This is a genomic window from Streptomyces sp. NPDC058663, assembly GCF_042716745.1.
In the GTDB taxonomy this organism is placed as follows: Bacteria; Actinomycetota; Actinomycetes; order Streptomycetales; family Streptomycetaceae; genus Streptomyces.
The window spans coordinates 44,001-99,994 of sequence record NZ_JBHXRV010000025.1; the positions used below are offsets into that span (position 1 = coordinate 44,001).

At 71.9% G+C, this 55,994-nt stretch carries 54 protein-coding genes and 2 pseudogenes (1 of these 56 only partly in view); 9 read left to right on the plus strand and 47 right to left on the minus strand.

What is annotated here, in order from left to right:
- Positions 1-143: 143 nt before the first annotated feature.
- From ACFWVV_RS19570 to ACFWVV_RS19620, 11 genes are all read right to left on the minus strand, one after another.
- Positions 144-761, minus strand: coding sequence for an NADPH-dependent FMN reductase (locus ACFWVV_RS19570; RefSeq protein WP_384352312.1), 618 nt, complete (start codon positions 759-761; stop codon positions 144-146).
- Between the two features lie 130 nt (positions 762-891).
- A complete protein-coding gene (locus ACFWVV_RS19575) occupies positions 892-1,857 on the minus strand; it encodes a glutathione S-transferase C-terminal domain-containing protein (protein ID WP_384352315.1) in 966 nt (321 codons plus the stop codon).
- Positions 1,854-3,542, minus strand: coding sequence for a dipeptide ABC transporter ATP-binding protein (locus ACFWVV_RS19580; RefSeq protein ID WP_384352318.1), 1,689 nt, complete (start codon positions 3,540-3,542; stop codon positions 1,854-1,856). Before ACFWVV_RS19580 ends, ACFWVV_RS19575 begins: the two co-directional genes overlap by 4 nt.
- Complete coding sequence (locus ACFWVV_RS19585; RefSeq protein WP_384352321.1) at positions 3,539-4,360, minus strand: ABC transporter permease; 822 nt, start codon at positions 4,358-4,360, stop codon at positions 3,539-3,541. Before ACFWVV_RS19585 ends, ACFWVV_RS19580 begins: the two co-directional genes overlap by 4 nt.
- Positions 4,357-5,304: an ABC transporter permease gene (locus tag ACFWVV_RS19590; RefSeq protein ID WP_384352323.1), complete on the minus strand. Its 948-nt coding sequence runs from the start codon at positions 5,302-5,304 to the stop codon at positions 4,357-4,359. Before ACFWVV_RS19590 ends, ACFWVV_RS19585 begins: the two co-directional genes overlap by 4 nt.
- Before the next feature lie 8 nt (positions 5,305-5,312).
- Positions 5,313-6,950 (minus strand): ABC transporter substrate-binding protein, encoded by a 1,638-nt coding sequence (locus ACFWVV_RS19595; protein WP_384352326.1) that lies wholly within the window; start codon positions 6,948-6,950, stop codon positions 5,313-5,315.
- Between the two features lie 54 nt (positions 6,951-7,004).
- The gene (locus ACFWVV_RS19600) at positions 7,005-7,922 is read right to left on the minus strand and encodes an LLM class flavin-dependent oxidoreductase (RefSeq protein WP_384352329.1); all 918 of its coding nucleotides are present in this window, start codon (positions 7,920-7,922) and stop codon (positions 7,005-7,007) included.
- A 178-nt stretch (positions 7,923-8,100) separates the two neighbouring features.
- Positions 8,101-8,724 carry a TetR/AcrR family transcriptional regulator gene (locus tag ACFWVV_RS19605; RefSeq protein WP_384352331.1) on the minus strand — a complete coding sequence of 208 codons (624 nt, stop codon included), beginning with the start codon at positions 8,722-8,724 and terminating at the stop codon, positions 8,101-8,103.
- A gap of 165 nt (positions 8,725-8,889) precedes the next feature.
- Entirely contained in the window at positions 8,890-9,240 is a 351-nt protein-coding gene (locus tag ACFWVV_RS19610) for a DoxX family protein (protein WP_384352334.1), read from the minus strand.
- A 68-nt stretch (positions 9,241-9,308) separates the two neighbouring features.
- Complete coding sequence (locus tag ACFWVV_RS19615; protein WP_384352337.1) at positions 9,309-10,235, minus strand: aldo/keto reductase; 927 nt, start codon at positions 10,233-10,235, stop codon at positions 9,309-9,311.
- Entirely contained in the window at positions 10,232-11,788 is a 1,557-nt protein-coding gene (locus tag ACFWVV_RS19620) for an MFS transporter (RefSeq protein WP_384352340.1), read from the minus strand. The genes ACFWVV_RS19615 and ACFWVV_RS19620 overlap by 4 nt, the downstream gene beginning before the upstream one ends.
- A gap of 88 nt (positions 11,789-11,876) precedes the next feature.
- On the opposite strand from ACFWVV_RS19620, the gene ACFWVV_RS19625 reads away from it, so the two are divergent.
- A complete protein-coding gene (locus ACFWVV_RS19625; RefSeq protein ID WP_384352343.1) occupies positions 11,877-12,539 on the plus strand; it encodes a TetR/AcrR family transcriptional regulator in 663 nt (220 codons plus the stop codon).
- Between the two features lie 98 nt (positions 12,540-12,637).
- On the opposite strand, the gene ACFWVV_RS19630 is transcribed toward ACFWVV_RS19625, so the two are convergent.
- The 28 genes and pseudogenes from ACFWVV_RS19630 to ACFWVV_RS19765 form a co-directional block, all read right to left on the minus strand.
- A complete protein-coding gene (locus tag ACFWVV_RS19630; RefSeq protein WP_384352345.1) occupies positions 12,638-13,120 on the minus strand; it encodes a nuclear transport factor 2 family protein in 483 nt (160 codons plus the stop codon).
- Positions 13,121-13,152: 32 nt separating this feature from the next.
- Positions 13,153-13,386, minus strand: coding sequence for an acyl-CoA carboxylase subunit epsilon (locus ACFWVV_RS19635; RefSeq protein ID WP_384352348.1), 234 nt, complete (start codon positions 13,384-13,386; stop codon positions 13,153-13,155).
- Between the two features lie 40 nt (positions 13,387-13,426).
- A complete protein-coding gene (locus ACFWVV_RS19640; RefSeq protein WP_384352351.1) occupies positions 13,427-14,983 on the minus strand; it encodes an acyl-CoA carboxylase subunit beta in 1,557 nt (518 codons plus the stop codon).
- A complete protein-coding gene (locus ACFWVV_RS19645) occupies positions 14,971-15,876 on the minus strand; it encodes a 4'-phosphopantetheinyl transferase family protein (RefSeq protein WP_384352354.1) in 906 nt (301 codons plus the stop codon). The genes ACFWVV_RS19640 and ACFWVV_RS19645 overlap by 13 nt, the downstream gene beginning before the upstream one ends.
- Positions 15,873-17,159, minus strand: a complete 1,287-nt coding sequence (locus tag ACFWVV_RS19650; protein ID WP_384352357.1) for an MFS transporter — start codon at positions 17,157-17,159, stop codon at positions 15,873-15,875. The genes ACFWVV_RS19645 and ACFWVV_RS19650 overlap by 4 nt, the downstream gene beginning before the upstream one ends.
- A gap of 10 nt (positions 17,160-17,169) precedes the next feature.
- Positions 17,170-18,081 carry an alpha/beta hydrolase gene (locus ACFWVV_RS19655; protein ID WP_384352360.1) on the minus strand — a complete coding sequence of 304 codons (912 nt, stop codon included), beginning with the start codon at positions 18,079-18,081 and terminating at the stop codon, positions 17,170-17,172.
- Between the two features lie 104 nt (positions 18,082-18,185).
- Positions 18,186-19,583, minus strand: coding sequence for an NDP-hexose 2,3-dehydratase family protein (locus ACFWVV_RS19660; RefSeq protein WP_384352364.1), 1,398 nt, complete (start codon positions 19,581-19,583; stop codon positions 18,186-18,188).
- On the minus strand, positions 19,580-20,587 hold the full coding sequence (locus ACFWVV_RS19665; protein WP_384352367.1) for an NAD-dependent epimerase/dehydratase family protein: 1,008 nt from the start codon (positions 20,585-20,587) through the stop codon (positions 19,580-19,582). The genes ACFWVV_RS19660 and ACFWVV_RS19665 overlap by 4 nt, the downstream gene beginning before the upstream one ends.
- Positions 20,578-21,189 (minus strand): dTDP-4-dehydrorhamnose 3,5-epimerase family protein, encoded by a 612-nt coding sequence (locus tag ACFWVV_RS19670; protein ID WP_384352370.1) that lies wholly within the window; start codon positions 21,187-21,189, stop codon positions 20,578-20,580. The genes ACFWVV_RS19665 and ACFWVV_RS19670 overlap by 10 nt, the downstream gene beginning before the upstream one ends.
- Positions 21,186-21,926, minus strand: a complete 741-nt coding sequence (locus ACFWVV_RS19675) for a class I SAM-dependent methyltransferase (protein ID WP_384352373.1) — start codon at positions 21,924-21,926, stop codon at positions 21,186-21,188. Before ACFWVV_RS19675 ends, ACFWVV_RS19670 begins: the two co-directional genes overlap by 4 nt.
- On the minus strand, positions 21,919-23,040 hold the full coding sequence (locus ACFWVV_RS19680; protein ID WP_384352376.1) for a DegT/DnrJ/EryC1/StrS family aminotransferase: 1,122 nt from the start codon (positions 23,038-23,040) through the stop codon (positions 21,919-21,921). Before ACFWVV_RS19680 ends, ACFWVV_RS19675 begins: the two co-directional genes overlap by 8 nt.
- Positions 23,041-23,137: 97 nt before the next feature.
- Entirely contained in the window at positions 23,138-24,628 is a 1,491-nt protein-coding gene (locus ACFWVV_RS19685) for an FAD-dependent monooxygenase (protein WP_384352378.1), read from the minus strand.
- Between the two features lie 25 nt (positions 24,629-24,653).
- Complete coding sequence (rfbB, locus tag ACFWVV_RS19690; RefSeq protein WP_384352381.1) at positions 24,654-25,658, minus strand: dTDP-glucose 4,6-dehydratase; 1,005 nt, start codon at positions 25,656-25,658, stop codon at positions 24,654-24,656.
- Positions 25,655-26,830 carry a nucleotide disphospho-sugar-binding domain-containing protein gene (locus ACFWVV_RS19695; RefSeq protein WP_384352384.1) on the minus strand — a complete coding sequence of 392 codons (1,176 nt, stop codon included), beginning with the start codon at positions 26,828-26,830 and terminating at the stop codon, positions 25,655-25,657. Before ACFWVV_RS19695 ends, rfbB begins: the two co-directional genes overlap by 4 nt.
- Before the next feature lie 34 nt (positions 26,831-26,864).
- Positions 26,865-27,545 (minus strand): antibiotic biosynthesis monooxygenase family protein, encoded by a 681-nt coding sequence (locus ACFWVV_RS19700; protein WP_384352386.1) that lies wholly within the window; start codon positions 27,543-27,545, stop codon positions 26,865-26,867.
- Positions 27,546-27,579: 34 nt separating this feature from the next.
- Positions 27,580-28,449: a glucose-1-phosphate thymidylyltransferase RfbA gene (rfbA, locus tag ACFWVV_RS19705; RefSeq protein WP_384352389.1), complete on the minus strand. Its 870-nt coding sequence runs from the start codon at positions 28,447-28,449 to the stop codon at positions 27,580-27,582.
- Between the two features lie 124 nt (positions 28,450-28,573).
- The gene (locus ACFWVV_RS19710; protein ID WP_384352392.1) at positions 28,574-30,031 is read right to left on the minus strand and encodes an FAD-dependent monooxygenase; all 1,458 of its coding nucleotides are present in this window, start codon (positions 30,029-30,031) and stop codon (positions 28,574-28,576) included.
- Entirely contained in the window at positions 30,031-30,978 is a 948-nt protein-coding gene (locus ACFWVV_RS19715; protein WP_384352395.1) for an aromatase/cyclase, read from the minus strand. Before ACFWVV_RS19715 ends, ACFWVV_RS19710 begins: the two co-directional genes overlap by 1 nt.
- 22 nt (positions 30,979-31,000) lie before the next feature.
- On the minus strand, positions 31,001-31,786 hold the full coding sequence (gene fabG, locus ACFWVV_RS19720; RefSeq protein ID WP_384352398.1) for a 3-oxoacyl-ACP reductase FabG: 786 nt from the start codon (positions 31,784-31,786) through the stop codon (positions 31,001-31,003).
- Positions 31,787-31,847: 61 nt separating this feature from the next.
- Positions 31,848-32,123: an acyl carrier protein gene (locus tag ACFWVV_RS19725; protein ID WP_384352400.1), complete on the minus strand. Its 276-nt coding sequence runs from the start codon at positions 32,121-32,123 to the stop codon at positions 31,848-31,850.
- A gap of 97 nt (positions 32,124-32,220) precedes the next feature.
- Positions 32,221-33,435: a ketosynthase chain-length factor gene (locus tag ACFWVV_RS19730; protein WP_384352403.1), complete on the minus strand. Its 1,215-nt coding sequence runs from the start codon at positions 33,433-33,435 to the stop codon at positions 32,221-32,223.
- Positions 33,432-34,703: a beta-ketoacyl-[acyl-carrier-protein] synthase family protein gene (locus ACFWVV_RS19735; RefSeq protein ID WP_384352406.1), complete on the minus strand. Its 1,272-nt coding sequence runs from the start codon at positions 34,701-34,703 to the stop codon at positions 33,432-33,434. The genes ACFWVV_RS19730 and ACFWVV_RS19735 overlap by 4 nt, the downstream gene beginning before the upstream one ends.
- On the minus strand, positions 34,700-35,029 hold the full coding sequence (locus ACFWVV_RS19740) for a TcmI family type II polyketide cyclase (RefSeq protein WP_384352409.1): 330 nt from the start codon (positions 35,027-35,029) through the stop codon (positions 34,700-34,702). The genes ACFWVV_RS19735 and ACFWVV_RS19740 overlap by 4 nt, the downstream gene beginning before the upstream one ends.
- A gap of 455 nt (positions 35,030-35,484) precedes the next feature.
- Positions 35,485-35,699 (minus strand): annotated as a pseudogene (locus tag ACFWVV_RS19745) (biotin carboxylase N-terminal domain-containing protein); the annotation flags it as partial.
- 227 nt (positions 35,700-35,926) lie between these two features.
- Positions 35,927-36,709 (minus strand): response regulator transcription factor, encoded by a 783-nt coding sequence (locus ACFWVV_RS19750; protein ID WP_384352412.1) that lies wholly within the window; start codon positions 36,707-36,709, stop codon positions 35,927-35,929.
- Positions 36,710-37,325: 616 nt separating this feature from the next.
- Positions 37,326-37,958, minus strand: a complete 633-nt coding sequence (locus tag ACFWVV_RS19755; protein WP_384352415.1) for a hypothetical protein — start codon at positions 37,956-37,958, stop codon at positions 37,326-37,328.
- A 281-nt stretch (positions 37,959-38,239) separates the two neighbouring features.
- Positions 38,240-38,749 (minus strand): hypothetical protein, encoded by a 510-nt coding sequence (locus tag ACFWVV_RS19760; protein WP_384352418.1) that lies wholly within the window; start codon positions 38,747-38,749, stop codon positions 38,240-38,242.
- A 214-nt stretch (positions 38,750-38,963) separates the two neighbouring features.
- Positions 38,964-40,670 carry a glycoside hydrolase family 20 protein gene (locus ACFWVV_RS19765; protein ID WP_384352421.1) on the minus strand — a complete coding sequence of 569 codons (1,707 nt, stop codon included), beginning with the start codon at positions 40,668-40,670 and terminating at the stop codon, positions 38,964-38,966.
- A 241-nt stretch (positions 40,671-40,911) separates the two neighbouring features.
- Between ACFWVV_RS19765 and ACFWVV_RS19770 the strand changes: the two genes are divergently transcribed.
- The 5 genes from ACFWVV_RS19770 to ACFWVV_RS19790 all read left to right on the plus strand — a co-directional run bounded on the left by ACFWVV_RS19770 (position 40,912) and on the right by ACFWVV_RS19790 (position 45,058).
- Positions 40,912-41,439, plus strand: a complete 528-nt coding sequence (locus ACFWVV_RS19770; RefSeq protein ID WP_384352523.1) for a 2-oxo-4-hydroxy-4-carboxy-5-ureidoimidazoline decarboxylase — start codon at positions 40,912-40,914, stop codon at positions 41,437-41,439.
- Between the two features lie 189 nt (positions 41,440-41,628).
- The gene (gene sdhC, locus ACFWVV_RS19775) at positions 41,629-42,009 is read left to right on the plus strand and encodes a succinate dehydrogenase, cytochrome b556 subunit (RefSeq protein ID WP_347122242.1); all 381 of its coding nucleotides are present in this window, start codon (positions 41,629-41,631) and stop codon (positions 42,007-42,009) included.
- A 9-nt stretch (positions 42,010-42,018) separates the two neighbouring features.
- Positions 42,019-42,498: a succinate dehydrogenase hydrophobic membrane anchor subunit gene (locus ACFWVV_RS19780; RefSeq protein ID WP_384352424.1), complete on the plus strand. Its 480-nt coding sequence runs from the start codon at positions 42,019-42,021 to the stop codon at positions 42,496-42,498.
- Positions 42,499-42,521: 23 nt separating this feature from the next.
- Entirely contained in the window at positions 42,522-44,276 is a 1,755-nt protein-coding gene (sdhA, locus tag ACFWVV_RS19785; protein WP_384352427.1) for a succinate dehydrogenase flavoprotein subunit, read from the plus strand.
- Positions 44,276-45,058 carry a succinate dehydrogenase iron-sulfur subunit gene (locus ACFWVV_RS19790; RefSeq protein WP_384352430.1) on the plus strand — a complete coding sequence of 261 codons (783 nt, stop codon included), beginning with the start codon at positions 44,276-44,278 and terminating at the stop codon, positions 45,056-45,058. Before sdhA ends, ACFWVV_RS19790 begins: the two co-directional genes overlap by 1 nt.
- A 141-nt stretch (positions 45,059-45,199) precedes the next feature.
- On the opposite strand, the gene ACFWVV_RS19795 is transcribed toward ACFWVV_RS19790, so the two are convergent.
- The 3 genes and pseudogenes from ACFWVV_RS19795 to ACFWVV_RS19805 form a co-directional block, all read right to left on the minus strand.
- A complete protein-coding gene (locus ACFWVV_RS19795; RefSeq protein ID WP_384352433.1) occupies positions 45,200-46,765 on the minus strand; it encodes an ABC transporter substrate-binding protein in 1,566 nt (521 codons plus the stop codon).
- Positions 46,766-46,918: 153 nt separating this feature from the next.
- A pseudogene (locus tag ACFWVV_RS19800) lies at positions 46,919-48,183 on the minus strand (metallophosphoesterase).
- A 16-nt stretch (positions 48,184-48,199) separates the two neighbouring features.
- Complete coding sequence (locus ACFWVV_RS19805) at positions 48,200-48,445, minus strand: SCO4848 family membrane protein (protein WP_384352436.1); 246 nt, start codon at positions 48,443-48,445, stop codon at positions 48,200-48,202.
- A 343-nt stretch (positions 48,446-48,788) separates the two neighbouring features.
- Here ACFWVV_RS19805 and ACFWVV_RS19810 point away from each other — a divergent pair, with 343 nt between their 5' ends.
- A complete protein-coding gene (locus ACFWVV_RS19810; RefSeq protein ID WP_384352525.1) occupies positions 48,789-49,892 on the plus strand; it encodes a D-alanyl-D-alanine carboxypeptidase family protein in 1,104 nt (367 codons plus the stop codon).
- On the opposite strand, the gene ACFWVV_RS19815 is transcribed toward ACFWVV_RS19810, so the two are convergent.
- From ACFWVV_RS19815 to ACFWVV_RS19825, 3 genes are all read right to left on the minus strand, one after another.
- Complete coding sequence (locus ACFWVV_RS19815; protein WP_384352438.1) at positions 49,843-50,754, minus strand: YihY/virulence factor BrkB family protein; 912 nt, start codon at positions 50,752-50,754, stop codon at positions 49,843-49,845. The two genes, ACFWVV_RS19810 and ACFWVV_RS19815, sit on opposite strands and share 50 nt — an antisense overlap.
- Positions 50,755-50,858: 104 nt before the next feature.
- Positions 50,859-51,740 (minus strand): decaprenyl-phosphate phosphoribosyltransferase, encoded by an 882-nt coding sequence (locus ACFWVV_RS19820; protein WP_384352528.1) that lies wholly within the window; start codon positions 51,738-51,740, stop codon positions 50,859-50,861.
- Positions 51,741-51,897: 157 nt separating this feature from the next.
- Positions 51,898-52,422: a phosphatase PAP2 family protein gene (locus tag ACFWVV_RS19825; RefSeq protein ID WP_384352440.1), complete on the minus strand. Its 525-nt coding sequence runs from the start codon at positions 52,420-52,422 to the stop codon at positions 51,898-51,900.
- A 175-nt stretch (positions 52,423-52,597) separates the two neighbouring features.
- Here ACFWVV_RS19825 and ACFWVV_RS19830 point away from each other — a divergent pair, with 175 nt between their 5' ends.
- Positions 52,598-53,983, plus strand: a complete 1,386-nt coding sequence (locus ACFWVV_RS19830) for an FAD-binding oxidoreductase (protein WP_384352443.1) — start codon at positions 52,598-52,600, stop codon at positions 53,981-53,983.
- Between the two features lie 39 nt (positions 53,984-54,022).
- Positions 54,023-54,778, plus strand: a complete 756-nt coding sequence (locus ACFWVV_RS19835; RefSeq protein ID WP_384352446.1) for a decaprenylphospho-beta-D-erythro-pentofuranosid-2-ulose 2-reductase — start codon at positions 54,023-54,025, stop codon at positions 54,776-54,778.
- A 15-nt stretch (positions 54,779-54,793) separates the two neighbouring features.
- Here the strand turns inward: ACFWVV_RS19835 and ACFWVV_RS19840 are convergent, their stop codons facing one another.
- On the minus strand, positions 54,794-55,375 hold the full coding sequence (locus ACFWVV_RS19840) for a 2'-5' RNA ligase family protein (RefSeq protein ID WP_384352449.1): 582 nt from the start codon (positions 55,373-55,375) through the stop codon (positions 54,794-54,796).
- A 140-nt stretch (positions 55,376-55,515) separates the two neighbouring features.
- Positions 55,516-55,994, minus strand: the end of a protein-coding gene (gene trpS / locus ACFWVV_RS19845) for a tryptophan--tRNA ligase (protein ID WP_384352452.1). 532 nt of this gene lie beyond the right edge of the window; 479 of the gene's 1,011 nt are visible here — the last part of the coding sequence; its start codon lies off the right edge, out of view; the stop codon is at positions 55,516-55,518.

Sequence of the window (55,994 nt, forward strand, 5' to 3'; positions counted from 1 at the left end):
CCCGGCGGGCGGGCCCGCGTGGGGCGGGGGGGGGGGCGCCACGGCGGGGCCCCCCGGGGGGGGGGGCCCCGGCCGGACGGCGAGGAGCAGGGGTGCGCCGTCACTGGCGACCCGGCACGGCGTCTCGTGCCACGCGGGCGCGGTCAGGCCTCGGTCGCGGCCTTCTGCGCGACCGTCTGCCGGACCTGCTTGAAGGACTCGGACCACAGGATGAGGTCGTCGAGGAGCTCGTGGAGGGTGGGTTCCTGGTGCTCGCCGGGGGTGATCTCCCCGGGGAGAGTGGGGTCGGTGATGGCGAAGTCGGTGAAGACATTGAGGGCGACCTGGCTGCTGACGGTCGCCACCTTCAGCTCGGCCATGACTCCGCGCAGGTGCTCGACAGCGCGGGTGGCGCCGTGGACGCCGTGGCCGACGAAGCCGGCCGCCTTGTGGGCCCATTCGCCGTACAGGTAGTCGATGGCGGTCTTCAACGAGCCGGGGAGGGAGGCGTTGTACTCGGGGGTGACGAAGATGAAGCCGTCGAACCCGGCGATGGTGCTCGCCCATTTCTTGGTGTGCTCGTGGTGGTACACGCCGAAGGCCGCGGGCTCGGGCTCGTCGAGCTGGGGGAGGTCGAAGTCGGCCAGGTCGACCAGTTCGACGGTGGCGTCCTCGTTCTTGACGGCCGGGTGGCGTCCTGCGGCTTCGAGGACCCACTGCGCCGCGACCGCAGTGCGGCGCGTGGGACGAGTGCTTCCGACGATGATGGCGATCCGGGTCATGGGCTCTGCTTCCTTCGCATTGACTGACGCAATATCATGAAGAAAGTACAACACCTATGGCAAGGAATGCAACCATCATTGCTCGCAGCAGGGAGTCGCGAACAGCGCTTGCCACCAGAGGAGTTGGACCTCACAGCCAGCCGGGAACCGCCGGGTCGACGTCGATGTGCCGGACACCGTCGGCCCGCTCCGGGGGTGGGCTCATGCGGTAGGCGTCGAAGTCGGTGGTGTCCCGGAAGGCGGGCAGGCGGTACAGGTCGCGGGCGTACGCCCACAGGTGCGGGAACGCCCGCAGACCGCCGCGGCAGACGCCGGCGACGGGGTTGTAGGCGAGGTCGAACCGGGCGAGGGTCGGCCAGAGCCGGACGTCCGGCTCGCGGACGACGTCACCGAGCAGGTACCTGCGGTCAGCGAGCCGGGCGTCGAGCGTCTCCAGCGCCTGGCACACCTGCTGCCGCGACGCCTCGTACGCCCCCTGTGTGGCGGCGCCGTCGACGCGGTACACCCCGTCGCAGACGTTCTCGTAGAGGTAGGTGTTCAGCTCGTCGATCTCGGAGCGCAGCGGCTCCGGCCGCAGGTCCACGCCCGGGGCGGCCCACGCGTCGAAGGCGGTGCACAGGTCGGTGGTGATGAGGTCGAAGTGGTTGCTGACGATGCGGCCGGTGCGGCGGTCCCACAGCACGGGGGTGGATATGTGGCCCGGATAGCCGGGCGCGGTCGCCTCGTACGCCTCGCTGAGCAGCCGGAATCCCGCGACCGGGTCGGGGCCGCGGCGCTCCCTGAACGCCCAGCCCCTGCCGTCCCGTTCGTCGTCCACGTAGGACAGGGAGACGACCCCCTCCAGCCCCTTCAGCTTCCGCACGATGGCGACCCGCTGCGCCCAGCCGCAGCTCCACGCGGCCCAGATGTGGTAGCGGCCCGGTTCGGCGCGGTGGCCGCTGCTGCCGTCGGCGGTGATCCGGCCCTGGAACGGGTAGCGGGGACGCTGCCAGCCCTGGGTGCTCTCGGCCACCCGGCCCGGCCCGTACGGCCCGTACGTCCCGATGTCCGCGGGGCCGGCGAAGACGGGGGCGTCACAGTCCGCGGTCCAGGTCATGTGAGCACCTTCTCGGGCAGGTCGGGTACGGCGGACAGCAGTGCGCGGGTGTACGCGTGGCGGGGCTCGGTGAAGACGTCCTCGGTGTCACCGGTCTCCACGGCACGACCGTCCTTGAGCACCACCACCCGGTCGCTGACCTCCCGCACCACCCGCAGGTCGTGCGAGATGAACAGACAGGCGAGACCGTGCTCGGCCCGCAGCCCGTCGAGCAGCCGCAGGATCTCCGCCTGGACCGTGACGTCGAGCGCGGACACCGGCTCGTCGCAGACGAGGACGCGCGGCCGCAGCGCCAGCGCGCGGGCGATGGCGACGCGCTGGCGCTGCCCGCCGGACAGGTGCAGCGGTCTGCGGTCGAGCAGCGCGGCGTCGAGGCCGACCCGTTCGAGCAGTTCCGCGGCGTGCTGCCGCCGCGAGGCCCGGGAGGGATTCTCGTCGCGGGCGGCAGTGAGCGCCTCGTCAAGCACCCGCCGGACGCTGAAGCGGGGGTCGAAGGAGCCCAGCGGGTCCTGGTGCACGGTCTGGACGCTCCGCCGGGTCTCTCTGCGTTCCCGGGCCGTCCGCTCGCTCCAGGTCCGCCCGTCGATGAGCACTCGGCCCTCGTCGGGCCGGATCAGGCCGGTGACCAGCCGGGCGAGGGTGGTCTTGCCGGACCCCGACTCGCCCACGAGGCCGAGGGTCTCGCCCTCACCCAGGGTGAAGGACACGTCGTCGAGGACGCGCCGTCCGTCGTAGGAGGCGCACAGCCCCTGCGCGTCGACCAGCGCCCCGTCGAGGCCCGCCGGACCGGTGGAAACGGCCGACGGGCCCCCGGGGGCCGCCGCCGAGCCGGTATGAGCGGCCGCCACCGGACGGGCCAACCGGTCCCGGGTGCGCCGCAGACCCGTGGGGACGGCTTCGCGCAGCTCCCGGGTGTACGGGTGTTGCGGCGCCGTCAGCAGCTGTCGGGCGGGACCCTCCTCGACGACGACGCCGTCCTTCATCACGAGCACCCGGTCGGCCAGCTGCGCGATCACGGAGAGGTCGTGGCTGATGAGCAGCAGCGCCGTCCCGGCCGCCTTCCGCTCGGCGAGCAGCCGCAGGATCTGGGCCTGGACCGTCACGTCGAGCGCCGTCGTGGGTTCGTCCGCGACGATCAGCGGCGGGTCGCAGGCCAGGGCGCCGGCGATGAGGGCGCGCTGCCGCAGTCCCCCGGACAACTGGTGCGGGTACTGCCGGGCCCGCCGCTCGGGCTCCGGAGTGCCCGTCAGACGCAGCAGCTCGACGGCCCGGGCCATGGCCTCCTGCCGCGTCAGGGGGCGGTGCAGGCGCAGGGCTTCGGCGATCTCCTGGCCGGTGCGGCGCAGCGGGTCGAGCGACACCAGGGCGTCCTGCAGCACGAGACCGATGTACCGGCCGCGTACCGCGCGCCACTGCCGGTCGCCGTAGCCGGTCGCGTCCTTGCCCGCGACGCGCAGCGTCTCGGCGGTGACGTGGGCGTCCGGCCCGGCGAGGCCGAGGAGGCTGCGCGCGGTGACGCTCTTGCCCGACCCGGACTCGCCGGCGATCGCGAGGCACTCGCCCGGGCGCACGGTGAACGAGACGTCCCGCACGGCGTGGGTGGGTGCGCCACGTCGTGCCGCGAACGCGACGGACAGCCCGCGGACCTCGACGAGCGGCTGGTCCGGCGGCAGGGTCCGGCTCACGTGGGTCTCCCTTCCAGGCGCCGCTGGAGCCAGCGGCCGGTGACGACGATCGACAGCACCGTCGCCGTGATGGTGAGGCCCGGGAACACCGCGACCCACCAGGCGATGCCGAAGTAGTCCCGTCCGGCGCCGAGCATCGCGCCCCACTCGGGCGCGGGCGGCTGCGGGCCGAAGCCGAGGTAGCTCAGCGAGGAGGCCGCGACGATCGCGGTGCCGGCCTCGATGGTGGCGAGCACCAGGAGCGGCCCGATGGCGTTGGGCACGATGTGCCGCAGGACGATGCGCGGCTCCCGCAGGCCGAGCGACCTGGCGGCCTCGACGTAGCCGGAGTGCCGGATCACCATGGTCTGCACCCGGACGAGCCGCGCGTACACCGGGATGGTGTAGACGGCGATGGCGTACAGCGTCCCCACCGTGCCGGGCCCGGTGACGCTGAGGATCAGCAGCGCGAGCAGCAGGCTCGGGAGCGAGAGGACCGTATCGGCCAGTCGCATGACGATCTCGTCGGCGGCCCGGCCGCCCAGGGCCGCCAGCAGACCGAGGAGGGTGCCGCACACGACGGCGAGGGCGGTGGCGCCGATGCCCGTCAGGAGCGAGGGGCGTGCGCCGTGGACGATGCGGGTGAAGACGTCCCGCCCGTTGGCGTCCGTGCCCAGCAGGTGGTCCGCGCCGGGCGGTCGCAGGGTGTGGGCGATGTCCGTGGCGGTGGGCGAGCCGTCGGCCAGCAGACCGGGGACGGCGGCGGCGAGCGCGATCAGGGCGAGGAACGCCATGGCGGACCACAGTCCGGGCCGGATCCGCGGCGCGAGGGCGGTCACGCGGTACCCCGCAGCCGGGGGTCGATGACCCGGTACAGCAGGTCGAGCAGGGCACTGACCGTGATGTACACGACCGCGCTGAGCAGTACGACCCCCATGACCACGGGCAAGTCCTTGTCCTGAACGGCGGCGAGGACGAGCCGCCCCACGCCCTGGCGGTTGAAGACCTGCTCGATGACGACCATGGCCCCGATGAGGCTGCCCAGCATCCAGCCGGCGAGCGTGACGACGGGCAGGAGCGCGTGGCGCAGCGCGTGCCGCAGCCGTACTCCGGCGTCGGACATGCCGCGGGCCCGGGCCGTGAGGACGAACGGTTCGTCCAGGGCGATCTCAAGGCCCTCGCGCATGACCTGGGTGAGGAGCGCCGTCAGCGGCACGGCAACGGCAACGGCGGGCAGCACGAGGCCCGCGGGGCCCTCGCCGCCGGCCGCGGGGAACCAGCCGAGACGGAAGGAGAAGAAGGTGAGCAGCAGGATGCCCACCCAGAACGTGGGGACGGAGATGCCGACCAGCTCCACGCCCGAGGAGAACCCGCGCAGCCACCGGGCCCGGCGGGCTGTGAGCAGGGCGAGCACCGTGGAGACGACCAGGGCGAGGGTCACGGCCGTCAGCGCGAGGGCCACGGAGGCGCCCGCCTGGGAACCGACCGCGGAAACCACCGACTGCTGCAGCCGGTAGGAGTGCCCGAGGTCACCGGTCACCATGTTGGCGAGGTAGGTGCCGTACTGGACGAGGAACGACTGGTCGAGCCCGTGGTCGGCGATGATCTGCGCCCGGACCTGCGGGGTGACGGTGGTGGTGCCGATGAGCGCGTCCTCGACGCTGCCCGGGGTGAGCCGCAGCGCCACGAAGGAGACGGTGACCGCCCCCCACAGGACGAGCGCCGAGGTGCCCAGGCGGAGGAGGACCGCCTGCGGCCGGCGGTGCCGCACGGTCTTTGCCATGGCCTCCGTCACGGTATGAGCCACGCGTCGCGGAAGGACGGGTAGGCCTGCGGTTCCCAGGCGAGGCCCTGTGCCTTGGCGGAGATGCCCACGACCGAGTTGACGACGTAGACGGGGAAGGCCGCCCTCTTGTCGGCCACCCGGTCCTGCACCCGCGCGTAGAGCTGCTCGCGGCGCTCCGGGGCGGCGGTGGCGAGGGCCTCCTCCAGGAGGTGGTCGGTCTCCTTGTCGACGAACCGGGCGGCGTTCTGCCCGAACCGCTCGGGGGTGGAGACTGCGCGGGAGTGGAAGAGGTTGCGCAGGGCGTCGCCGTCGGCGTGGGTCCAGCTCAGGTCCATCAGGTCGTAGTCGCCCTTGGAGTACTGCTGGACGAGTTCGCCCAGGGTGCCCTCGACGAGCTTCAGCTCGATGCCCAGCTTCTTCGCCTCGGCCTGGATCTGGGCGGCGAGCGTGGAGCGCTGCTCGCGGGCGCCGCTGGCTTGCACGAACGGCCAGCGGATGGTGAGGCGGCGGCCGTCCTTCGTCCGGTACCCCTGGTCGTCGCGGGCGTTCCAGCCCGCCTCGTCGAGGAGCCGGGCCGCGCCCTCCGGGTCGTAGCCCAGTCGCCGCGGACCGGGGGCGGTGCCGGGGGTGCTGGGGGACAACGGGGTGTGGGACCGGTCGAACACGCCGAAGTAGAGCTCCTTGACGACGGTGGTGAAGTCGATGCCGTCCCGGAAAGCCTGACGGACCCGGGCGTCCTTGAAGGGGCCGGAGCCGGTGTTCGGGTAGTAGGTGTACGTGCCGCCCGGCACCGCGTGCTTCGTGATGCGCAGCCGCCGGTCGGAGGTCAACTGGCGGACGGCGGACGGCGGCACCTGCGCGATGGCGTCCACCTGGCCGCTGGTGAGTGCGCCGAGCCTGGCGGCGTCCTCCGTGATGACCTGGAGCGTGAGGCCCTTCAGCCGGGCGGGGCCCTTGCGGCTCGCGGTCCCCGGCGCCCAGTCGTAGTCCTCGTTGCGCTGGTAGTCGGCGCCCTTGCGCGGGGTGAAGCTCTCCATGACGAACGGCCCCGAACCAACCAGCTTGCGGGCGAGCGCCGTTGGCCCGGCGCGCAGCGCCGCGGGCGACTGCATCCCGAGGTACGGCGTGGAGAGCGCGGCGAGCAGCGGCGCGTGCGGACGCTCGAGGGAGACCGCGACGGTGCGCGGTCCGGTCACCTTCGCGGCCCGGTACGGCTCGATGGAGCCCGCTGCCATCTCGGACTTCGTCTTCGGGTCGACGACGTGGTCGAGGTTGGCCTTGACGGCTTTCGCGTCGAACGGCGTCCCGTCGTGGAACCGCACCCCCTCGCGCAGGGTGAACGTGTACGTCTTCTCGTCGGCGGAGATGTCCCAGGACGTGGCCAGCCAGGGGCGGATCCTGCCGCTTTCGTCCATCGAGACGAGCGAGTCGAGCACGGGCCGCGCGAAGAGCGCGGTGACGTCCTGCGAGCTGGCGTGCGGGTCGAGGTTCACCGGTTCGGAGTTGACGGCGTAGGTGAGGGTGCCGCCGCTGACCGGTCTGCCCGGCTTCCCGCCCCCCGTCGCGTCGCTGTTGCACGCGGTGAGGAGGAGCGTGGGCCCCGCCAAAAGGGCGAGGACTCCGAGTCTGCGGGATGCCTTCATGAGTGGTGCCTCCTGGCCGGACGCGCGGGGCGGGGACGAGTTACGGGGGTGGCGTCAGCCCTTTGCCAGGGCCTCGCGGACCGCGGGGACGATCTCCGTGGCCCAGCGGCCCAGCGAGACGTCGGTGGGCGCGGGATCGGCGAAGTCGAAGAACACGAACCCGCCGGCGCCGTGTTCGAGGACGGCGCGGGTCAGCTCCTCGACCCACTGCCCGACGGAACCGCCGGCCCAGCGGCCGTCCTCGTCCCGGGTCCGGGCCTGCGGGCGGTCGGTGATGCGGCCGGGGAGGTTGAAGATGGTCTCGATGTCCGCGGGGTCGCGTCCCGCCGCGGCCGCGGCCTCGTCGATGCGCGGCCGGGACTCGCGGTACAGCTCGCTCGCCCAGTCGGAGGCGTGCCCGGGGAACCACCCGTCGGCCACTCTCCCGGTGACGGCCAGGGACTTCGGGCCGACGGAGCCGGTCCAGACCGGCGGGGTGGGGACGGGGGACGGCGCGGCCTGGTGCAGGGTGGTGAACTCGCCCTCGAAGGTGACCGGCGCCCCTCCCCCGGAGAGCGCGCGGATCACGGTGACGGCCTCCTCGAGCGCCCGGACGGCCTGCCCGGGGTCGAGCCGGTCCACGCCCAGGCGCACGATGTCGTCCCAGGAGCCGCCGGCCCCGATCCCGAGCGCGACCCGGCCGCCGGAGAGCGCCGACAGCGAGGTGATCGAGCGGGCCAGCATCGGTGCGGGGCGGCTCGGCAGGTTGGTGACGTTGACGGCGCCGGTGAGGTGCGAGGTGCGGCCGAGCACGATGCCGAGTACGGCGTACGCGTCGAGGCGGTCGCCCAGGTAGGGGTGGTCGGAGATGGTGAAGAGGTCGAGTCCGGCCCGGTCGGCCTGTTCGGCGTACCGGAGGACGTCTGCGGCGGCACCGACTTCGGTGCTCCACGGGCCGAACCCGAACCGGACGGTGCGTGCGGATGCCGACATGGCTGCCTCTCTGTGTGCCTGACCACCGGTGCGCGCGAAGGGAGATGAACAACCATCACGGTGTCCATAAGCCTTGTCGCTTCCGGCGTGCGGCTCAAGTGAGGCCGATGCAAATGTTGCTGCGGTTACGTCAGGTGAACGTCATGTCGCGTCGTCACGCCGCGCCCCGGCAGACCGGTCAGCGCGGCAGGTAGCCGCGCAGGAAGGCCTGAACGCCGGAGCGGATGAGTCCGTTCACCTCTTCTGGAGGCAGCGGCAGGGCTCCGTAGTAGGAGCGGTCGATGATCTCTCCCGAGATCAGCTGGAGGAAGTGCGCCGCGGCCTGGCGCGGGTCGTCGGTCCGCAGCATGCCGTCCTCCGCCATGCTGCGGAAGCGCTCCGCGAGGGCGCGCTCGACCCGCACCGGTCCGGCCTCCTCCCACGCCTTCAGTAGCTCGGGCGGCAGGTGTCCCACCTCGGCCCGCAACTGCCGTACCAGCGCGAAGTGGTCGGGAAAGGTGCCGAGCGGCTTGACCCAGGCCCGCCCGAAGTCGATGAGGTCGGCCTCCAGTTCGGTGATCTTGCGCAGCCAGCGGTCGATCACGTCGAGCTGCGCGTCGTGGATCTGGACCGCGCCCTCCACGACGATGATCCGGAAGAGCTCGGCCTTGCCGTTCTCGAAGTGGTTGTAGATCGTCCTGGTGGAGACCCCGGCCTCCTTCGCGATCGCGCCGACGCTGGTTCTCGTGTACCCGTCGCGACCGAAGACCGTGCGGGCCCCGCGCATGATTGCTTCCCGCTTCTCCACCAGCCTGCCTGCCACGAAGCAGTCCTCCTTCAGCCCTTGTGTCCACGGCGGTCGCAACAACGGTCACCACCCCGCATGGTATGCAATGGTCAAGCCGGTTCAGGCCCGCACGGGGTCCCCGTGCGGGCCTGAAAGGCGCGCGTCACTCCGCACGCCGTCACGCCCTCACACCGCGCACCGTCACACCGTGGCGAGTCCGAAGACCACCGGGGCGGCCGCAAGGAGGGCGAGAACGACGGGCACCGGGGAGCCCTTGACGTCCTTGACGCGCAGGTGGGAGATGACGGCGCCGACGAAGAAGAGCACCACGCCGATCGCGGCGGCGATGCCCAGCGGCCGGTAGAAGATGCCGATCAGCAGGCCCACGGCGCCGGCGAACTTCAGCAGCGCCAGCGCGGGGATCCACCCCTTCGGCACGCCGAGCCGGTCGAGCGTCTCCATGATGTCCTTGTCCTTGACGAGCATGCTGCGGGCGGAGAAGACCAGCAGGATCGACAGCAGGACGGCGAGTACGACGTAGGCAATGAACACGGCTTCTCCTGGAAGTGGACGAACGGGTGGGTACGGGGGCCGGACGTGATCTCGCGGGGGCTCGCGGATCAGGTCGGGGGCGATGACGCCGCATCGAGCCGGTTCAGCTCGTCGGCGCCGAGCCGGAGGACCGCTGCGGCGACGTTCTCCTCCAGATGCGGCACCCGGCGGGTGCCGGGGATCGGGACGACCGGGGTGCCCCAGACCAGGGCGCGGTGGTGCACCCAGGCCAGGGCGATCTGGCCGGGCCGAACCCCGTGCCCGGCGGCGATCTCCCGCAGAACGGCGGGGAGGTCCTCGCGGCCCGGGAAGGTGCGGTCGAACTGCGCCGTCGCGTCCGGCCGGCCGCTGAGCAACCCGCGCCCGCCGGGCGAGAACGGCACGACCCCGACGCCGAGTTCGGTGCAGACCGGCACCATCGACTCGATGCGCCGGGCGCCCAGCGACCACTCGGACTGCACCGCGGCGATCGGGTGCACGCCGTGGGCACGGCGCAGCTCGTCGCCGCTGACCTCCGAGAGCCCCAGGTGGCGCACCTTGCCCTCGGCGACCAGCTCGGCCATCGCTCCGACGGTCTCCTCCAGGGGGACGTCCACGTGCGGCCGGGCCAGGTAGTAGAGGTCGATGACGTCGGTGCCGAGACGGCGCAGACTCGCCTCGCAGGAGGAGCGGACGAAGGCGGCGTCGCCGCGCATCCGCCACCCCCCGTCGGGCGTGAAGACCACGCCGAACCGGGTGCACAGCACCGCCTCGCCGCGTCGGCGGCCCAGGGCCTGGCCGACCAGCTCCTCGTTGCGGCCACGGCCGTACATGTCGGAGGTGTCGATCATGGTGGCGCCGAGGTCGAGGGCGTGGTTGATGACGGTGCCCGCCTCGGCCCGGCCGGCCTCGGACGCCGCTTCGGTCATCCGCATGCAGCCCAGGCCCTGGAGGGGGACCACGAGGCCGGTGCCGCCCATGGACGTCGTCGGCAGTTTCGTGAGCACAGTGGTCACTCCTTCTCCCCCGCGCCGGTTCCGGCCGGCTGCGGGAGGGGTTCCGGGTCCGCGCGGTGCGCGGGGCGGGCGCCGATCAGACGGTGGATCACCAGGGCCGACACCACGCACAGGGCGGCGACCGCCCACTGCACGACGTGCCATGCCTCGGTGTACTGCGCGGTCAGGAACTCGGTCCGGTCGTCGCCCAGATCGCCCGCGGCGACCCTGCCGGCCACCTCCCGGCCGCCCACGGACGACGCCATCAGGGTGACCAGGAGGGCGCCGAAGATCGCGAGGACCAGGGCGTTGGCACCGCCGCGCATGGTGTTGAGCAGCCCCGACGCCATGCCGATCCGGTCGGGAGCGACGTGTTCCATCGCCTGGGCGTCGATGAGGGCGACGGCCAGACCGTTGCCGACGCCGATCAGCAGCAGCGGCCCGGTCAGCTCGGCGGCGCCCGAACCCGGGGCCAGGACGGTGAGCCAGGCGTTGCCTCCGGCGATCAGGCCGATCGCCAGGATGATCAGCAGCCTGGGCGACGTGCCCTGGTTGACCAGCTTCCCGGCCAGCGGCGGCACCACGAGGATCGGCAGTGTCATCGCCAGCATCATGGTCCCGGCGTCCCCGGCGGAGAAGCCGCCCGCGCCCTGCAGGTACGTCGGCAGGTAGACCAGGACGCCGACCGTGCCGACGGCCGTGGTGAGGGCGGCGAGCAGCCAGCCCGTGAACGGGCCGCCGCGCAGCAGCTTCAGGTCGAGGACCGGCGACTGGGCGCGCCGCTCGATGGCGACGAACACCACGAACATCAGCAGACCGGCGCCGATCCAGCCGAGGACCTTCGGGCTGGCCCAGCCGGCCGAGGCCACCTGGTTGGTGCCCCACATCAGGCCGATGATGCCGAGCATGAACGTCACCGCGCCGAGCGCGTCGAAACGTGAGTGCCGCTCGGCCGCGGACTCGGGCATGAACAACGTGCCCGCCAGGAGCAGCAGGCCCGCGATGCCGAACGCGGCGAACATCTCCCGCCAGCCGACGCTGCTGACCAGCCAGCCCGCGAAGGTCGGGCCGAAGGCGAGGCCGATGCCCACGGTGGTGCCGACCATGGCGAAGGCCCGGGTCCTGGCGGCGCCCTGGAAGGTGCTCGCCAGGATGGCACCGCCGCCCGCCATCACGCCCGCCGCCCCCACCCCGGACAGGGTGCGGGCCACATCGAGCAGCAGCACGTGCGGCGCCAGGGCGGCGCCGAAGGTGCTGAGCATGTAGAGGCCGGCCCCGATCCTGAAGATCCGGCGCCGGCCGAAGAGGTCACCGAGCGATCCCGCGACGAGCATGAGGCAGGAGGCCGCCAGGAAGTAGCCGGTGACCACCCATTGCAGGGCTCCACCGCTGCCGCCGAGGTCGGCGGCGATGCGGGGGAGCGCGACGCTGGTGCCGGACATGGCCATCGGGACGATCAGATAGCCGAGGAGGACGGAGCCGAGGGTCAGTCCCGCCTTGACCCGGCCCTTGGTGCGAGAGGGGGGCGCGCCGGAGGACTCCTCGGTACCGTCGGGCTTCCGTGACTGGAGCATGTGGGTAAAGTACAACGTGTACGCGACTGAGTAAAGGGGTCGTTGTAATGTCGGGGCGAGGCGAAGCAACACACGAGGAGGCGGCACGATGACCGACACCCGAGAGATGGGGACAGCCCGGCAACGCGGAGGTTGCTCCGAGAAACGGCGGGCCATCCTGCGCGCGTCACGGGAGGTGTTCGGCCAGGCCGGTTACGCGGGTGCGAGCATCGAGGTGATCGCCACCAGGGCGGACGTCTCCACTCGCACCATCTACAACCACTTCGTCAGCAAGGAGGAACTGTTCGCCACCGTCCTCGCGGACAGCACCGAACAGGTGGCCGCCGCGCACGGAGCGATGACTCTGCGTCACCTCGGCGACATCGCGAGCGCCGAGGATCTGGAGGCCGACCTGATCAGGCTGGCACGGGACTGGGTGCGGCCCCGTCCGGAGTTCGCCGACCACTTCGCCATCGTCGGCCGGATGAGCACCGAGGGCAACGACTTCCCGCGCCACCTGCGCGACGCCTGGCAGGAGGAGGGGCCGCGGCGCGTCCAGCGCTCCCTCGCCGCCGGCATGTCCCTTCTCGCCGAACGCGGGCTGCTGCGGGTCACGGACGTCGACTTCGCAGCCCAGCACTTCGTGGTGCTCGTGACCAACACCTGGGGCCGGAGCAAGGCCGGCGCGGACGCGATGTCCGAGGCCGAACTGGACGCCATGGCGACGGCCGGCGTGCACGCCTTCCTGTACGGGTACCTGCCGCGCACCTGAGTCGGCGCGGGTGGGGGGCGGCCCGGGGGCGGCGGGCTGCCGCATGCCCCGCCCGCCGTCTCCCGGCCCGCCCGCCACCGCGGCCGGCCGACCGCGGGTCAGTGCCCCCCTGCCGGCCCCTGTCCGGCGCTCCACACCAGGTCGAAGGCGAACCCCCGGATCCGCCAGCCGTCGCCGGTGCGCACGAATTCGGCCTCGTAATGGCCCCCGATGTCGAAGTGTTCGGCCGGCTCCTCGCGCCGGCGGACGTGCACCGCCGTCAGGTGGGCCCGTACCCGCGCCCGGTCGTCGTCGCCTCCCGGGTAGAGCTCGACCTCGTAGTTCCCCGCCATGTGGTGGGTCCGCTCGAAAGTCGTACGGGCCATCTGCTGGAAGCCCGCGAGCCCCTCGAAGCCCTTGTACTCGCCGAAGGGGAAGACGAGGTGGACGTCCTCGGTGAAGACCGACCCGAACCAGGCGTCGTCGTGCCGGCTCCGGTCCAGGTGGACGACGTAGCGGTCGCACACCTCGGTCACCTCGGTGCGGTCGGTGAGCCGCCGTATCCGGGTGTGCAACTGGGCGAGTTCCTCGGGCGTGGTCATGACGGTCCTCTCAGACGGGGCGGAAGCGGTGGTCAACGGCCGGCCGAACGCCAGCCGCACGGAACTCCGAAGGCGGCGGTGCGCTCCGGGCGCCGCCAGCCGGCCGTAACCCGGTGGCGGGGGGAAGGGCCGTCCGGTTCGGCGCCGGCAGCGGCGGCGCGGGACAGCAGGACGGCAGTGAGAACGGCCAGTTCCTCGGCGTCGGGATCGCCCCGCTCGACCCGGAACAGGGTTCCGGGGACCTTCAGGCCGGTGGTGTGCAGCATGGTCATCTCCTCCTGGCGGACGGGTCGGACATCTCGGACATCACTGGGGCGGGTTGCCGTGTTTGCGGTGCGGCAGGTCGACGTCCTTGGTGACGAGCATCGACAGCGTCCGGCAGAGCACCGAGCGCGTCTGCCGCGGGTCGATCACGTCGTCGATCAGGCCCCGCTCGGCGGCGTAGTACGGGTGGACCAGTTCGCGCCGGTACTCCTCGATCTTCTGGGAGCGCGTCGCGTCCGGATCCGGCGCGGCGGCGATCTCCCGGCGGAAGACCACGTTGGCCGCGCCCTCGGCGCCCATCACCGCGATCTCATTGGTGGGCCACGCCAGCGCGATGTCCGCGCCGATGGACCGTGAGTCCATGACGATGTAGGCGCCGCCGTAGGCCTTGCGCAGCACCAGCGAGATCCGCGGAACGGTGGCGTTGCAGTACGCGTACAGGAGCTTTGCGCCGTGCCGGATGATGCCGGCGTGCTCCTGGTCGACGCCGGGCAGGAAGCCCGGCACGTCGACGAGGGTCACCAGCGGGATGCTGAAGGAGTCGCAGAACTGCACGAACCGCGCCCCCTTCTCGCTGGCCCTGATGTCCAGGACGCCCGCCATGGACAGCGGCTGGTTGGCGACGATGCCGACGACGTGGCCGTCCAGCCGGGCCAGCGCGCAGACCAGGTTGGGCGCCCAGGAGGCGTGCACCTCCATGAACTCGGCGTCGTCGACGACCTCCTCGATCACCGCGCGGATGTCGTAGGAGCGGTTGCCGTCGGCCGGGACCAGGTCGAGCAAGGCATCGCCGGACCGGTCCACCGGGTCCTCGCCGCGGACCCGCTGCGGCAGTTCCCGGTTGTTGGAGGGCAGCAGGGACAGCAGGTAGCGGACCTCGGCGAGGCAGGTCTCCTCGTCGTCGTAGACGAAGTGCGCCACGCCGGAGACGCTGCCGTGCACGTCCGCGCCGCCCAGTTCGTTCTGCGTGACCCGCTCGCCAGTGACGGTCTGGACCACGTCGGGACCGGTGATGAACATCTGCGAGATGTCCCGCACCGCGAAGACGAAGTCCGTCAGTGCCGGCGAGTACGCGGCGCCGCCGGCGCACGGACCGAGCATCACGCTGATCTGCGGGATGACCCCGGAGGCGCGGGTGTTGCGGCGGAAGATCCCGCCGTACCCGGCGAGCGCCGAGACACCCTCCTGGATCCGGGCGCCGGCTCCGTCGTTGAGCGAGACGAGCGGGGCGCCCGCGGCGATCGCCAGGTCCATCAGCTTGTGGATCTTGCTCGCGTGGGCCTCGCCCAGGGCTCCGCCGAAGATGCGGAAGTCGTGGGCGTAGACGAAGACGGTTCGGCCCTCGACGGTGCCCCATCCGGTGACCACGCCGTCGGTGTAGGGCCGCTTGGCCTCCAGACCGAAGCCGACGGCCCGGTGCCGGCGCAGCGACTCCATCTCGGTGAAACTCCCCTTGTCCAGGAGGAGTTCGAGGCGCTCACGGGCGGTCAGCTTGCCCTTCGCGTGTTGTCGTTCGGTGGCCTTTTCGTCAGGGCCCCGGCGGGCCTCCTCCTTGACCCGCAGCAGTTCGTCGAACGGATCGCTCGTCACGGTCTCCATCTCTCCCCTTGTCGTCTGTCGTCGTGATCGGAACGCGCCGGGTCCGGGCCGGCCGGTCGCCCGGGGGCCGGCACCGCCGTGCACCGGTCCGGGTCGAGCCCGCCGAGCAGCTCGGCGGACCGCAGGACCGGAAGGTGCAGGGTGTCCTCGGGCAGTTCGCGCAGGACGGCCCGGCCGGGGCCGGTGGCGGACAGCGCCGTGGCGGCCACGTGGTCCGGGCTGCCGGGCAGGTCCACCACCGACCAGCCCCGCGGGCCGGCCGGCCGGTCCCGCGCCCCGGCCGAGCGGCCCGAGGTGTGGCGGACGCCCAGGTAGGGGGCCGCGCGGATGCCGTGGTTCAGCCCCGTGCCGACCCCCTTGAGCAGGGCTTCCTTACGGGTCCACAGCTCGCCGAACGCGCGGGGCCTGAGCGACGCCGGCAGGTCGAGCAGCTCCCGCCGCTCCTCGGCGTGCAGGGCGGGCAGGCACAGTTCCACGGTCCGGGCGGCCGGTACCCGCTGCACGTCCACGCCCACCGGCGCCCGGGCGACGCCGATCAGCGCGCGACCGTGGCTGTGGGAGAGCGAGAAGTGGAGCCCCGGACCGGCCAGCACGGGACGCCCGTGCGGCCCCGCACACCGCGGGCAGGGGTCCCGGCGCAGGTCCAGGAGAGCCGGGGCGGTGCCGGTGTACGCGGACAGCAGTCGGCGCAGGGCGAGGTGCGCGCGGACGTAGAGCAGCCGCCCGGCGGGCCGCACGAAGGCTGCCGCCCGCCGCCGTTCCGACGGGGCCAGTTCCGCCCCGGCGGCCGCCGGCTCCCGGGTTTCGTCGGACGCGTCCAGCGCCCACAGGTGCACGTCGCCGGCCGGCACGTCGAGGCGGGGGCCGGCCGGGGCTCTCCGCCGGGGCGTCATGTGCCCTTCTCCGTCGGGCGCGGGACCTTGGACACGGGGGCCGGCCGCGGATCCGGCGGCGGAGTTGGACGGGACCGGCGCCGGAGCTCCACGGCCACGGCGACCAGCGCGGCGGCCGTGCAGACCAGGCCGCCGACGACCAGCCCGGAGCGAGCGCCCCACCCCTCCGCGAGGAGGCCCACCAGCAGCGCGCCCAGCGGGGTGGAGCCCTGGAGGATCAAGGTGTAGAGAGCCATCACCCGTCCCCGGTAGCCGGGATCGCTGCCGAGCTGGATGCGGTGGTTGGCGGCCTGCGCGAAGTAGATCGACGCGAAGCCGGTCAGGCCCAGCAGGACCACGGCGGAGGTGAAGCCGGGCGCCCCGCCCGCCGCGGTCTCCAGCACGCCGAAGGCCAGCGCGGACACGACGACCGTACGGGCCGGGGGCCGGCCGCGGCGGCCGGTTCCGGCCAGCGCGGCCAGCAGGGAGCCGGCCGCGAACGCCGCGGTGAGCAGCCCGAAGGACGTGGCGTCGGCGTCGAAGACGGTCTTCGCCAGCAGGGGGAGCGTCAGCTGGAAGTTGAATCCGGCCAGACCGATCACCGCGACCAGGACCATGGGCGCCAGCAGATCCGGCCGGGACCCTACGTACCGGAGTCCGTCGAGGACCCCGCCCCGCCCGGTGGTCCGCTCGGGCCGGTGCAGTTCGGACGCGCGCATCCGCCGCAGACCCGCCACGGTGGCCAGGTAGCTCAGCGCGTTCAGCAGCATCACCGGGCCGGGCCCCAGCGCGCTGATCAGCAGGCCCGCCACGGCCGGTCCCGCCACCCGGGCCGTGTTGAAGTAGGCGGCGCTGAGCGCGGAGGCGTTGGGCAGCAGCCGGGGGCCGACCAGTTCGCTGACGAAGGCCATCCGGGCCGGCACCTCGACGGCGTTGACCGTGCCGAGGGCGAACGCGAACAGATGGATGTGCCACAGCCGGGTCCCGCCGGTCAGTTCAAGGACCGCGAGCCCCAGGGCGAGCGCCGCGGAGACCAGGTTGGCGACGGTGAGCAGCAGCCGCTTGTCGTAGCGGTCGGCGAGCCGCCCGCCGTACAGGGTGAACAGCAGCAGCGGTGTGAACTGCAGGGCCGTGACCACGCCCAGGGCCACGGCCGAGTCGTCCGTGAGGGACAGGACGAGCCAGTCCTGGGCCACGATCATCATCCAGGTGCCCGCGACGGACACGAGCTGACCGGCCGCGAAGAGACGGAAGTTGCGCACCGACAGCGAGCCGAACACGGTGGCGAGGCGCCGCCCGGGCATCACGCCGCCCTCAACGTCCGGGCGGAGCGCTCTCGCGCAGGGCGAGGCACTCCTCCAGGAAGCCGAGGGCGCGCAGGTGGTACGAGCGGGCGGCCCAGCCCAGGCTGACGTTGTGGCCGGCGCCCGGGAGCGCGTCGATCGCGACGGAGCGTGCTCCGGCCAGGTGGCGTCGCAGCTCGGCCACGGCCTGCTCGTCGTGCCGCCACCACACCTCGTGCTGGGCGAAGGTGAGGCGCACCGGTACCCGCACGCACCCGGCGACCGCCGCGAAGAGCTCCGGCCAGTTCCTGGCCTCCCGGCGCTCGATCAGCGGCATCGGGGCCACCCGCGCGCCGCTGTCCCGGAAGGTGCCCGGCGGGTAGAGGGCCAGCTTGCCCCAGTTCCGGGACCACGGGCCGTGTCCGTGCTCGTCGGGAAGAGTGTCGAGCGGTACGGCGTAGCGGTGCCCGGAGCCGGAGATGTCCAGGCCGAGGAGGCCGTGGCCGTCCTGGCGGGCGGCGGCGGTGAGGGCGAGCTTGCCGCCGTAGGAGTGGGCGAGCAGGAAGAAGCCGGCGCCGGTCGCCCGGGTCGCGGCGAAGTCGTCGAGGGCGGCGGCCAGCCGGTCCGCCTGGCCGGCGAGGTGCAGACCGTCGGGCAGGACGGCGGCTGAGGCGCCGTAGCCGGGGCGGTCCGGTGCGAGGACGGTGTAGCCGAGGCGGGCGCCGAGGGCGAGCAGGGACTGTCCCGGGTGCGCCTGTCCGTCGAAGTAGCCGGCGCTCATGCCGCCGCCGTGCAGGGCGACGACGGTCGCCCGCGGGGCGGTGTGCTCCGGCTCGGCGAGCAGCGCGGACAGGCCGATGCCCGCCGCGTCCAGGGTGATCCGGCGAACGCCGGGTGACAGGGCGAACCCGGCCGGGGGCGTCGCGTGGGCGGCCTTCGTCATCGGTTCCTTGCCTCTCCTCGGGGACGGCTCGGGGACGGTTCTCCGTCGAGCCGACGGCCGTCCCGCTCCGGCCTCTGTTCACCGCGGGGGGCGCGGCGCACGGTTCAGAGCCGTACCGCGCCGCTGTCCAGGCAGGCCAGCAGGGTCCGCGCCTGGACGTTGACGTAGTGGCCGTGGCCGGTGAGCGCGCGCAGCTGGGCCGGGGTGGCCCACTGGTACCCGGGGGGCGCCAGCGGGGTCTCGGACGCGTCGGTCTCGATGAACAGGTAGCGGCTCTCGGCGTTGAGGAAGCGGCCGCCCTCCTCCGAGTGCACGGCTGAATAGCGCACCCGGTCGGCGCGCGGATCGAGCGCCAGGCCGAGGAACGGCGGCCGGTCCCGGGCGGGGAGGTGCGCCCAGTTGCCGGGCGTGGCCTGCACGGTGGGTGCGATCTCCACGGTGTCCAGGAACCCGGCCTCGACCTTGGCGTTGACCAGCAGGTGCGGCACTCCCTGGAAGGTGCGGTACAGGAACGCCGTCACGCCGGTGCCGGTGGGTTCTATCAGCGGCTGGTCCCAGCCGCCGACCTCCCGGCTGCCGGCCTCCACGCGGACGCCCACCACCCGGAAGTAGCGGCCGTCGGCCCGCTCGATCACGTCGTCGCCGTGCCGCCAGCCGTGGACGCCGGCCAGCGGGACACGCTGGACGTCCACGTCGTGGCGGGAGCGTTCGACGGTGAACCAGGACTGGAGCTCGGCGTCGGTGAGCAGCGCTCCCCCGTCCGAGGCCGGCGCCGGGAAGCAGGCGAGGACGGTGCGGGAGTCCATGTTCACCACGTTGTCGCGGCGCAGCAGCCGGCCCAGCTGGCCGAGGGTGAGCCAGCGGAAGTCGTCGTGCGGCGGGACGTCGGTGTCCGCGCCGGCCTCGACGAGCATGTTCCGGTTGGACTTGCGGAAGAACCAGGCACCGTGCTCGGACTGGAGCACGTCGGTGAGGACCCGGCCGCCCCCCGCGCCCGCGAAGTACTCCAGGTACCGCACCCGTGAACCGCCGTGCACGGACGAGTAGTTGCTGCGGGTCGCCTGGACGGTCGGGGACAGCTGGAGCAGGTTGCGGTTCCCCGGCTCCATCTTGGCCTGCATCAGGAAGTGCAGGACACCGTCGAACTCCTTGGCGAGGATGCCGAGGATGCCGACCTCGGGCTGCCGGATGACGGGCTGCTGCCAGCTGCGGGCCCGCCCCTCGCTGACCGAGGCGGACAGCCCCTCGACGCTGAAGAACCGTCCGGTGCGGTGCACCAGGTTGCCGGTGCCCTCGGCGAAGGACCAGCCCTCCAGGCTGCTGAGCGGGACCCGGTCCACCCGGAAGCGGTGGGCGCGGGCCCGGTCGGCGAGCCAGGCGTCGACGTCGGCCGTACTCAGGAAGTGTCCGTCCTCGGCGGCCGCCGAGCGGGCCAGCCGGAGGGCCAGGTCCGGATCGGCGCGCGGCCTGAGCGACGGCGCCAAGGTGGCGGGCGCGGTCACGACAGGGCCTCTTCGCCGCCGTCGGCCTGGAACGCCACCGTGCGGCGCAGCGCCTCGTCCAGGTCCGTGGCCGGCTGCCAGCCGGTCACGGACCTGAAGGCGGAGGAGTCGACGGTGACGCTGCGGAAGTCGCCCGTCTCGGCGTGCGCGGGCGGCTCCACGGAGACCACGGGTACGGGCGGCTCACCCGTCCGTGCGGCCGCCAGGTCGGCGACCGTGCGGAACACCTCGCCGAGCGGGCGGCCCTCCCCGGTGCCGAGCAGCCAGTGCCGGCCTGCCAGCTCGTCGACGTGGTCCAGGGCGGCGGCGAACGCGCGGGCGGCATCCTCGACGTACAGCAGGTCGCGCCGCACGGTTCCGTCGTGCCACATCGTCAAGGGCTCCCCGGACAGGGCGCGGCGCACCATGGTGGAGACGACCCCCTTGTCCCGGGCCGTAGAGGCCGGGCCGTAGCCGAAGACGGTGGGCAGCCGGAGGGAGGCGGCGCGCAGGACGCCTTCGGCGTCCGCGGCCAGCAGGAGCTCCTCGGCACGCAGCTTCTGCCGGTCGTACTCGCCCTTGGGCCGGTCGGTCTCCGTGCCGTCGAGCACGTCCTTGTCGGGTGCGCCGACCTGCGAGGCGGCGCCCGCGAACAGCACCCGCACCGGTGGGGCGCCCGCGGCGCGGCGGGCGCGCAGGGCCTCGACGACGTCGCGGGCCACGCCGACGTTGAGCCGCTCGGCGCCGGTGTCGCCGTCCTCGACGCGCCAGGTGGTGGCCCCGGAGCTGTACAGCAGGGCGTGGACCACGACGTCGGCGCCGTCGAGCGCCTCGGCGACCGCGCCGGGTGCGGTCAGGTCGGCGGGGTACACCTCGACCCTGTTCTCGGAACCCGCCGGGACCACGGCCGGGCGGCGGGAGACGGCCCGGATCCGGACCGGCGTCGCGGTGAGCTCGCGCAGCACCGCGGAGCCGACGAAGCCGGTGGCGCCGAGCAGCACGACCAGCGGGGGTGTCACGGCCACAGCTGTGCCTCCACTTCCAGGCATGCCTCGTAGGAGGGCAGTAGGCCCCGCTCACGGGCCTCGGCGAGGGTGGGCGCCGACCGGTCCCGCTCCGACTGGGCGGGCGGCGGCCCCTCGGGGAGCGGCAGGCCGAGTTCGGGGTCGAGCGGGGAGACGGCGCGTTCGTTCTCCGGGACGTAGCCCTCGGACATGACGTAGACGACCATGGAGTCGTCCTCGAGGGAGAGGAAGGCGTGGCCGACGCCGACCGGGACGTACAGGGCCCGGCCGTCGTCGCCGCTGAGCTCGGTCGTCTCGCAGGCCCCGAAGGTGGGCGAGCCGGTCCGCAGGTCGATCAGGTAGTCCCGCACCCGGCCGTGCGGGCAGTAGACGTACTTGGCCCGGCCGGGCGGGGTGGCGGTGTAATGGACGCCGCGCAGGACGCCGGCGGCCGACAGGTTGTGGCTGATGTCCTTGACCGGGAACAGCGGCCGGCCGGTCGCCCCGGCGAACGCGGCCGCCTGGAAGGGGCTGGAGAACAGGCCCCGGTCGTCCTTGAAGACAGCGGGGGTGAATTCGAAGGCACCTTCGATGCCCAGCTTGTGCACCTGCACGACGCTCACACGCCTTCCTGTTTGACGCCGATGAAGAGGCCGTTGCCGGCGTACTCTCCCTCGACGAACTCCACCGTGAGTCCGGCCCCGGCGAAGGCCGACTCGTAGCTCTCGCGGCTGTAGAGGGCCATGACGTGCGTGTCGGTGAAGTGCTCGATGCCCTGACCGGGCCGTGCGACGACGTAGTGCACGTCCATCCGGCTGGCGTCGCCCGGCCCGTGCAGGACGGTGTGCGAAACGCGGGCCACGGTGGTGCCGTCGTGCGTGACGACGCTGCCGCCCACATGGTCGGGGGTGAAGTTCTCCGGGAACCACCAGGGTTCGAGCAGGACCACCCCGCCCGGCACGAGATGGCGGGCGAAGGACGCCAGGGTGGCGTCGAGGTCCTCCTGACCGGAGAGGTTGCCGATCGCGGCGAACAGGCACACCACGGCGTCGAAGCGGACGCCCAGGTCGAAGTCGCGCATGTCCGCGCGCTCGACCGGCACGTGCGGCATGGTGCGGCGCGCCACCTCCAGCATGCCCTCGGCGAGATCGATCCCCCGCACCTCGGAGAACTCCTCGGCGAGGTGGACGAGGTGGCCTCCGGTGCCGCAGCCCACGTCGAGCAGGGAGGCGGCGCCGGGGTGGCGGGCGCGGATGTGTTTGGCAGCGACCGCGGCCTCGGCGGGGTAGTCCTTCCCGCGGCCGTGGTAGATGGCGTCGTAGATCTCGCCGACGTCGTAGATCCCGGCGTTCTCAGACACGGGCGAGCACCTCGCGCAGGGCGTCGACGACCTTGTCCTGGAGGCCTCTGGTCAGCGACGGGTACATCGGCAGGGAGAAGATCTCCCGGGACAGCCGCTCGGTCACCGGCAGGGAGCCCTCCGGGTATCCGAGGTGGGCGAAGCCGCTCATCGTGTGCACGGGCCACGGGTAGCTGATGTTGAGGTGGATGTCGTACGCCTTGAGTGCCTCGATGACGGCGTCGCGCCGGGGGTGGCGGACGACGTAGACGTAGTAGACGTGCGTGTTGCCGGGGCTGGTGCGCGGCAGCAGCAGCCCTCCCTCGCCGGCGAGGTCACCGAGGCGTTCCTCGTAACGGCGTGCGACGTCGTTGCGGCCGGCGACGTAGGTGTCGAGCCGGGGGAGCTTGCGGCGCAGGATCTCCGCCTGCACCTCGTCCAGGCGGGCGTTGTGGCCCGGCGAGCGCACCACGTAGTAGGCCTTGTCCATGCCGTAGTAGCGCAGCTGCTTCATGGCCCGGTCGGTCGACTCGTCCGCCGTGACCACGGCCCCGCCGTCGCCGTAGGCGCCGAGCACCTTGGTGGGGTAGAAGGAGAAGGCGGCCGCGTCCCCCGCGGTGCCGGTGAGCTCGCCGTGGTGGCGGGCGCCGTGCGACTGGGCGCAGTCCTCCAGGATCTTCAGCCCGTGCCGCTCGGCGATCCGCCGCAGCGGGGCCATGTCGACGCTCTGGCCGTAGAGGTGGACGGGGAGCAGCGCCTTGGTGCGCGGGGTGACGGCGGCCTCGACCTGGTCGACGTCGATGAGGAAGTCGTCCTCCCGGACGTCGACGAACACCGGGGTGGCGCCGGTGCCCGCGATCGCCACGACGGTGGGCGCGGCGGTGTTGGAGACGGTGACGACCTCGTCGCCTGGGCCGACGCCGAGCGCCTGCAGGGCAAGCTTGAGGGCGTTGGTGCCGTTGTCCACACCGGTGGCGTAGGGCAGTGCGTGGTAGGCGGCGAACTCGCTCTCGAAGCCCCTGACGCTCTCCCCGAGCACCAGCTGCCCCGACCCGAACACCGTGTGCACGGCGTCCAGAATGTCGTCCTTCTCCTCGGCGTACTCCGCCAGATAGTCCCAGACTCGGGTGGTCACGCGATCTCCTTCTGCTTGACGTTGGTCGGGGCCGGACCGGGGCCGGGGTCGGTTCGGGCCGGGGCCGTCCGGTCCGGGCCCGGTCCCGCGGTGCACATCAGCTCGCGTCGGCCGTGGACGGCCCGAACCAGCGCCGCAGCGCGGACTCGGCCCCGGCGCCGTCGGCCGAGGTCCAGACGACGTATCCGTCCGGCCGTACGAGCACGGCGGCCCCGGCGAAGGGGTCCGAGCGGGTCTGCGCCTCGTCGGGGGCGGCGACGACGGTGACCACACGGTCCTTCCAGCCGGCCGCGGTGCGGTGCAGCTCCGCGTCGTCCGTGGGGTCGATCAGCACGCCCTGGGCGGAGTGCAGCAGCTCGGCGGTGCCGGTGGTGGTGCCGGCGGAGGTGCGCAACGCGCGCGGCGGCAGCCGGCGGCCGAGCAGGGGGTGCTCACCGTGCTCACCGGGCCCGAGGTCGTAGCGGATGTCGAGGTGGCTCACCGAGCCGGCCAGGTGCTTCTTGACCTCGTCGTGCGTGAGGAGTTCGGTGAACAGCTCGCGCAGCGGATCGGCCTCCTCACCGCCGAGGAAGACCGTCCCCTGCGCCCGGGTGTTGTTCAGCAGCCGGACACCGACCGCGTGCCGCTCGGTGTGGTACGAGTCGAGCAGCCCCTCGGGGGCCCAGCCCGCCACTTCGGCTGCCAGTTTCCAGCCCAGGTTGACGGCGTCCTGCACACCGGTGCTCAGGCCCTGGCCGCCGGCCGGCAGGTGGATGTGCGCGGCGTCGCCCGCGAGCAGCACCCGGCCGCGCCGGTACTCGGTGACCTGGCGGGTGGCGTCGGTGAAGGAGCTGACCCAGACGGCGCCGCCGTGCGAGATGTCCTCGCCGGTGATGCGCTGCCAGGCCGCGGCCACCTCCTCGAACGTGACCGTCTCGGAGCGGTCCCGGACCGGGGCGCCGTGCGGGCAGACGATGACACGGTCGACGCCCTCGCCCAGCGGGGCGGCCATCACCATGCCGTTGGCCAGCTTCTCGCCCAGGAACCGGGGCCTGAGATCGCAGCCGACGACGTCGGCCAGGTACATGCCGCGGGTGGCGGGGCTCCCGGGGAAGTCGAACCCGGCCGCGCCGCGCACCGCGCTGTGCCCGCCGTCGCAGCCCACCAGGTACGCGGCCCTCAGCCGCTGTTCACCCTCCGCCGTGCGGAAGGTGATCTCCACGCCGTCACCGTGGTCGGTGAGGGAGCTGAACTCCCAGCCGCGCCGGATGTCCGCGCCGAGGGAAGAGGCCCACTCCTCAAGGACCGCCTCGGTCTGCGACTGGGGTACGCCGCGGGCTCCGAAGTGCGCGTCCTCCAGCGCGGTGTAGTCGAACTGCACCCCGCCGAAGTGGCCCACCGGGCTGGTCTCCAGGTGGCCGAAACCGGGCAGCAGGCCGCGCTGGTCGAAGACCTCCATCGCGCGGGCGGTGAAGCCGAGGCCGCGGGACTGCCCCGTGGGTGCCCCGAGCGATTCCGCCACGACGACCCGTGCCCCGCCGAGGCGGAGCTCGCCGGCCAGCATGAGTCCGGTGGGCCCGGCACCCACGATGATGACGTCCGTGTCCACGAACGTTCCTCCTGTCCGTTGGCTGTCAGCTGGCTAGGTGTGGTTCGGGCAGCGGTAGCGCTGCCGCGGCTCCCGCGGTGCGCCACCAGTCCGGGTGGTCGCGGTACCAGGCGACGGTCTCGGCGAGCCCCTGGTCGAAGGCGATACGGGGCGCGTAACCGAGCTCCTCGCGGATCCTGCTGTCGTCGAGCGAGTAGCGCAGGTCGTGGCCCTTGCGGTCGGTGACCCGGCGGATCATGGCGGGTCCGGCCCCGCACAGGGCGAGGATCCGCTCGGTCAGCTCCAGGTTGGTCAGCTCGTTGCCGCTGCCCACGTTGTAGATCCCGCCCGCCCGGCCCCGGTTGAGGACCAGGTGGATGGCCTGGCAGTGGTCGTCGACGTGCAGCCACTCGCGCCGGTTGCGGCCGTCGCCGTACAGCGGGACCGGTTCGCCACGCAGCAGGTGGGTGACGAAGCGGGGGATCATCTTCTCGGGATGCTGGTGCGGCCCGTAGTTGTTGGAGCAGCGGGTCACCGAGACGTCCAGGCCGTGGGTGCGCCAGAAGGCACGGGCCAGCAGGTCGGAGCCCGCCTTGGAGGCGGCGTAGGGGGAGTTGGGCCGCAGCGGCCACTGCTCCGTCCACGAGCCCTCTTCGATCGACCCGTAGACCTCGTCGGTGGACACGTGCACGACCCGTTCCACGCCGGCGGCGAGCGCGGCGTCCAGCACGAGCTGCGTTCCCATCACGTTGGTCCTGACGAACTCGGCGGCGCCGAGCACGGAGCGGTCGACGTGGGACTCGGCCGCGAAGTGAACGATCGCGGTGTGGCCCGGCACCAGGTCCGCCAGCAGCACCGGGTCGCAGACGTCGCCGTGGACGAAGTCCAGCCTCGGGTGCTCGGCGGGCAGGTTGGCGCGGTTGCCGGCGTACGTCAGCTTGTCCAGGACAGTCACCCGGACGTCGGCCGAGCCGGGATAGCGGGCGTCGAGGAGCCCCCGCACGTAGTGGGAGCCGATGAATCCGGCGCCCCCGGTCACCAGGATCCTCATCGGGTGCTCCCGAGCAGTGCGGGCAGCGCGGCGACGGTGTCGGCGGGCGTCGGCATGGCCCGCATCTCCGCCGCCACGTCCCGGCCCGCCGACCGGAAGCCGGGTTCGTCGAGCAGCCGGGACAGCGCGGAGGCGATGTCGGCGCCGGTGGCCCCGCGGCCCTCCAGCATCAGGCCCGCACCCCGGGCGGCCAGCACCTGGGCGGCGGCGTGCCCGTCGTCGTGCGCCATGGGCACGGCGAGCTGGGGCACCCCGGCGTCGAACGAGGCGTACATCGTGCCCATGCCGCCGTGGTGGACGATCGCGTCGCAGGTGGCGAGCAGGGCGCGCAGCGGCATCCAGTCGACGACCCGCACGTGGCCGGGCAGCGGGTCGGGCAGCGCCGACAGGTCGGCGCCGTTGGCGGTGAGGACGACCTCCAGGTCCAGCTTCGCGAGGCCCTCGATGATCTCCAGCAGCCGCGTGCCATCGCCGTAAAAGGTGCGCAGGGAGCCCAGGGTGACCGCGACGCGGGGCCGGTCGGCCCGGCGCAGCACCCAATCGGGCAGTACGGCGCCGCCGGTGTGGGGCGCGTACCGCATCGGCAGGACGTGCGCGGCGGCGCTCCTGAGCGGGCCGTCCTGGAGCACGGGGACGAGCGAGGCGGGGTTGAGGTCGAGTTCGACCTCGGCCTCGGGGAGTTCGGCGACGCCCAGCCGCTCGGCGACGGGGGCGAGGTGCTGGAGTGCGGGCCGGAAGGTGGGCCGCCGGGTACCGATGCCGTGCAGGACCGCGGGGATCCCGGCGGCCCGGGCGGCGAGCAGCCCGGCCACGGCCGGCGGGGTGTAGACGACGGCGTCCGCGCCCCAGGCCGCGGCCGTGTCGAGAAGCCCGTCCGCCATGCGGGCGCCGACCTCGGCGAAGACCTGGGCGACGTGGGCGATGACCTCGTCGGGCCTGAGCTGCCAGCTGACGTCGGTCTCCGTGAAGCGGCGGACCATGTCCTCGTACGGCTCGGCCGACGCCCCGTCGTCGGTGGCGACGGCGTGCAGGCCGGCCGCCACGGCAGTGGTCAGGGCGGGACCGCTCGCGGCGACGAGCACATCGTGGCCGGCGGCGAGGGCGGCCTGCGCCAGCGGGACCATCGGCAGCATGTGCGAGGGCCCGGGGACAGTGGTGAACAGCAAGCGCATGGCGATGTCTCTCCGGTCGGTGGTCGTCGGGCCGTCAGCTCTGCGCGGAGCGCGAGTGCCACGTCCGGAACGTGTTCGCCCACCGCGACGTGGACAGTGACCGCGCCCGCACCCGCGCCTTCTGCACGTCGAGGGGGCGATCGGTGTCGGGCAGCGTGTGGAAGGCGTCGTATGCCTCCTTGCCGTCCCACTGCGCGTAGTTGAGGACGGCGGTGCCGTCGAGGGACCGGAAGTAGGTGTGGGAGCGGTAGCCGGGGACGGTCAGCAGCCACTCGTCTGGCTTGGCGATCGCGTCGACCAGGGCCGCCTGGTTCTCGGGCTCGGAGCGCAGCACGAAGATGACGGTGTAGTCGTCGCGCTCGGTGGAGATCTCGGTGGTGTCACCCAGGGACGGGTGGCGCTGGCCGAAGACGGCTTCGGTCCTGATGAGCTGCACCGTGGTCGCGAGCCGGTGGAACTCCGGCACGGTCTTCGTCTGGAACTCCGCCCCCGCGTACCGTGCCGCGAGGTCCTCCGCGCTGCGCCACTGGACGAGGTTGGCGGTGCCCGGGGAGTCCTGCCCGGCGTGCACGGTGGAGGAGATCCAGCCCGGGTAGTCGGCGTTGTCGACGATGCCCCGCATCGCCTGGAGAACCTGTGCCTCCTTGTCGCGGTCTTCGGTGTCGAACAGGTTGAAGAGGCTCAGGTAGCCGTCGTCGGGCGAGATGAAAGGCACGATTCTCCCTGGTACGCAGTGATCGGTAGGGGGGTCAGCCGGCTGCGGCCACGTCCATGACGTAGCGGCCGTACGAGGACTTCGCGAGCCTGCTGCCGAGCCGGTGGCAGGTCTCCCGGTCGATGAATCCCATCCGCCAGGCGATCTCCTCGATGCAGGCGATGCGGACTCCCTGGCGGTGCTCCAGGATCTGCACGTACTGGCCGGCCTCGGCCAGCGCGTCGTGCGTGCCGGTGTCCAGCCAGGCGAAGCCGCGGCCCAGCGAGATCAGCTTCGCCTTGCCGCGCTCCAGGTAGATCCGGTTGACGTCGGTGATCTCCAGCTCGCCGCGCGCCGAGGGGCGCAGGTTCTTGGCGATGTCGATGACGTCGTTGTCGTAGAAGTACAGCCCGGTGATGGCCAGGTTCGACCGGGGGAGGGCGGGCTTCTCCTCCAGGGAGACCAGGTTCCCCTCGCCGTCCACCTCGCCCACGCCGTACCGCTCCGGGTCGCGCACGGGGTAGCCGAACAGCACGCAGCCGTCGACGTCCACCACGGTGTCCTGGAGCAGCCCGCTGAAGCCGGGGCCGTGGAAGATGTTGTCCCCGAGGACCAGGGCCACCGAATCGTCGCCCACGTGGTCGGCGCCGATGACGAAGGCGTCGGCGAGGCCGCGCGGCTCGTCCTGCTCGGCATAAGTGAGGGTGAGTCCGACGTCGGAGCCGTCACCGAGGAGCCGGCGGAATCCGTCCAGGTCGAGCGGGGAGGAAATGATGAGGACGTCACGGATACCAGCCAGCATGAGCACCGAAAGCGGGTAATAAATCATCGGCTTGTCGTAGACCGGAAGTAATTGCTTCGACATTCCCATCGTAATGGGATGCAGTCGCGTTCCGTGACCTCCGGCCAGAATGATTCCCTTCACTGTCCTGCCTCCAGGATTCGTCCGCCGGTATTTCACGAGGGATCCGGAAATCCATCATCCTGAGCCGCCGGACCGGCTTCAAGACGGCTCAGGTCAGAACGACGTCAATTCCGGTCAGAGCATTTCAGCGAGCTGCGCCGAACCAGGCGCGGAGCGCGTCCCCGGCCTCCGCGGCCGCGTCGCCCGTCCACGCGACGTAGCCGTCGGGACGTACGAGGACGGCTCCGGCGTCACCCAGCGGGCCGTGGGGTCCGGCGGGGCGGACGGTGGCGGTGACGACCCGGTCCGCCCAGGGCGCGGCCGTGGCGCGCAGCCGGGGATCGTCGGCCAGGTCGAGCAGCAGTCCGCGCCCGCCGGTGCGCAGGAGCGCGGTCGTGCTCGTCGCGCCGTCGGGCGTCAGCACTGCGGTGTGCGGGAGACGGAGGTGGCCGCCGTGGCGGATGTCAAGCCCGGAGATCATCCCCGCCAGGTGTGCGCGCACCTCGGGCCGGTCGCGGATCAGTTCGTGCAGCAGCGCCCGGAGCGGCTCTGTCCCGGGGCCGCCGAGCAGGAGCAGGGCCTGGGCCCGGATGTTGCCGAGGACCCGGCGGCCGACGGCGTGCCGTTCGGTGTGGTAGGTGTCGAGCAGGCCGTCGGGGGCCCGGCCACGCACCTGTGCGGCGAGTTTCCAGCCGAGGTTGACGGCGTCCTGGAGTCCCAGGTTGAGCGCCTGGCCGCCGATGGGCATCTGCCGGTGGGCCGCGTCGCCGGCGAACAGCACCCGGCCCTCCCGGTAGCGGACGAGCTGCGCGTGGGCGTCGCCGAAGGAGTTCACCCACAGCGGGGTGCCGGCGCTGACGTCCTCGCCGGTCACCCGTTTCCACGCGTGGGCGACCTCGGTGAAGTCCACCTCGCCGCCCCGGTCTCCGGCCACGGCGCCGAACTCGTGCACCATGATCCGGGTGACCCCGTCGGGCCGGCGCGCCGCGACGGCCAGGCCGCGCGGCAGCCGCTGGAACCGACGGTCGGGCACGTCGATCCCGGCCACGTCGGCGCGCAGCAGTTCGCGCACCGCGGCCCGGCCTGGGAATCCGGCCCCGGTGAGCCGGCGCAGCGTGCTGTCCTCGCCGTCGCAGCCGACGGCGTACCGCGCCCGGACGCGCAGCGGGAGCCCTCCCGGGTCCGCGACGACCGCCTCGACGGCGTCCGCGCCCGCCCGCACCGCCCGCAGCTCGTGCCGGCGGCGCAGGTCCGCGCCCAGGCCGGCCGCCCATTCCCCGAGCAGCTCCTCGGTGCGGGTCTGCGGCACCTTCCACTGCCCGGGCCAGGGGCCGGGCAGGGTCAGGTCGAGCGGTATCCCGCCGAAGTGACCGCGGGTCTCGTTCGGCGGGTCGTCCAGGGCCTCGAGCAGACCGCGGCTGTCGAGGATCTCCATGGTGCGGGCGTGCAAGGTGGAGGCCCGCGACTCGGTGGTGGGTCCTTCCCTGCGGTCCACCACCAGGGTCCGCGCACCACCGCGGCGCAGTTCCCCGGCCAGCATCAGCCCGACGGGTCCCGCACCGACGACGAGCACGTCGGTGTCCACGGCGTGCGCGGACGTCATCAGGTCCGCCGGCTCTCGGCGTGGTCCTTCGCGTGACCGAGGGTGGCCCGGCTGTTGGTGCTCAGCGCGTTCCGCACGTACTCCCGGGCGTCCGCGACCGTCGCGTCGGGGCCGAGGATCCGGGCGATGTTGTCCGTGTTGAGGGTCACGGTGTGCTGCGAGGAGACGGAAGCGCCTCCCTCGTCGTCCTCCTTCTCCTCGAAGGTCCAGTAGCCGGTGTGCAGGGTCATCAGCGCCGGCAGGGTGATCTGCTTGTAGGCGATCCGGTGGTGCGGGAAGGTCACCCGGTACGACTTCGTGGTGTGCGTCGAGCCGTCCTTGGCCCGGGTGTCCATCTCCAGGCTCTGCAGCCCGGGGGTGTCCTCGCTGAACCGGACGGAGGCGACGTGCGGCAGCCGCTCCGCCCACAGGTCCGCCTCGTTGACGAAGTCGTAGGCGTCCTTGGCCGAGCCGGCGATCCGCACCGTGTCCTCGAAGGAGAAGGTCAACTCCTCGGCCGCGTGGGCCACCTCGACGTTGGTCTTCAGCGCCTCCAGCTCGGAGCGGCTGTTGCGGTCTACGGCCTCGTCGATCCACCGCAGGCCCTCCGGGTCGTCGTCGACGGCCCGGTAGTCGTGCAGCAGCCGCACCCGGGACCTGGTGTCGGAGAGCGAATCGATGATCCAGGTGCCGCCCATGGCGGCGACCGGCGGGGCGGAGACCTCCTGGCGGAAGCCGATCCGCCGCTCCCCCGGGTCCAGGGTGCGGTGCGAGGTCCAGTTCTTCGCCTGGCCGTTGGCGGTTGCCCAGATGCGGATGCGCTCCTCGCCGTCACCCCGCTCCAGATGGTCCACGTAGAGGGTGGGCGGGAAGATCCGCGGCCAGTTGTGGACCTCGGCGATCAGCCGGTAGACGGCGTCTGCGGGGGCGTCGATGACGATCTCGTGCTCGACCTGGCGGGTCGTCATGGTGTCGTTTCCTTCGGAGGTGTCAGAAGTTGCCGAGACCGCCGCAGACGTTCAGCGCCTGCGAGGTGATGGAGGCGGCGGTGTCCGAGGCCAGATAGCCGACCAGGCCTGCCACCTCCTCGGGCGTGGAGTAGCGGCCGAGCGGGATCTTCGCCTGGAACTTCTCCAGGATCGCGTCCTCGGTGGTGTCGTAGGCGGCCGCGTAGCCCTGGCGGACGCGCTGTGCCATCGGCGTCTCGACGTAACCGGGGCAGACCGCGTTGACCGTGATGCCGGTGGGCGCAAGCTCGTTGCCGAGCGCCTTGGTGAAGCCGACGACACCGTGCTTGGAGGCGGAGTACGGGGCGCCGAGCACTACGCCCTGCTTACCGGCCGTGGACGCGATGTTGATAATGCGCCCGCGCTCCTTGTGCCGCAGGCCGCCGGTGTTCAGTACCTCGCGGGTCACCCGGAAGACACTGGTGAGGTTGGTGGCGATGACGTCGTCCCACAGTTCGTCGGTGAGGTCGGCGGTCACCCCGCCGCCACTGCGACCTGCGTTGTTCACCAGCACGTCGACGGTGCCGAAGCGGTCGACGGCCGCCCGCACGAACGCCGTCACGGCCGCGCCGTCACCGACGTCGACGGCGGCACCGTCGGCGTCGATGCCCTCCTCGCCCAGCTGCTTGACGGTGGACCTCACGTTGTCGGCGTCACGGGCGCCGATGAACACCTGGTGTCCCTGCTCGCCGAGGAGCCGCGCCACGGCGAGACCGATCCCGCTGGTGGCTCCGGTGACGAGAGCGACTTTCTTGATCTGCTCCGGCATCTTCTTCTCCGGTTCTCCGGTGGGTGATGGGGGATGCGGTGGTCGGATGGAGCCGGAGCCGTCAGACCGCGGTCCCCACGGAGCGGATCGCGGCGTTGACGCCGGTGAGCAGCGCGCGCGGCGTCTGCGCGTCGCTCAGGACGTCGTCGTCGAGGGTGACGCCGAACTCGCGCTCGATCCGGCTGCCCGTCTCCAGGAGGGCCAGCGACTCGTAGCCCAGCTCCTCGAAGCCGGTGTCGAGGATGTCGCCGTCGAGGTCCACGCCCTCTTCGGCGCCGGCACCCTCTCGCAGGATCCGTTTCAGGTCGTCCAGGGTGAATTCCGTCGTGATGGACATGTGCGGTCGTTCCCTTCGTGTGCTGGATGACGTGTGCGCGGAAACTCCGGCCGTGGGAACGGCCGGGGCCGGTCCCACCGGCCCGGGAGGGGTGTCCCTAGGCGACCGCCCGGACCACCACGGCCGAGTTGAAACCGCCCTGGCCACGGGCCAGGACGAGGGCGGTGCGGAGCTCGGCGGGACGCGGCGTCCCGAGAACGAGGTCGAGGCCGTACTCGGCCGACGGGTCGGTGTTGACGGTGGGCGGGATGACACCGTCGGCGAGGGCCAGGAACGCCGCGGCGAGATCGAGCGGGGCGGCGCCGGAATACAGGCGACCGGTCATCGTCTTGGGCGCGGTGACGGGAACCCCCCGCGGTCCGAAGACCGCGGTGAGCGCCGCCGCCTCCGCACGGTCGAGATCGGGCACCGCCGCCGCGTCGGCGAAGACCACGTCGATCTCCTCGGGCCGCACCCCGGCGTCCGCGAGTGCGGTCTCCAGCGCCCGGCGCAGCCCCGGCTCGCCCCCGCTGCCCGGCCGGGGGTCCATGGTCGCGCCGTAGCCCGCGATCTCGCCGTAGATCCTGGCGCCGCGCCCGCGCGCCGCGTCGGCGTCCTCCATCAGGAGGATCGCCCCGCCCTCGCCCGGCACGTGCCCGCTCGCCTCGGCGTCGAACGGCCGGTAGGCGCGGGTCGGTTCGTCGCTGGTGCTCAGCCGGCCGCCTGCCAGCTGGGCCACCCAGCCCCAGGGGCAGAGGGACGCGTCCACCGCCCCGGAGACGATCAGCTTGGTCCCCTTGCGGATCTGCCGACGCGCCTGAGCGACCGCGTCAAGCCCCCCGGCCTGGTCGCCGACGACGACGCCGCTGGGCCCCTTCATGTTGTTGCGGATGGATATCTGGCCGCTGTTGACGGCGTAGAACCAGGCGAACGACTGGTACGCGCTGACGTGCTGGCTGCCCAGACTCCACAGCTTCCGCAGCTCGTTCTGGCCGAACTCGAACCCGCCGGCATGGCTGGCCGTGACCACCCCCATGTCGAACTCGGGCAGCTCCGACGGAATCACGCCCGCGTCCGCGAGCGCCCAGTCCGCGGCGACCAGCGACAGCCGGGTCACCCGGTCGGTCTGCGGCAGCAGCCGGCTCGGCAGGTGGTCCTCGGCCGTGAACCCCGGGATCTCCCCGGCCAGCCGGGCCGGGTACGACGACGCGTCGAACCTGGTGATCCGGCCGATGCCGCTCTTACCGCCGCAGGTCGCCGCCCAGAAGTCCTGGACGCCGAGCCCGTTCGGCGACATCACGCCGAGTCCGGTCACCACCGCGGACACACTCATGCCGTGCTCCTCTCAGGTCTGGCCAGCACCATGGCACTCTGGAATCCGCCGAATCCGCTGCCGACGGTGAGCACCGCGTCGGTGATCTGCTCGCGGGCTATCAGCGGCACGTAGTCGAGGTCGCACTCAGGGTCCGCCGTGTGCAGGTTGGCCGTGGGCGGTACCACGTTGTTCTCCATCGCCAGCGCGGACGCGGCGATCTCGATGGAGCCGATCGCGCCCAGTGAGTGACCGACCATCGACTTGATCGAACTGACCGGGGTGCGGTACGCGTGCTCCCCGAGGCTCCGCTTGAAGGCGGCGGTCTCGTGCCGGTCGTTCTGCTTGGTGCCGGAACCGTGGGCGTTGACGTAGTCGATCTCCACCGGGTTCATCCGCGCCTCGTCGAGCGCCACCCGGATCGCCTCGGCCATCTCCGTACCGTCGGGCCTGAGGCCGGTCATGTGGTAGGCGTTGCTGCGCGTGCCGTAGCCGGCGATCTCGGCGTAGATGTGGGCGCCGCGCTTCCTGGCGGCCGCCAGCTCCTCCAGGACGAACACCGCGGCCCCCTCGCCGAGCACGAATCCGTTGCGCGTCCCGTCGAAGGGCCTGGAGGCGCGCCCGGGTTCGTCGTGGCGGGGCGTGGTGGCCTTGATCGCGTCGAAGCAGGCCATCGTGATCGGTGAGATCGGCGCGTCGGAGGAGCCCGCGACCATCACGTCCACCGAGCCCTCGCGGATCAGCTCCACGGCGTAACCGACGGAGTCGATCCCCGAGGTGCAGCCGGTGGAGACCACCGTGCTCGGACCCTGGGCCCCCACCGCCCATGCCACCTCGGTGGCGAACGAACTGGGCACCAGGTAGTCGTAGAGGTGCGGCACCGCGTACGTGTGGTCGACCAGGTCGAGCCGTCCGCCGTCGCTGACGATCCGGTACTCCTCGTCCAGGCCCATCGTGGCGCCGACGGCGCTGCCGACGGTGACCCCGACCCGGTACGGGTCCAGGTCCCCCAGTGCGATGCCGCTGTCGGCGACCGCGCCCCGGGCCGCGACCACCGCGAACTGGGCGGCCCGGTCCATGCGGCGGGCCTCCTGCGGGCTCAGCCCGTGCTCCTCGGGGTCGAAGTCGATCTCGGCGGCCACCCGGGAGCGGAAAGGAGAGGGGTCGAAGAACGTGATTCCGCGGGTCGCGGTGCGGCCCTCGTTGAGCAGACTCCAGAACTCCTTGCGGCCGATGCCACCGGGTGCCAGGACCTCGATGCCCGTGATGACGACTCGCCGTCCCGTCACGCGGACGCCTCCCAGTCGTAGAAGCGGGTCGCCATCGCGTCCGCCGGTGAACGCCACGTCGCCGGGTCGTACGCCTGGATGAAAGGCTTCAGGTCGTCGCTGATCCGCACGAAGCGGGGGTCCGTCTTGGCCTGCTCGATCAGCTCGCCGCCGTTGTCGGCGTCGAAGTCCTGCAGGTGGAAGTACAGGCCCCGGTAGGCGAACAGCTGGCGGCGCCGGGTGCCCATGCGGTGGGGCATCTCGGAGGCGTCGAAATCGGTGAACAGTTTCGCCACGTCGACGCTGGATTCGATATCCATCCGGGCCACGATCAACGTATTGTGCATAATTCTCTCCTCCGCAGACATCGGAAAGACTTCTCGTCACGCTCACGCACGGAAGATCGGCGCATGCGAATTCCGGCATTCTAAGGGGAACCGTTCCCGGGAGAAGTGTTCCCGCAGAAATTGGAAGGCGCGCCAAGAAGAACCGATACCCATGCTGTTCGCTACCCCGACCGAACTCAAGGGAGTTCAGGTCAGATGAATGTCAGAACCCCTCAGATTTGTGCGCGGAGTGGTCGCCGAAATGTCATTCCGCGATCTCGCAGATGACCGCGCCGGAGGTGAGCGAGCCGCCGGCCTCGGCGTTGAGGCCTTCACGGTGCCGGCTCGGTGGGCGTTGACGGGCTGTTCCCTCTTCATGGCCTCCAGGACGGCGATCAGTTCGCCGGCGGCCCTCCTGGCCTTCCCGCCTCGCGGGCGGCGGACTCGTACAGTCCGGGGACCTCTTCGAGGGCGCGGGCGGCCTGGAGCACCTGGCCGTTGTCCAGGTAGCCGACCGCGGGGGTGTCACCGCCCAGGGCGAAGGCCTCGTCCGCCGCGCGGGGGTGCAGGGCGCTCCGGTCGGGTTCCGCGTAGACCGCCACGGACCCGGTCCCGGCATCCCGGCATCCCGGCAGGCACGGGCGACACGGACGGAGAGTTCACCTCGGTTGGCGATGAGCACCTTGCGCACGCCGGCTTCCTGTCACTCGGCTGAACGGACCGTCCTCAAGAGGGTCCGGCGCGCGGTGGCGCACCTCAAGCGGCGCGACTTCAGGAGTTCGGCAGTTTTGCGCAGCAACGTGCGGGGATGTGCGACGAAGTCCGGAGAAGCATCAGGGCACCTGCAAGAGACCCCCCACCCGGTGCCGACCGCTGAGAACACGTCCAGGGCCGGCCGGCTCGGAGCCGGGGGCGTCTTCAGTCGCCGCGACCGAAACTGAACCCGACGCCCCGGACCGTGACGACCCAGTTCCTGTTCCCGAGCTTGTTCCGCAGACTGCTGACGTGGGTGTCGACCGTCCGCCGGGACCACGAGTCGCCCCAGACCTGGTGGATGAGGCGCTTGCGGGTGATGACGGTGTCCGGCTGGGAGGCGAGCAGGTGCAGCAGGTCGAACTCCTTGCGGGTGAGGTCGATGCGCCGCCCGCGCAGCGTGACCTTGCGAGCGTCCGCGTCGATCCGTAGGGGGCCGTGGCTGATGGCCCGGTTCAGCGGCTCCTGGACCTGGCTCCGCCGCATGACCGCCTCGACGCGGGCCATCAGTTCGCGGAAACCGTACGGCTTGACGAGATAGTCGTCGGCCCCCGCCTGCAGGCCGAGCACGCGGTCGAGCTCCGATCCCCGGGCGGTGACGACGATCACCGGAACGTTGCACGTGGACCTGATGCTGCGGCAGACCTCCAGGCCGTCGAGGTCGGGCAGCTCCAGGTCGATGAGGACGAGATCGACGTCCTCGTAGCTCTTCAGGGCCGCCCCCGCGGTCTCCACGCTGCGGGCACTGCACCCCTCCCGCCGCAGCGCGCTCACCAGCGCTTCCGCGTCCTTGGCGTTCCGCTCCACGACGAGGACCCGCCGTGCCGCGACCGGTTGGGCCGGCCGTCTCGGTTGGCCGTTGTCGGCCACCGGATCGTGAAGGGGCTCCCCCCGCTGACGTGGGAGGAGTTTGTCAAGCTCCAGCAGTTCTGTCCGACGCTGTTCCATGGGTCCCCCTGAACCGTTCGACGCGCGCGAGTCCAGCCTGTTCGTAAAGAGCAACGACCATTGCAACCTACGAACCGATGATCCGGTTGTCAATGTCCGTCCACTCCGGCAACATGGCCGAAACAATCGAGCAAGTCCCGTTCAAGCCCCAGTAGTTCGGGCGTGAGAGCAGCACGTCAGCACGCTTCGGTGCCGCCGCGTCGGCCCGCCGGGCCGCCCTTCGCAAACCCGCCGACCCTGGAAACCCACCCAAGGGCCTGTTGCGATCCGTCAAGTCGCCGTTACGCAGCGGCACCGACCATGCCCGCCGGGGGTGCCCCGTGAGGTGGGTGCCACGAGGAAAGAGGAGGCCCTGAGCCGCCGGAGCACCGCACTCCAGGCCCTGGTGGACAGCTCCCACGTCCTGGCGGGACTCCTTCACCGGAGCGTCGTCGTCCGCGCGGGCCTGCACCTCGGTCCCGAAGGCGGACACGGCGCGGAGGTGGATCCGCGCCAGGAGGTCCCGAAGGCGGACGTTGCGCGGAGGTGGGCCCGCGCCAGGAGTGGCACGTGTACGTCGTGCGGCTGTTGGCGGAGCCGCGCACGGGCCCTTACGCCCCGGCCGTCCTGCCGTCCCTCAGCCCCGGCGGGCCCTTCGTGCCGCCGCCGCCCGCAGCACCCGCTTTCCCTCGTCCGACTGGACCAGGACCGCCCGTAGGCCGTCGCCCTCGCCCGTGAGGAGGCCCAGCAGGCGTTCCTGGCGGCGCAGTTCGCCCGTGGCGAGCGGGCCGTCCTCGCGGCCGCCGTCCAGGTGGCGGTGTACGGCCAGGGCCGCCGCCGAGCACTCCCGCGCCCAGCGCCGCAGCTCCCCGGCCTCGTACACCTGCGGTACGTCGGCCGCGCGGCGCAGCGCACCGGCGGGGCCGAAGTCCGTCTCGCCGACGGCCGTGACGACCCCGGCGGCGGCCTCCCGCAGCCGGCCGAGCCAGGCCTCGCCGCCCTCCGCCGCCTCCCAGAGCGGGCGCAGCGCCGCCTCCGTGTCGACGCCGGACAGGCCGTCGGCACGGGGCAGGCCGTCGGCACCGCCGGACCCGCCGGACCAGGCAGCCCCGTCAGCCCCGGCAGACCCACCGGCCCCCGCGGGCCGGCTGCCGCCCACGTACTCCAGCAGCGGCAGGCAGCGGTCCAGGCAGGCGAGCGCGCTCACCGCGAGGCCGCGCTCGTCGGCGCGGTCCATCCGTTCCGTCAGTTCCCCCAGCGTCAGACTCACGCGTTCTCCTCGACACGACGGCACACACGACCAGGCGCGCACGACCCCGGCAGATGCGGCGGTCCGCCCGATGCGGACCCTCTGCCTCCGTCTGCGTACCGTGGCCGGATTACGTCACAGGCGGCCGCCCGGAACCCTCAGCGGCCGGTGCACCGCACGCGCCCCCGGAGCGTAACCGGGACCTCACCCGCCGGTACCCCCCTCGTCACCGAATCGTCACCCGGGCAGCACCGGCCGGCACCCGGGCGACGCCGCGACAGCACCCGGACACCGCCGGAACATCACTGCCGCTCCAGCCCCAGCGCGTCCAGGAACTGCCCGAAGAGCTCCTCCGCCACCGGATCGGCCTCCGACTTCAGCACCTCGACGAGCGGGCCGAGCTCCACGGTCCGGCCCGTCTCGACGGCCCACGACACGGCCTTCTCCGCCGCGTCCTCGGCCGACAGGAACAGGTCCTCCAGGAGCAGGCCGTCCGCCTGCAGGTATCCGGCCATCGCCGCCCGCCCGAGACAGGCGAACCACGAGCCGCCCTCCGGCGCGGCAGCCTCCACGACGACGCAGTCGCTGCCCATCACGAACGCGAACAGGGCCGGCGCCCCGGTGTCCCGGCACACACCGCGCGCCAGGGCGCCCATGTCGCCGACCTCCGGCTCGCTCGGCCGCTCCCACACCTGCCAGCCGCCCGCACGCTCGTCGTAGAGCGCGAGGTCGTCCCTGACCTCGGCCAATGCTTCCAGCTCCGAGAGCGGCCCGCTGGTCTTCCCTACGACGAAGTAACCCCAGAAACCCATTTGCTCCACTCCCCCCACGCGTTGACCTCAAGAGGCTCCAGCCTCACCCGGACGGAGCCCGAACGGTCAGTTGCGCACGTATCCACCACAGTCCTGGCACATTGTGCCCACACGACGGGGAGTCATGGCGCTCGGAAGGAGACTTGCGGCCCGGATCACACGCAGCCGCCGGGCCGCGCACCCCCTCCCACCTGGTACGGAGCGCATCGGATCGCTACTCCACGTCACCCGCCAGCCGCTTGAAGGCGTCCCAGTCGAGCGCCGGGTCACGCGGGTCCCACAGTTTCTGCGCGACTGCGCGCAGCGGCAGCCGGATGCCCTTGGCGACCTGGGCGGGGGTCTGCGCGTCGTGGTAGTCGCACCAGACCGCGAACTGCCCCCCGGTGATCTGCGCGTCGTAGCGGGCGGGCACGGATTCGCTGTGGCGCAGGACGCGCGGGGTCCACTCGTCGTAGATGCGGCGGCCCGTCGGGTACGTGAAGGCGTTGGGCTCGCCGAGCACGTAGTAGAGGTACTCGTCGTTGACGTTGAGGACCTTGCGGCCCTCCCTGAGGTATTCGAGGGGTTCGCGGGCGCCGATCTCCTTGCCGGTCCAGTACGCGACCTCGCGGGAGGTGGGGGCGTCCACGACGCCGCCCGCGAAATACCCGTCGTTCCAGGCCCGGATGCCGGTCTTGCCGTGCCGGGCGAGGACCGCGGCCCGGTCGTTCAGCCAGCCGGTCGCCAGGTCCTGCACCCGGGCCCGCGGCCCGTACTTCCGCTTGGCCTCGGCCGCCAGCCTCGGGTACGTGGCCTCCGGGTCGCTCACGGTGAGCGCGCGGTACTCGTCGCCGCCCAGGTGCCAGGCCGGGCCGGGGAAGAGCTCCGCGTACTCGGCGAGGAGTTCGTCGACGATCTCGGCGGCCCGGGGGTTGGCGAGGTCCACGGCGCCGCGCGAGGGCTTGCCCGCGGCGCTGCGGAGCTGGAGGCCGGGGTGGGCGGCGATGACCGCGCCCAGGTGTCCCGGCGAGTCGATCTCGGGGATCACCCGGATGTGCCGGGAGGCGGCGAGCGCGACGATGCGGCGGACCTCCGCCTTGGTGAGGCGGTCCTTGGAGACGATCTCCGGGTGCGAGGCGGACTCGATGCGGAAGCCCTGGTCGTCGGAGAAGTGCAGGCCGAACTCGTTCAGCTTGAGGTCGCCCATCTCGCGGATGCGGTCCTCGATCCAGCCGGCGTCGAAGTGCTTGCGGGCGGTGTCGAGCGCGAAACCGCGCCGGGGCTTGGCCGGGGCGTCCTTCAGCACGCCCTCCGCGAGCCCGCCGCCGGAGCGGACGGCCTGCTTGAGGGTGCGGGTGCCGTAGAAGACGCCCGCCTCGTCACCGCCGGTGATGCGGACCTTCCCGCCGGAGGTGGTGACGGTGTACGACTCGGGCGCGCCCGGCGCTCCCATGGCCAGCTCCACGTCCCCGGGGCGGGCCGCCACTCCCTGCGCGTACTTCTTCCTCAGCTCGCCCGCGAGGAGCCTGCCCTCGTCGGCGAGGGCGTTCTCGCTGCCCGCCGCGACGACGACCCGGGTGGCGGCGACGGGCCGCCACCCGGCGCCCTTGGCGGCCTTCACGTCCCGTACGAAGGGGATGGCGCGCGGCGGGCCGGTCACCGGACGGGCCGGGGAGGTGGTCGGTGTGGGCGGGGCGGGCGGTTTCGCGTCGTCGGGGGGCGGGGCGCCGCTGGCCCGGGTCGCCGCGGACGGGGTGGCGGCCTGCGACGCCGCGTGCGTGGGCTCGCGGTCGCCCTGGTCCGGCCAGGCGGCGACCGTCACCGTCGTCACGGCGGCGAGCGCGACGACGGTGCCGGAGACCAGCGCTCCGCGCGACACCGCCGTGCCCCGCCGGTGGGTGTGCCGACTGCCCGGCCTGTGCGTTCCTCGCGAATTACTCATACGTGACCAACTTTCACATGTGTCGCAAACTGCACTCAACCCGTCCGAACGTACGAGTCGCCATCCCAGAAGCCGTCTACACCGCGTGTACAAACCCTCTCGTTCTGATGAAATTCGCGCATCCGTAGGACACTCCCTTCCCCCTCTCGATAGCGTTTGCGGACCTGCTGTCCGCCCCCACCCGGCGCTCGGCCGCCTCCCCCACCCGAACAAAGGAAGCACGCTGCACCCCTCCGCCTCCCTGACAACGAGCGGCCGTGGCGGTACGTCGCCCCTGCCGGGTGCCCGGTCGTCACCGTCCGCGCTGGAGCGGTTCAACGCGGCCCCGGCGCACCTCGCCGAAGCCGTCCTGCACACCTGCTGCCGCAGCCGCCGCTGGGCCGAACGGCTGGCCGCACACCGCCCCTACCCCGACCGGGACGCGCTCCTCGCCGCCGCCGACGAGGCCTCGTACGACCTGTCCGTCGGTGAGGTGGCCGCCGCACTGGCCTGCGAGGACTCGCCCGGGCCCGGTGCGGACACGCCCCAGGCCGCACTCACCGCGCTGCGCGCCGCGCACGCCGCGTACGAGAGCCGTTTCGGGCACGCCTTCGTGATCTGCCTGGACGCCTGCGCCCCGCGGGAGCGGCTGGACCGGATCCTCGCCGAAATCCGCTCCCGGCTGGGCAACGAGCCCGACGAGGAGCGTGCGGTGGCCGCCGACGAGCTGCGCCGGCTGGCCCGCGGCCGGCTCGCCAGGGCCGTGGGGGCCTGGCCGGAATCCGGGTAGCCCGTCCGCGCCTTCCGGTAGCCCGTCCGTGCCTGTTTGATTGCCTGTTTGATCACACCGGAGGCCCCCGGGCGAGGGAACCGACAAGTCGTCGCTACGATGACCGGGGCCGGTGGACCGTACCCGGCCGGGTCAGACCGACATAACCAAGCCGGCCGACCCCAATCCCCGCTCCCGGAGGGTATTTCCGTGCCGGCTGGAACGCTGTATCGCGGCCGGGAAGGCATGTGGTCCTGGGTGGCTCATCGAGTCACCGGCGTCCTCATCTTCTTCTTCCTGTTCGTACACGTCCTCGACACCGCTCTCGTCCGCGTCTCCCCGGAGGCGTACGACGATGTCGTGGCAACCTACAAGACCCCGCTCGTCGCACTGCTCGAGTACGGACTTGTCGCCGCCATCCTGTTCCACGCGCTGAACGGCCTTCGGGTCATCGCCGTGGACTTCTGGTCCAAGGGCCCCCGCTACCAGAAGCAGATGCTCTGGACCGTGCTGGGCATCTGGATCGTGCTGATGGTCGGCGCCCTGTACCCCGTGCTCGGTCACGCCGTACGCGAAGTCTTCGGGAGCTGAGTCAAGAACATGTCCGCTGAGACCTCTTCCGCAGGCGTCGGCCCCGTCGAAGGCGTGAGCCTCTACGACGCCGACAACCCGGCGCCCGTCATCGAGCCCCCGCGCCAGCGCACCTCGAAGACGCCCCGCTCGACCCGCACGAACTTCGAGCTGTACGGCTGGCTGTTCATGCGCCTGTCCGGCATCGTGCTCGTCGTCCTCGTCATCGGCCACCTGCTGATCCAGCTGGTGCTCGACGGCGGCGTCAGCAAGATCGGCTTCGCCTTCGTGGCGGGCCGCTGGGCCTCGCCGTTCTGGCAGGCCTGGGACCTGATCATGCTGTGGCTGGCCATGCTGCACGGCGCCAACGGCCTGCGTACCGTCATCAACGACTACGCGGAGAAGCCGAAGACGCGCTTCTGGCTGAAGAACCTGCTGTACACCGCCACGGTGTTCACCGTCCTTCTGGGCACGCTGGTGATCTTCACCTTCGACCCGAACATCCGCTAGGCCCGGGGCTGAGGCAACCACTCATGAAGATTCACAAGTACGACACCGTCATCGTCGGCGCCGGTGGCGCGGGCATGCGCGCGGCCATCGAGTCGACCAAGCGCAGCCGCACCGCCGTGCTGACGAAGCTGTACCCCACCCGGTCCCACACGGGCGCCGCGCAGGGCGGCATGGCCGCCGCGCTGGCGAACGTGGAGGAGGACAACTGGGAGTGGCACACCTTCGACACGATCAAGGGCGGCGACTACCTGGTCGACCAGGACGCCGCCGAGATCCTGGCGAAGGAGGCCATCGACGCGGTCCTCGACCTGGAGAAGATGGGCCTGCCGTTCGGCCGCACGCCCCAGGGCCAGATCGACCAGCGCCGGTTCGGCGGTCACTCCCGCAACCACGGCGAGGCCCCCGTCCGCCGGTCCTGCTACTCGGGCGACCGCACCGGCCACATGATCCTCCAGACCCTCTACCAGAACTGCATCAAGGAGGGTGTGGAGTTCTTCAACGAGTTCTACGTCCTCGATCAGCTCATCGTGGAGGAGAACGGCGTCAAGAAGTCCGCGGGCGTCATCGCGTACGAGCTGGCCACCGGTGAGATCCACGTCTTCCAGTCCAAGTCGGTCATCTACGCCTCGGGCGGCACCGGCAAGTTCTTCAAGGTGACCTCCAACGCGCACACCCTGACCGGTGACGGCCAGGCCGCGTGCTACCGCCGCGGGCTCCCGCTGGAGGACATGGAGTTCTTCCAGTTCCACCCGACGGGCATCTGGCGCATGGGCATCCTGCTGACGGAGGGCGCCCGCGGTGAGGGCGGCATCCTCCGCAACAAGGACGGCGAGCGCTTCATGGAGAAGTACGCGCCTGTCATGAAGGACCTCGCGTCCCGTGACGTCGTGTCCCGCTCCATCTACACGGAGATCCGTGAGGGCCGCGGCTGCGGTCCCGAGGGCGACCACGTCTACCTCGACCTCACGCACCTGCCGCCGGAGCAGCTGGACGCCAAGCTGCCGGACATCACCGAGTTCGCCCGTACGTACCTCGGCATCGAGCCGTACACGGACCCGATCCCGATCCAGCCGACCGCGCACTACGCCATGGGCGGCATCCCGACGAACGTCAAGGGTGAGGTCCTTAGCGACAACACCACCGTCGTTCCGGGTCTGTACGCCGCCGGCGAGGTCGCCTGCGTCTCGGTGCACGGCGCCAACCGCCTGGGCACCAACTCGCTGCTCGACATCAACGTCTTCGGCAAGCGGGCCGGCATCGCCGCCGCCGAGTACAGCCACTCCACCGACTTCGTCGAGCTGCCGGAGAACCCGGCCCAGCTCGTCGTCGACCAGGTCGAGCGGCTGCGCAACTCCACCGGCACCGAGCGCGTGGCCACGCTCCGCCTGGAGCTGCAGGAGACGATGGACGCCAACGTCATGGTGTTCCGCACCGAGCAGACGATCAAGACGGCCGTCGAGAAGATCGCCGAGCTGCGCGAGCGCTACCTGAACGTGTCCGTCCAGGACAAGGGCAAGCGGTTCAACACGGACCTCCTCGAAGCCATCGAGCTGGGCAACCTGCTCGACCTGGCCGAGGTCATGGCCGTGTCCGCGCTGGCGCGCAAGGAGTCCCGCGGCGGTCACTACCGCGAGGACTTCCCGACCCGCGACGACGTCAACTTCATGCGCCACACCATGGCGTACCGCGAGGTCGCGGCCGACGGCACCGAGTCGATCCGGCTCGACTACAAGCCGGTCGTCCAGACCCGCTACCAGCCGATGGAGCGTAAGTACTGATGGCTACCCCGACGATGGACAAGGTGGAGAAGGACGGCAAGGGCGCGCCCGAGCCCGGCTTCGCCGACTCTCCGTACATCAAGGTCACCTTCCGGATCCGCCGCTTCAACCCCGAGGTGTCCGAGGACGCCGAGTGGCAGGACTTCGAGGTCGAGATGGACCCGAAGGAGCGTGTCCTCGACGCGCTCCACAAGATCAAGTGGGACCAGGACGGCACGCTGACGTTCCGCCGGTCCTGCGCGCACGGCATCTGCGGTTCGGACGCCATGCGGATCAACGGCAAGAACAGGCTCGCCTGCAAGACGCTGATCAAGGACATCAACCCGCAGAAGCCGATCACGGTCGAGGCCATCAAGGGCCTGACGGTCCTCAAGGACCTGATCGTGGACATGGAGCCGTTCTTCCAGGCCTACCGCGACGTGATGCCCTTCCTGATCACCAAGGGCAACGAGCCGACCCGCGAGCGCCTGCAGTCCGCCGAGGACCGCGAGCGCTTCGACGACACCACCAAGTGCATCCTGTGCGCCGCGTGCACGTCCTCGTGCCCGGTGTTCTGGAACGACGGCCAGTACTTCGGCCCGGCGGCGATCGTCAACGCGCACCGCTTCATCTTCGACAGCCGTGACGAGGGTGGCGAGCAGCGGCTCGAGATCCTCAACGACAAGGACGGTGTGTGGCGCTGCCGCACCACGTTCAACTGCACGGACGCCTGCCCGCGTGGCATCGAGGTCACCAAGGCGATCCAGGAAGTGAAGCGTGCGCTGATCACGCGCCGCTTCTGACGCTTCCCGCGGCCCGCGGCTTCTGACGCTTCCCGGGGCTTCTGACGCTTCCCGCGGCCCGCGCACGAGGGCCCGTCCCCGTACTTCTCGTACGGGGACGGGCCCTCGTGCCATGTCGGCGGCGCTCTCGCGGACGGGCCCCTAGATGCGGCTGAGTTCCCACAGGCGCCAGATGCCGGTGCCGTCCGAGAGGTACTGGACGCCGCCGATGTGGCTCTGGCTGAGCACGTAGTCCTTGCTCTGCCACAGCGGCGCCAGCGGCACGTCCCGGGCGACGATCCGGTGCATCGCCTTGAAGTCCTCGACGGCGTCGCCGCGGTTGGAGGCGCCCTGGGTGCGGACGATCAGCTTCTCGATCTGCGGGTTGGCGTAGCCGTTGGCGTAGGAGTTGTCCTTGCCGATGAGCGCCTGGCTGAAGTTGTCAGGGTCGGGGAAGTCGGCGACCCAGCCGACGTTGTACGCGTCGAACTCGCCCGCCTTGTAGCCCTTCTGGAACTCCTCCCACTCGTCCTTGCGGACGAGCTGGACGGAGAAGAGACCGTCGGCCTCCAGCTGCTTCTTCAGCTCCTCGGCCTCCGGTTGCGTCGCGCCGCCCTTGGCGTAGGCGAGCGTGAACCTCACCGGCAGGTCCACGCCGGCCTCCGTGAGCTCCGCCCTGGCCCTGGCCGGGCTCAGTTTGGAGTTGGCGTCGAAGAAGGGGGTGCCGTGGCCGGGGATGCCCTTGGGGATGGCGTCGTAGAGCGGGTCGACGGTGTTGTGGTAGACGTCGCGCGCCAGCTGCGGCCGGTTGATCAGGTACGACACGGCCCGGCGGACCGGCGCCGCGGCGAACGGCGAGTTCTGGCGGACGTTGAAGACCATGTTGCGGACCTCGGATGCCTCGACCTCGCTGATCCGCACGTTGGGATCGCCCACGGCGAGGCCGGCGAGCGTCCTGGGCGGCAGCTGCCGGTGGGTGACGTCGACCTCCTTGGCCTCCCACGCCTGCTGGAGGGCCTCGGACTCGTCGTAGTAGCGCACGTCGACCGGCTGCCCGGCCTTCGGCACGGCGCCCCTGTACCGGGGGTTGGGGGCGAGGTGCGCGACCTTGCCCTTCTCGTACGACGTCACCACGTACGGTCCCGATCCGTCGGCCCCGGCGTCCTGGCGTTCGCCCTGCGCCGGGTACTTGGTGCGGTCGACGATGGCGCCCGCGCCGGAGGCCACCTTGAAGGGGAAGGTGGCGTCCCCGGAACGCAGGTTGAAGGTGATCCTTCTGCCGTCCACGGTGACCGACCTGAGCGCGGTGAAGAGCGAACGGGGACCCTCGTCGGGCTTGTTGCGCAGGATGCGGTCGAAGCTGAACTTGACGTCGTCGGCGGTGACCTGCCCGCCGTGGGAGAAGGTCAGGTCGTCCCGCAGCTCGCACTGGTACGTCATCAGTTTCTGGCCGACGAACCGGCAGCTCTTCGCCGCGTCGGGGGTCGGCTCCGAGGAACCGGTCCTGAGTGTCAGGAGCGACTGGTAGAGGTTGCTGTACAGCGCCCAGGAACCGGCGTCGTACGCCCAGGCCGGGTCGAGCGAGGTCACCTTGTCCGTCGTGCCGACCCTGATCGGTACGGCCTCGTCGTCGCCCGAGGGGAGCAGCTGCCATCCCCCGACCGCCGCGGCGGCCACCACGGCCGCGGTGACGACGATGCGCAGGCGGATGGAACCGGTCGACCGCATGTGAGCTGCTCTCCTCGCAGTGCCCCGCCCAGGGGTACGGCGGAAGCGCACACGCCCACCCCACGATTCATTCACCTAATCACACGAATTGGGGCTGAGGAAGGGTCCAAGTGGCCTGTGTGGAGGGAGTGGTGGCGTCGGGTCTGCCTGGAATCAGGCGTTCCGTGAGGCGAGCTGGACGAGGGTGATGTCGGACGGGGCGCCGACCCGGACCGGCGGGCCCCAGGCACCGGCGCCGCGCGAGACGTAGAGCTGGGTGTCGCCGTAGCTCTCGAGCCCCGCCACGGTCGGGTTGGCGAGCGCGGCGAGAAGGTTGCCCGGCCAGAGCTGGCCGCCGTGGGTGTGGCCGGACAGCTGGAGGTCGACGCCGTGTTGTACGGCCTGGTGGATCTGCACCGGCTGGTGGGCGAGCAGCACGGAGGCACGGGTGCGGTCGCGGTCGCCCAGGGCCGCGGTGAAGTCCGGGCCCTGGCCGAAGGGCTCGCCACCGACGTCGTTGACCCCGGCGAGGTCGAAGCCGGGAATCTCCACGCGGGCGTTCTCCAGCGGGCGCAGGCCGAGTTCGCGGAGGTGGTCGAGCCAGGGGGCGGCGCCCACGTAGTACTCGTGGTTGCCGGTGACGAAGAAGCTGCCGTGCCGGGCGCGGAGCCGGGCGAGCGGCTCGGCGGCGCTGCCGAGGTCGGTGACGCTGCCGTCGACCAGGTCGCCGACGACGGCGATCAGGTCGGGCTGGGTGGAGTTGATGGTGTCCACGATGCGCCGGGTGTGGGCGTGGCCGAGGATCGGGCCGAGGTGGATGTCGCTGACGACGGCGATCCGGTAGCCGTGGGCGGAGCGCGGGAGGCGGGCCAGGGGCACGGTGACGCGCTGCACGCGGGGGCCCCTGAGGACGTTGTGCGTGCCGTACGCGACGGTGCCCAGCGCGGCGGTGGTGGCGGCGGCACCGACGATCCGCGAGACGAAGAGGCGGCGGGAGGGGTGGGGCGCGGGCGGGCCGGGCACGGGGGCGCTTGGGGCGGGGCTGGCGGGCGCGGGCGCGCTCGGGGTGGGAGCGGCGGGCCCGGGCAAGCTCGGCACGGGCGCGGGCGCACTGGCGGGCGTGCGGGGCGTGCGGAGGAGGAAGGGGCGGACCGCCTCCGTGGCCAGGAGGGCCAGGGCCAGGTAGAGGAGGACGGCGAGCCAGAGGTGGCCGGGCCAGGCCAGTACCTGCTGGAGCCAGAAGGGGGCGCCGAGCGGGCCGGAGGTCACCGCGGCGACGGACAGCAGCGGGAGCACGGTCACGGCGGCCGCTCCGGCCCTGCGTATCCGGCGGCCCCGGGGGCCGGGCCCGGTGGTGTCCCGCACCAGGGCTTCCAGACGTACCAGTGGACCGCGGCGAGCAGGGCGAGGACGCAGACGGCGATCAGGACGGCCACCACGGTCACGGCAGTCCCCTCAAGCCTGTTCGCGGCGCAGGGTCCGCAGCGAACGGAACCCGATCACGCCGATGCCCGTCCCCAGGAGAAAGGACGTCACGGCGAGCAGCAGGTGGACCCAGAAGTACGCGGTCGGGTCGCCCGCGTCGTCGAAGGCGAGTCCGCTTCCGTCCTTCATCAAATTTTTGACGAAAGTGATCCAGATGAGCCAGCTCCAGACGCCGAAGGCGAGCAGGAACCAGGACAGCGTGCGGTTGAGCTTCATGCGCTCAGTATCGCCGTCGTCCGGGGCCGGGGCTGAGCGGGGTGCCGGGGCGGGCGGGCCTGACGGGGTGTCCGGGATATCCGTGGGCGCAGGGTCGTCCGGGGCGGCAGGGGCCGCCGGGGTCGGTGGGTTTGGGCTGTCCCGGCGGCTGTTGCGGCGGGTCAGGCGCACGGTGACGGGAGGCGGGGCGCAGCCCTGTACGTTCACGTCCGTGTCTGCCGTGAAACGGACCGCCCTCGCGGTCACCTCCGCCCTGCTGCTGCCCGCGATCCTCGTCGTTCCGGCCGCCCGCGCCGACGACAAGTCCCCCAAGTCGGACGACAAGCCCAAGCCCCCGGCGTCGATGTCGGCGGTCGGCGGCGAGCGGCTCGGCAAGCCGGGCACGCAGGTCAACCTCGCCCCTGGCGTTCCGGTGCTGCCCAAGGCGCTGTCCGGGCGCTCCTGGCTGGTGGCGGACGCGGAGAGCGGTGAGGTGCTGGCAGCGCACAACGCGCACTGGCGGCTCGCCCCGGCGTCCACGCTGAAGATGCTGTTCGCGGACACGGTGCTGCCCCGGCTGCCCAAGGACCAGGTCTACAAGGTGAAGCCCAGGGACCTTCAGGACATGGGCGAGGGCGGCAGCTCGGTGGGCGTCAAGGAGGACCTTCCGTACAAGGTGCACGACCTGTGGCTCGGGGTGTTCCTCAGGTCGGGCAACGACGCCGTGCGCGTCCTGACCGCGATGAACGGCGGCCTGGCCAAGACGGTCGCCGACATGAACGCGCACGCCCGGGAGCTGCAGGCCGTGGACACCCGGGTGGTGTCCCCCGACGGTTACGACGCCCCCGGCCAGGTCTCCAGCGCGTACGACCTCACGCTGATCGCCCGCTCCGGAATGCAGAAGAAGGACTTCCGGGAGTACGCGTCGACCGTGCGCGCCAAGTTCCCCGGCGCGATGGGGTCCGACGGCAAGCGGGAGACGTTCGACATCCAGAGCACCAACCGGCTGATGACGGGCGAGGACGACGTGACGCCCTACCCCGGCATCGCGGGCGTCAAGAACGGCAACACCAGTCACGCGGGGGCCACCTTCACCGGGGTCGCCCAGCGCGGCGAGCGGGTGCTGCTGGTCACCGTGATGAACCCGCAGTCCGACGAGAGGCAGGCGGTCTACAGGGAGTCCGCCCAACTGCTGGACTGGGGTTTCCTGGCGTCGGGGAAGGTGAAGCCGGTCGGTGAGCTGGTGGCGCCGCGCTCGGTGGACGTGTCCTCCGGCAAGAACGCCCCGCCGGCCGCGAAGAAGAGCGCGGCGCCGGTGGTGAAGGTGGCCGCCGTCGAGGAGAGCTCCAGCGGGATGGGGATCGCGCTGGCGGTGGCGGGCGGGGTGCTGCTGGTGCTGGCCGGTGCGGTGTTCCTGGTCAACCGGCGGTGGCCGGTGCCGGCGCTCCGTCGTCTGCCTCGTCGCTGACCTGCTCGGAGGGTGCGTGTCGTGCCGCCGTCCAGGCGGCGCAGCACAGCATCAGCTTGGCGGTGAAGTTGATCCACAGGAGGAGGGCGACGGGGACGCCGAAGGCCCCGTACATGCTCTTGGAGGCGACTCCGCTCATGTAGCCGCCGAGCAGCATCTTGAGGAGCTCGAAGCCGACCGCGCCGATCAGCGCGGCGGTGATGAGCCGGTGCCGCTCGGGGTGGACGCCGGGCAGCAGTGTCAGGACGTACAGCAGGAGCAGGAAGTCCGCGCCGACGGCGACCAGCAGGGCCGCGATCCGCAGCAGGACGCCGCCGGCGCCGGACTCCGGGATGTCGAGGGCGCGGGCGGTCCAGCCGACCGCGGTGGAGCCGACGGCGGAGGCGAGCAGCGAGGCGAGCCCGGCGGCGCCGAGGCCGAGCAGGACGCCTCCGTCCTTGGCCTTGCGCAGGACCGGGTTGCCCTCGTCGGAGTCGTCCAGCTCCCAGACGGCGCGCAGGCATTCGCGCATCGAGCCGACCCAGCCGATGCCGGTGAACAGCAGCAGCGCGCCGGCGACGAGGCCGACGGTGCCGGCGTTGGCGATCAGCGCGTCGATGTCGAGCTGGTCGGAGATGCCGGGGACCTGTTCGGCGATCTTCGACTTGAGGTCGGCGATCTGCTGCTCGCTGAGGAAGGCCGCGCCGACCGCGGCACCGACCGTGATCAGCGGGAAGAGCGCAAGGAAGCTGATGAAGGTGATCGCCGCGGCGAGCCTGCTCCAGTGCGCCCGGTCGAGGGTCTCGTACGTGCGCCAGGCGTGCGTGCCCGTCAGCCGGGTGAACAGCGGCCCGATGAGCGGGAGGTTTTTCAGCCAGTCCATGCTCTTTGTCTACCTGCCTGCCGGTGTGTACGGAAAAACATCGGGCGTGTACCCCGGAATCGGCGGCGCGCTCCACGCCGGACCCGACCCGTTGCGGGGCCGGTTCACACTCCGGCGACCGTCAGGCCGTACATCGCCGCCCACACCAGTCCGGTGAGCAGCAGGCCCCTGTCGTGCAGGAGTACGTCCTCGGGTGCGCCCGCGGTGCCGCGCTCCGCGTAGAGGGCGTAGCGCAGGACTCCGACGACGAAGGCGGCGGTGGAGAGTTCGCGCCAGGGCAGCAGTCCGGCGGTGGCGGCGGGGCCGCTCTCCAGGGCCCAGAGGCAGTAGCCGAGGACGGCGGCCCCGGCGGCGAGTTGCCAGACGAAGCGCAGATAGCCGGTGGTGTACTGGCCGAGCAGGGCGCGGGTTTCACCCTTTCGGGGGCTGTCGGCGAGTTGTACGGCTTCGGAGTAGCGCTTGGCCGCGACGACGAACAGGGCGCCGAAGCCGGTGGTGAGCAGGAACCACCGGGACAGCGGGATGCCCAGCGCCACTCCGCCGGTCGTCGCGCGCATCAGGAAGCCGGTGGCGACGACGATCAGGTCGACGACGAGGACGTGCTTCAGGCGCAGGCAGTAGGCCAGTTGCAGGACGAGGTAGGCGGTCAGCAGGGCCGCGGTGAGCGGGTTGCACAGGAGGGCTGCGGCGGAGAGCGTGAGGACGGCGAGCAGCGCGCCGGTGGCGTGTGCGACGGGGACGGGGACCTGCCCCGCGGCGACCGGGCGGCGGCACTTGACCGGGTGGGCGCGGTCGGCTTCGGCGTCCAGGGCGTCGTTGACCAGGTAGACGGCCGACGCGGCGGCGGTGAACAGGGCGAAGACCAGGGCGAGCTGGAGGGCGGCGGACCGGGAGAAGAGTTCGCCCGCGGCGGCGGGGGCGGCCACCACGAGGCTGTTCTTGATCCACTGCCGGGGCCGCGCGGTGCGCAGGAGCCCCAGCGGCAGGCGGAGCGGGCGCGGGGGGCGGCGCTGCGGGGGGAGGGTGGCGGCACCCTCGGGCCCCTTCGCCCGCCCCTGCTCCCGCTGCTTGACCTCCCGCCGCTCCTCCTCCCCCTGCTCCCGTTGCTGCTCCCGCAGGCGCACGCCGCTTCGGTCCGGCAACTCAGCGGCCCTTCCCGGCGGAGGCCGGGGCCATCCACCCTGCACCGAGCCGGGCGGTGAGCCCGCCGAGCAGGGCGCCCGCCGCCACGTCGCTCGGGTAGTGCACGCCGACGACGAGACGCGAGAGGCACATCGCGGTGGCCAGTGGCACCACCGTGCGGTGCCCCGCCGGGACCAGCGATCCGAGCGCGACGGCGGCGGCAGCCGCGGAGGCAGCGTGCGAGCTGGGGAAGGAGTGCGGGCCGAGGGTGCTCACCAGGGGCCGCCTGCCGGTGGGTTCGGGGCGCGGGCGGCGGACCGTGTGCTTGATGCCCAGGCTGACCGCGTGGGCCGCGCCGATCAGCGCCGTACCGCGCAGCCAGCTGCCGCGCCGGCCCGGGTCCACGGCCGCGCCGAGGAGTCCGGCGGCCAGCCACAGGGCGCCGTGCTCGCCGCTGTGGGAGAGCGCGCGGGCGGCGGCCGCCACGCGGGGGTCGGCGCCTCGGTCGCGCATCGCGGCCAGCAGCCGCGTGTCCACTTGTCGCATCCGTCACCCCAGGAACTCGGCGGGCGTGGCCCGGCGGGCACACCGAGGGGCGAGCCTTGTCGAGAAAATGCCAATATTCATGACATTTTGATATGACACTCCCTTAACCACCCGTTCCGCCGAAACATCGTTTATCTCAGCAAACAAGGGCGCTTCGGGCGATACCGTCGCGCCCATGTCTGACACCTCCACAGCCGAGAGCGACGCGCTCGCCGACGATCCGTTCCGTTCCGTGACCGGCTGGGGCCGCACCGCCCCGACGACCGCGCTGGTGGTCCGCCCCCGCAGTTACGAGGAGGCGGCCGACGCGGTGCGCGGCTGCGGGCCGCGCGGGGGGATCGCCCGGGGGCTCGGCCGGGCGTACGGCGACGCCGCGCAGAACGCGGGCGGCTCGGTCCTCGACATGACCGGGCTCGACCGCATCCGCTCGGTCGACGTGGCGGCCGGGGAGGTGGTGTGCGACGCGGGGGTGAGCCTGCACCGGCTGATGCGGGTGCTGCTGCCGCTGGGCTGGTTCGTCCCCGTGACCCCCGGCACCCGGTACGTGACGGTGGGCGGTGCGATCGGCGCGGACATCCACGGCAAGAACCACCACGTCTCGGGCGGCTTCGCCCGGCACGTGCGGTCGCTGGAGCTGTTGTGTGCGGACGGGGAGGTGCGGACGGTGCTGCCGGGCACCGACCTGTTCGACGCGACGGCCGGCGGCATGGGCCTGACCGGGGTGATCCTGTCGGCGACCGTGCGGCTCCTGCCGGTCGGGACCTCATGGGTGTCCGTCCAGACGGAGCGGGCCGCCGACCTCGACGACCTGATGGCCAGAATGACCGCCACCGACCGTCTGCACCGCTACTCGGTGGCCTGGATCGACCTGCTCGCCAAGGGCGCCGCACGGGGTCGCTCCGTCCTGACCCGCGGCGATCACGCCCCGCTGGACGCCCTGCCGCCGAGGGCCCGCAGGCACCCGCTGGTGTTCCGCCCCGGCCGGCTGCCCGCCGCGCCCGCCTTCGTCCCCGAGGGGCTGCTCGGCAGGCAGTCGGTGGGCCTTTTCAACGCGTTCTGGTACCGGCGGGCGCCACTGCACCGGACCGGCGAGCTCCAGAAGATCTCCGCCTTCTTCCACCCGCTGGACGGGGTCCCGCACTGGAACCGGATCTACGGCCGCAGCGGCTTCGTCCAGTACCAGTTCGTCGTGCCGTACGGGCAGGAGGAGGTGCTGCGGCGGATCGTCGAGCGGATCTCGCGGCGCGGCTGCCCGTCCTTCCTGGCGGTGCTCAAACGGTTCGGCGACGCCGACCCCGGCTGGCTGTCCTTCCCGGTGCCCGGCTGGTCGCTCGCCCTGGACATTCCGGCGGGGCTGCCGCGCCTCGGTCCCTTCCTCGACGAGCTCGACGAGGAGGTGGTCGCCGCCGGCGGGCGCGTCTACCTGGCCAAGGACTCCCGGGTGCGGCCCCAGACGCTCGCCGCGATGTACCCGCGGCTGGAGGAGTTCCGTGCACTGCGCGCCGAACTGGACCCGCGCGGGGTCTTCACCTCGGACCTGTCCCGCCGCCTCGGCCTCTAGTCCGCTCGCCCCCCACCCCCCGGATCAAAGGAGCCCCTCGTGAAGGATGCCTTCGGCGCCCCGCAGTCCCTGCTCGTCCTCGGCGGTACGTCCGAGATCGCGCTGGCCACCGCACGCCGGCTGATCGCCCGGCGCACCCGCACCGTGTGGCTGGCGGGCCGCCCGTCCCCCGCCCTGGACACGGCTGCCCGACAGCTCGGGGAGCTCGGCGCGGACGTCCGTACCGTCGCCTTCGACGCGCTGGACAGCGCCTCGCACGAGGAGGTGCTCGGCAAGGTCTTCACCGAGGGCGACATCGACATGGTGCTGCTGGCCTTCGGGGTGCTCGGCGACCAGTACCACGACGAGGCCGACCCGATGGCCGCCGTACGGGTCGCCCAGACCAACTACACGGGGGCCGTCTCGGCCGGCCTGGTGTGCGCGAACGCCCTCCAGGGCCAGGGCCACGGTTCGCTGGTCGTGCTGTCCTCGGTGGCCGGTGAGCGGGCCCGCCGCGCGAACTTCATCTACGGCTCCAGCAAGGCGGGCCTGGACGCCTTCTGCCAGGGCCTGGGCGACGCGCTGCAGGGGACGGGCGTGCACGTGATGGTGGTCAGGCCCGGTTTCGTCCGGACGAGGATGACGGAGGGCCTGGATGAGGCTCCGCTGGCCACCACCCCCGGGGAGGTGGCGCTGGCCATCGAGAAGGGGCTGCGCCGCCGGGCGGAGGTGGTGTGGGTGCCGGGGGCACTGCGCGCGGTGATGACCGCGCTGCGCCACGTGCCCCGGCCCCTCTTCCGGCGGCTGCCGGTGTAGGAACGCGGACAGGCGCTAGTTCAGCGCGGGAGTGCCCTGCGGCAGCCCCTGGGGCGGTACGCCGCCCGCCGTGCCGCCGCCGAAGGCGTAGTCGCAGAGCTTGCGCCACACGCCGTCGGCCCCCTGCTCGTACAGGGCGAAGGACACGCACGACCACTCGGCGGTGTACGAGGACAGTTCCTCGTACGCCCGGTCCATGCCCTCCTCGCTGATCCCGTGCGCCACCGTGACGTGCGGGTGGTACGGGAACTGGAGCTCGCGCACCAGCGGCCCCGAGGCGTCGCGGACCCGCTTCTGCAGCCAGGCGCAGGCCGCCGCGCCCTCGACGACCTTCACGAAGACGACCGGCGAGAGCGGCCGGAAGGTGCCGGTGCCGGAGAGCCGCATCGGGAAGGGGCGCACCGAATCGGCCAGCGCGGCCAGGTGTACCTCCACCGCGGGCAGCGCGTCCGCGTCGATCTCCGTCGGCGGCAGCAGCGTGACATGGGTGGGAATGCCGTGTGCGGCAGGGTCCCCGAAGGCCGCGCGCCGCTCCTGGAGCAGGCTGCCGTACGGCTCCGGGACCGCGATCGAAACGCCGAGCGTTACGGTCCCCACGTCGTTCTCCTCCGTCGTCGGTACGGGTCGGTGCTTGGTGCTGTCGCAGTGCAGTGTGGCGGTCGCAGGCCCTTCGGGGCCAGAGCCCAAGGTCCGGAGCCTGTGTGACCTGCGTCCGCCGTCCGGTGGTGCGGAGCGGTTCAGTGCTTCGCGGGCAGGAAACCGATCCGGTCGTAGGCCTGCGCCAGGGTCTCGGCGGCGACCGCGCGGGCCTTCTCCGCGCCCTTGGCGAGGATCTGGTCCAGCGTCTCCGGGTCGTCCAGGTATTCCTGGGTGCGGCTCCTGAACGGCGTGACGAAGTCCACCATCAGTTCGGCGAGGTCGGTCTTCAGGGCGCCGTACATCTTGCCCTCGTACGCGGCCTCCAGCTCGGCGACGCTCTTGCCGGTGAGGGTGGCCGAGATGGTGAGCAGGTTGGAGACACCGGGCTTGTTCACCGGGTCGAACCGGATGACGGTGTCGGTGTCGGTGACCGCGCTCTTGACCTTCTTCGCGGTGGCCTTGGGCTCGTCGAGCAGGTTGATGAGGCCCTTCGGCGTCGACGCCGACTTGCTCATCTTGATCGTCGGTTCCTGGAGGTCGTAGATCTTCGCCGTCTCCTTGAGGATGTACGGCTCCG

Excerpts from the sequence above, each read along its gene's own strand:
- ACFWVV_RS19570 (WP_384352312.1), bottom strand. The coding sequence starts at position 761 with ATGACCCGGATCGCCATCATCGTCGGAAGCACTCGTCCCACGCGCCGC.
- ACFWVV_RS19575 (WP_384352315.1), bottom strand. The coding sequence starts at position 1,857 with ATGACCTGGACCGCGGACTGTGACGCCCCCGTCTTCGCCGGCCCCGCG.
- ACFWVV_RS19590 (WP_384352323.1), bottom strand. The coding sequence starts at position 5,304 with ATGGCAAAGACCGTGCGGCACCGCCGGCCGCAGGCGGTCCTCCTCCGC.
- ACFWVV_RS19595 (WP_384352326.1), bottom strand. The coding sequence starts at position 6,950 with ATGAAGGCATCCCGCAGACTCGGAGTCCTCGCCCTTTTGGCGGGGCCC.
- ACFWVV_RS19600 (WP_384352329.1), bottom strand. The coding sequence starts at position 7,922 with ATGTCGGCATCCGCACGCACCGTCCGGTTCGGGTTCGGCCCGTGGAGC.
- ACFWVV_RS19620 (WP_384352340.1), bottom strand. The coding sequence starts at position 11,788 with ATGCTCCAGTCACGGAAGCCCGACGGTACCGAGGAGTCCTCCGGCGCG.
- ACFWVV_RS19625 (WP_384352343.1), top strand. The coding sequence starts at position 11,877 with ATGACCGACACCCGAGAGATGGGGACAGCCCGGCAACGCGGAGGTTGC.
- ACFWVV_RS19630 (WP_384352345.1), bottom strand. The coding sequence starts at position 13,120 with ATGACCACGCCCGAGGAACTCGCCCAGTTGCACACCCGGATACGGCGG.
- ACFWVV_RS19635 (WP_384352348.1), bottom strand. The coding sequence starts at position 13,386 with ATGCTGCACACCACCGGCCTGAAGGTCCCCGGAACCCTGTTCCGGGTC.
- ACFWVV_RS19640 (WP_384352351.1), bottom strand. The coding sequence starts at position 14,983 with ATGGAGACCGTGACGAGCGATCCGTTCGACGAACTGCTGCGGGTCAAG.
- ACFWVV_RS19645 (WP_384352354.1), bottom strand. The coding sequence starts at position 15,876 with ATGACGCCCCGGCGGAGAGCCCCGGCCGGCCCCCGCCTCGACGTGCCG.
- ACFWVV_RS19650 (WP_384352357.1), bottom strand. The coding sequence starts at position 17,159 with ATGCCCGGGCGGCGCCTCGCCACCGTGTTCGGCTCGCTGTCGGTGCGC.
- ACFWVV_RS19655 (WP_384352360.1), bottom strand. The coding sequence starts at position 18,081 with ATGACGAAGGCCGCCCACGCGACGCCCCCGGCCGGGTTCGCCCTGTCA.
- rfbB (WP_384352381.1), bottom strand. The coding sequence starts at position 25,658 with ATGAGGATCCTGGTGACCGGGGGCGCCGGATTCATCGGCTCCCACTAC.
- ACFWVV_RS19695 (WP_384352384.1), bottom strand. The coding sequence starts at position 26,830 with ATGCGCTTGCTGTTCACCACTGTCCCCGGGCCCTCGCACATGCTGCCG.
- ACFWVV_RS19710 (WP_384352392.1), bottom strand. The coding sequence starts at position 30,031 with ATGACGTCCGCGCACGCCGTGGACACCGACGTGCTCGTCGTCGGTGCG.
- ACFWVV_RS19715 (WP_384352395.1), bottom strand. The coding sequence starts at position 30,978 with ATGACGACCCGCCAGGTCGAGCACGAGATCGTCATCGACGCCCCCGCA.
- fabG (WP_384352398.1), bottom strand. The coding sequence starts at position 31,786 with ATGCCGGAGCAGATCAAGAAAGTCGCTCTCGTCACCGGAGCCACCAGC.
- ACFWVV_RS19725 (WP_384352400.1), bottom strand. The coding sequence starts at position 32,123 with ATGTCCATCACGACGGAATTCACCCTGGACGACCTGAAACGGATCCTG.
- ACFWVV_RS19730 (WP_384352403.1), bottom strand. The coding sequence starts at position 33,435 with ATGAGTGTGTCCGCGGTGGTGACCGGACTCGGCGTGATGTCGCCGAAC.
- ACFWVV_RS19740 (WP_384352409.1), bottom strand. The coding sequence starts at position 35,029 with ATGCACAATACGTTGATCGTGGCCCGGATGGATATCGAATCCAGCGTC.
- ACFWVV_RS19750 (WP_384352412.1), bottom strand. The coding sequence starts at position 36,709 with ATGGAACAGCGTCGGACAGAACTGCTGGAGCTTGACAAACTCCTCCCA.
- ACFWVV_RS19760 (WP_384352418.1), bottom strand. The coding sequence starts at position 38,749 with ATGGGTTTCTGGGGTTACTTCGTCGTAGGGAAGACCAGCGGGCCGCTC.
- ACFWVV_RS19765 (WP_384352421.1), bottom strand. The coding sequence starts at position 40,670 with ATGAGTAATTCGCGAGGAACGCACAGGCCGGGCAGTCGGCACACCCAC.
- ACFWVV_RS19780 (WP_384352424.1), top strand. The coding sequence starts at position 42,019 with ATGTCCGCTGAGACCTCTTCCGCAGGCGTCGGCCCCGTCGAAGGCGTG.
- sdhA (WP_384352427.1), top strand. The coding sequence starts at position 42,522 with ATGAAGATTCACAAGTACGACACCGTCATCGTCGGCGCCGGTGGCGCG.
- ACFWVV_RS19790 (WP_384352430.1), top strand. The coding sequence starts at position 44,276 with ATGGCTACCCCGACGATGGACAAGGTGGAGAAGGACGGCAAGGGCGCG.
- ACFWVV_RS19795 (WP_384352433.1), bottom strand. The coding sequence starts at position 46,765 with ATGCGGTCGACCGGTTCCATCCGCCTGCGCATCGTCGTCACCGCGGCC.
- ACFWVV_RS19805 (WP_384352436.1), bottom strand. The coding sequence starts at position 48,445 with ATGAAGCTCAACCGCACGCTGTCCTGGTTCCTGCTCGCCTTCGGCGTC.
- ACFWVV_RS19810 (WP_384352525.1), top strand. The coding sequence starts at position 48,789 with ATGTCGGCGGTCGGCGGCGAGCGGCTCGGCAAGCCGGGCACGCAGGTC.
- ACFWVV_RS19815 (WP_384352438.1), bottom strand. The coding sequence starts at position 50,754 with ATGGACTGGCTGAAAAACCTCCCGCTCATCGGGCCGCTGTTCACCCGG.
- ACFWVV_RS19825 (WP_384352440.1), bottom strand. The coding sequence starts at position 52,422 with ATGCGACAAGTGGACACGCGGCTGCTGGCCGCGATGCGCGACCGAGGC.
- ACFWVV_RS19830 (WP_384352443.1), top strand. The coding sequence starts at position 52,598 with ATGTCTGACACCTCCACAGCCGAGAGCGACGCGCTCGCCGACGATCCG.